General features: G+C 41.4%; 50 protein-coding genes (1 of these 50 running past the window's edge). 41 read left to right on the forward strand and 9 right to left on the reverse strand.

From position 1 onward, the window contains the following. Positions 1–254 precede the first annotated feature (254 nt). The 16 genes from FCL54_RS19570 to FCL54_RS19640 all read left to right on the forward strand — a co-directional run bounded on the left by FCL54_RS19570 (position 255) and on the right by FCL54_RS19640 (position 13,620). Positions 255–731 carry a VanZ family protein gene (locus FCL54_RS19570; protein ID WP_171016936.1) on the forward strand — a complete coding sequence of 159 codons (477 nt, stop codon included), beginning with the start codon at positions 255–257 and terminating at the stop codon, positions 729–731. Positions 732–1,009: 278 nt separating this feature from the next. Continuing rightward, the gene (locus FCL54_RS19575; protein WP_138128620.1) at positions 1,010–2,947 is read left to right on the forward strand and encodes an asparagine synthase-related protein; all 1,938 of its coding nucleotides are present in this window, start codon (positions 1,010–1,012) and stop codon (positions 2,945–2,947) included. A 14-nt stretch (positions 2,948–2,961) separates the two neighbouring features. Next, on the forward strand, positions 2,962–3,123 hold the full coding sequence (locus FCL54_RS19580; RefSeq protein ID WP_138128621.1) for a paeninodin family lasso peptide: 162 nt from the start codon (positions 2,962–2,964) through the stop codon (positions 3,121–3,123). A 90-nt stretch (positions 3,124–3,213) separates the two neighbouring features. Further along, on the forward strand, positions 3,214–4,158 hold the full coding sequence (locus tag FCL54_RS19585; protein ID WP_138128708.1) for a phosphoenolpyruvate carboxykinase (ATP): 945 nt from the start codon (positions 3,214–3,216) through the stop codon (positions 4,156–4,158). Continuing rightward, positions 4,145–4,438: a lasso peptide biosynthesis PqqD family chaperone gene (locus FCL54_RS19590; protein WP_246055356.1), complete on the forward strand. Its 294-nt coding sequence runs from the start codon at positions 4,145–4,147 to the stop codon at positions 4,436–4,438. The genes FCL54_RS19585 and FCL54_RS19590 overlap by 14 nt, the downstream gene beginning before the upstream one ends. 45 nt (positions 4,439–4,483) lie before the next feature. Next, on the forward strand, positions 4,484–4,933 hold the full coding sequence (locus FCL54_RS19595; RefSeq protein ID WP_138128623.1) for a lasso peptide biosynthesis B2 protein: 450 nt from the start codon (positions 4,484–4,486) through the stop codon (positions 4,931–4,933). Beyond that, positions 4,923–6,095, forward strand: a complete 1,173-nt coding sequence (locus FCL54_RS19600) for a nucleotidyltransferase domain-containing protein (protein WP_138128624.1) — start codon at positions 4,923–4,925, stop codon at positions 6,093–6,095. The genes FCL54_RS19595 and FCL54_RS19600 overlap by 11 nt, the downstream gene beginning before the upstream one ends. Positions 6,096–6,106: 11 nt before the next feature. Continuing rightward, the gene (locus FCL54_RS19605; protein ID WP_138128625.1) at positions 6,107–7,906 is read left to right on the forward strand and encodes an ABC transporter ATP-binding protein; all 1,800 of its coding nucleotides are present in this window, start codon (positions 6,107–6,109) and stop codon (positions 7,904–7,906) included. 140 nt (positions 7,907–8,046) lie between these two features. After that, positions 8,047–8,223, forward strand: a complete 177-nt coding sequence (locus FCL54_RS24150) for a hypothetical protein (RefSeq protein WP_171016938.1) — start codon at positions 8,047–8,049, stop codon at positions 8,221–8,223. Positions 8,224–8,262: 39 nt separating this feature from the next. After that, positions 8,263–9,048 (forward strand): hypothetical protein, encoded by a 786-nt coding sequence (locus tag FCL54_RS19610; RefSeq protein ID WP_138128626.1) that lies wholly within the window; start codon positions 8,263–8,265, stop codon positions 9,046–9,048. Next, positions 9,048–9,317, forward strand: a complete 270-nt coding sequence (locus FCL54_RS19615) for a PqqD family protein (protein ID WP_138128627.1) — start codon at positions 9,048–9,050, stop codon at positions 9,315–9,317. Before FCL54_RS19610 ends, FCL54_RS19615 begins: the two co-directional genes overlap by 1 nt. Beyond that, positions 9,307–9,762, forward strand: a complete 456-nt coding sequence (locus FCL54_RS19620; protein ID WP_138128628.1) for a signal peptidase I — start codon at positions 9,307–9,309, stop codon at positions 9,760–9,762. The genes FCL54_RS19615 and FCL54_RS19620 overlap by 11 nt, the downstream gene beginning before the upstream one ends. 18 nt (positions 9,763–9,780) lie before the next feature. After that, entirely contained in the window at positions 9,781–11,592 is a 1,812-nt protein-coding gene (locus tag FCL54_RS19625; RefSeq protein WP_138128629.1) for an ABC transporter ATP-binding protein, read from the forward strand. Between the two features lie 47 nt (positions 11,593–11,639). Next, positions 11,640–12,698: a nucleotidyltransferase family protein gene (locus tag FCL54_RS19630; protein WP_171016939.1), complete on the forward strand. Its 1,059-nt coding sequence runs from the start codon at positions 11,640–11,642 to the stop codon at positions 12,696–12,698. A gap of 248 nt (positions 12,699–12,946) precedes the next feature. Then, positions 12,947–13,255 (forward strand): hypothetical protein, encoded by a 309-nt coding sequence (locus FCL54_RS19635; RefSeq protein ID WP_138128632.1) that lies wholly within the window; start codon positions 12,947–12,949, stop codon positions 13,253–13,255. A 134-nt stretch (positions 13,256–13,389) separates the two neighbouring features. Next, positions 13,390–13,620: a hypothetical protein gene (locus FCL54_RS19640; RefSeq protein WP_138128634.1), complete on the forward strand. Its 231-nt coding sequence runs from the start codon at positions 13,390–13,392 to the stop codon at positions 13,618–13,620. Between the two features lie 245 nt (positions 13,621–13,865). Here the strand turns inward: FCL54_RS19640 and FCL54_RS19645 are convergent, their stop codons facing one another. From FCL54_RS19645 to proV, 3 genes are read right to left on the reverse strand one after another with little or no spacing between them, the layout of a single operon-like run. Continuing rightward, positions 13,866–14,819: a glycine betaine ABC transporter substrate-binding protein gene (locus tag FCL54_RS19645; protein WP_138128636.1), complete on the reverse strand. Its 954-nt coding sequence runs from the start codon at positions 14,817–14,819 to the stop codon at positions 13,866–13,868. An 11-nt stretch (positions 14,820–14,830) separates the two neighbouring features. After that, positions 14,831–15,667, reverse strand: a complete 837-nt coding sequence (choW, locus tag FCL54_RS19650) for a choline ABC transporter permease subunit (protein WP_138128638.1) — start codon at positions 15,665–15,667, stop codon at positions 14,831–14,833. After that, complete coding sequence (gene proV, locus FCL54_RS19655; protein WP_138128640.1) at positions 15,668–16,873, reverse strand: glycine betaine/L-proline ABC transporter ATP-binding protein ProV; 1,206 nt, start codon at positions 16,871–16,873, stop codon at positions 15,668–15,670. 333 nt (positions 16,874–17,206) lie between these two features. Here proV and FCL54_RS19660 point away from each other — a divergent pair, with 333 nt between their 5' ends. Then, positions 17,207–17,737, forward strand: a complete 531-nt coding sequence (locus FCL54_RS19660; RefSeq protein ID WP_138128642.1) for a GbsR/MarR family transcriptional regulator — start codon at positions 17,207–17,209, stop codon at positions 17,735–17,737. 63 nt (positions 17,738–17,800) lie between these two features. Here FCL54_RS19660 and FCL54_RS19665 read toward each other — a convergent pair whose 3' ends face one another. Then, complete coding sequence (locus tag FCL54_RS19665; protein WP_138128644.1) at positions 17,801–18,139, reverse strand: DUF192 domain-containing protein; 339 nt, start codon at positions 18,137–18,139, stop codon at positions 17,801–17,803. 191 nt (positions 18,140–18,330) lie between these two features. On the opposite strand from FCL54_RS19665, the gene FCL54_RS19670 reads away from it, so the two are divergent. The 9 genes from FCL54_RS19670 (at position 18,331) to FCL54_RS19710 (ending at position 25,512) form a co-directional block, all read left to right on the forward strand. Beyond that, complete coding sequence (locus tag FCL54_RS19670) at positions 18,331–18,516, forward strand: Flp family type IVb pilin (RefSeq protein WP_138128646.1); 186 nt, start codon at positions 18,331–18,333, stop codon at positions 18,514–18,516. Positions 18,517–18,634: 118 nt separating this feature from the next. Then, entirely contained in the window at positions 18,635–19,129 is a 495-nt protein-coding gene (locus tag FCL54_RS19675; RefSeq protein WP_138128648.1) for an A24 family peptidase, read from the forward strand. Beyond that, positions 19,126–19,521: a TadE/TadG family type IV pilus assembly protein gene (locus tag FCL54_RS19680; RefSeq protein ID WP_138128650.1), complete on the forward strand. Its 396-nt coding sequence runs from the start codon at positions 19,126–19,128 to the stop codon at positions 19,519–19,521. The genes FCL54_RS19675 and FCL54_RS19680 overlap by 4 nt, the downstream gene beginning before the upstream one ends. Beyond that, on the forward strand, positions 19,521–20,423 hold the full coding sequence (locus FCL54_RS19685) for a pilus assembly protein TadG-related protein (RefSeq protein ID WP_171016940.1): 903 nt from the start codon (positions 19,521–19,523) through the stop codon (positions 20,421–20,423). The genes FCL54_RS19680 and FCL54_RS19685 overlap by 1 nt, the downstream gene beginning before the upstream one ends. A 12-nt stretch (positions 20,424–20,435) precedes the next feature. Then, positions 20,436–21,047 carry a Flp pilus assembly protein CpaB gene (cpaB, locus tag FCL54_RS19690; protein ID WP_138128654.1) on the forward strand — a complete coding sequence of 204 codons (612 nt, stop codon included), beginning with the start codon at positions 20,436–20,438 and terminating at the stop codon, positions 21,045–21,047. Next, positions 21,044–22,231, forward strand: a complete 1,188-nt coding sequence (locus FCL54_RS19695) for a CpaE/TadZ family protein (protein ID WP_138128656.1) — start codon at positions 21,044–21,046, stop codon at positions 22,229–22,231. Before cpaB ends, FCL54_RS19695 begins: the two co-directional genes overlap by 4 nt. Before the next feature lie 13 nt (positions 22,232–22,244). Further along, positions 22,245–23,603 carry a TadA family conjugal transfer-associated ATPase gene (locus FCL54_RS19700; protein WP_138128658.1) on the forward strand — a complete coding sequence of 453 codons (1,359 nt, stop codon included), beginning with the start codon at positions 22,245–22,247 and terminating at the stop codon, positions 23,601–23,603. A 4-nt stretch (positions 23,604–23,607) separates the two neighbouring features. Further along, complete coding sequence (locus FCL54_RS19705) at positions 23,608–24,582, forward strand: type II secretion system F family protein (protein ID WP_138128660.1); 975 nt, start codon at positions 23,608–23,610, stop codon at positions 24,580–24,582. 3 nt (positions 24,583–24,585) lie between these two features. Continuing rightward, complete coding sequence (locus FCL54_RS19710) at positions 24,586–25,512, forward strand: type II secretion system F family protein (protein WP_138128662.1); 927 nt, start codon at positions 24,586–24,588, stop codon at positions 25,510–25,512. A gap of 79 nt (positions 25,513–25,591) precedes the next feature. Here the strand turns inward: FCL54_RS19710 and FCL54_RS19715 are convergent, their stop codons facing one another. Further along, positions 25,592–26,761: a hypothetical protein gene (locus tag FCL54_RS19715; RefSeq protein WP_138128664.1), complete on the reverse strand. Its 1,170-nt coding sequence runs from the start codon at positions 26,759–26,761 to the stop codon at positions 25,592–25,594. 378 nt (positions 26,762–27,139) lie between these two features. Between FCL54_RS19715 and FCL54_RS19720 the strand changes: the two genes are divergently transcribed. The 5 genes from FCL54_RS19720 (at position 27,140) to FCL54_RS19740 (ending at position 40,930) form a co-directional block, all read left to right on the forward strand. Then, the gene (locus tag FCL54_RS19720; protein ID WP_425467155.1) at positions 27,140–32,602 is read left to right on the forward strand and encodes an alpha amylase N-terminal ig-like domain-containing protein; all 5,463 of its coding nucleotides are present in this window, start codon (positions 27,140–27,142) and stop codon (positions 32,600–32,602) included. Between the two features lie 336 nt (positions 32,603–32,938). After that, positions 32,939–34,636 carry a cell wall-binding repeat-containing protein gene (locus tag FCL54_RS19725; protein WP_138128666.1) on the forward strand — a complete coding sequence of 566 codons (1,698 nt, stop codon included), beginning with the start codon at positions 32,939–32,941 and terminating at the stop codon, positions 34,634–34,636. A 155-nt stretch (positions 34,637–34,791) separates the two neighbouring features. Beyond that, the gene (locus tag FCL54_RS19730; RefSeq protein WP_138128668.1) at positions 34,792–35,370 is read left to right on the forward strand and encodes a transposase; all 579 of its coding nucleotides are present in this window, start codon (positions 34,792–34,794) and stop codon (positions 35,368–35,370) included. A gap of 193 nt (positions 35,371–35,563) precedes the next feature. Beyond that, on the forward strand, positions 35,564–40,525 hold the full coding sequence (locus tag FCL54_RS19735; RefSeq protein ID WP_138128670.1) for a 5'-nucleotidase C-terminal domain-containing protein: 4,962 nt from the start codon (positions 35,564–35,566) through the stop codon (positions 40,523–40,525). A gap of 144 nt (positions 40,526–40,669) precedes the next feature. After that, positions 40,670–40,930 carry a hypothetical protein gene (locus tag FCL54_RS19740; RefSeq protein ID WP_138128672.1) on the forward strand — a complete coding sequence of 87 codons (261 nt, stop codon included), beginning with the start codon at positions 40,670–40,672 and terminating at the stop codon, positions 40,928–40,930. A 132-nt stretch (positions 40,931–41,062) separates the two neighbouring features. Here FCL54_RS19740 and FCL54_RS19745 read toward each other — a convergent pair whose 3' ends face one another. Further along, positions 41,063–43,750, reverse strand: a complete 2,688-nt coding sequence (locus FCL54_RS19745) for a YfhO family protein (protein WP_138128674.1) — start codon at positions 43,748–43,750, stop codon at positions 41,063–41,065. 377 nt (positions 43,751–44,127) lie between these two features. On the opposite strand from FCL54_RS19745, the gene FCL54_RS19750 reads away from it, so the two are divergent. The 4 genes from FCL54_RS19750 to FCL54_RS19765 all read left to right on the forward strand — a co-directional run bounded on the left by FCL54_RS19750 (position 44,128) and on the right by FCL54_RS19765 (position 49,339). Beyond that, a complete protein-coding gene (locus FCL54_RS19750) occupies positions 44,128–46,302 on the forward strand; it encodes a N,N-dimethylformamidase beta subunit family domain-containing protein (protein ID WP_138128676.1) in 2,175 nt (724 codons plus the stop codon). A 224-nt stretch (positions 46,303–46,526) separates the two neighbouring features. Continuing rightward, on the forward strand, positions 46,527–46,991 hold the full coding sequence (locus FCL54_RS19755; protein WP_138128678.1) for a hypothetical protein: 465 nt from the start codon (positions 46,527–46,529) through the stop codon (positions 46,989–46,991). 196 nt (positions 46,992–47,187) lie between these two features. Continuing rightward, positions 47,188–47,760, forward strand: coding sequence for a DUF6241 domain-containing protein (locus FCL54_RS19760; RefSeq protein ID WP_138128680.1), 573 nt, complete (start codon positions 47,188–47,190; stop codon positions 47,758–47,760). A 154-nt stretch (positions 47,761–47,914) separates the two neighbouring features. Beyond that, positions 47,915–49,339 (forward strand): outer membrane protein assembly factor BamB family protein, encoded by a 1,425-nt coding sequence (locus FCL54_RS19765; protein WP_246055358.1) that lies wholly within the window; start codon positions 47,915–47,917, stop codon positions 49,337–49,339. Positions 49,340–49,399: 60 nt separating this feature from the next. On the opposite strand, the gene FCL54_RS19770 is transcribed toward FCL54_RS19765, so the two are convergent. The 3 genes from FCL54_RS19770 to FCL54_RS19780 form a co-directional block, all read right to left on the reverse strand. Continuing rightward, complete coding sequence (locus FCL54_RS19770; RefSeq protein WP_138128682.1) at positions 49,400–50,107, reverse strand: gamma-glutamyl-gamma-aminobutyrate hydrolase family protein; 708 nt, start codon at positions 50,105–50,107, stop codon at positions 49,400–49,402. Positions 50,108–50,277: 170 nt separating this feature from the next. Continuing rightward, a complete protein-coding gene (locus FCL54_RS19775) occupies positions 50,278–51,162 on the reverse strand; it encodes a hydroxymethylglutaryl-CoA lyase (RefSeq protein ID WP_138128684.1) in 885 nt (294 codons plus the stop codon). Next, on the reverse strand, positions 51,159–51,830 hold the full coding sequence (locus tag FCL54_RS19780) for a GntR family transcriptional regulator (RefSeq protein WP_138128686.1): 672 nt from the start codon (positions 51,828–51,830) through the stop codon (positions 51,159–51,161). The genes FCL54_RS19775 and FCL54_RS19780 overlap by 4 nt, the downstream gene beginning before the upstream one ends. Before the next feature lie 218 nt (positions 51,831–52,048). Between FCL54_RS19780 and FCL54_RS19785 the strand changes: the two genes are divergently transcribed. The 6 genes from FCL54_RS19785 to FCL54_RS19810 all read left to right on the forward strand — a co-directional run. Then, complete coding sequence (locus tag FCL54_RS19785) at positions 52,049–53,257, forward strand: CaiB/BaiF CoA transferase family protein (RefSeq protein WP_138128688.1); 1,209 nt, start codon at positions 52,049–52,051, stop codon at positions 53,255–53,257. Positions 53,258–53,270: 13 nt separating this feature from the next. Then, on the forward strand, positions 53,271–54,695 hold the full coding sequence (gene leuC / locus FCL54_RS19790) for a 3-isopropylmalate dehydratase large subunit (RefSeq protein WP_138128690.1): 1,425 nt from the start codon (positions 53,271–53,273) through the stop codon (positions 54,693–54,695). Continuing rightward, positions 54,695–55,300 carry a 3-isopropylmalate dehydratase small subunit gene (gene leuD, locus FCL54_RS19795; RefSeq protein ID WP_138128714.1) on the forward strand — a complete coding sequence of 202 codons (606 nt, stop codon included), beginning with the start codon at positions 54,695–54,697 and terminating at the stop codon, positions 55,298–55,300. The genes leuC and leuD overlap by 1 nt, the downstream gene beginning before the upstream one ends. Before the next feature lie 58 nt (positions 55,301–55,358). Then, positions 55,359–55,613, forward strand: coding sequence for a hypothetical protein (locus tag FCL54_RS19800; protein WP_138128692.1), 255 nt, complete (start codon positions 55,359–55,361; stop codon positions 55,611–55,613). A 63-nt stretch (positions 55,614–55,676) separates the two neighbouring features. Beyond that, positions 55,677–57,119: a sodium:solute symporter family protein gene (locus FCL54_RS19805; RefSeq protein ID WP_138128716.1), complete on the forward strand. Its 1,443-nt coding sequence runs from the start codon at positions 55,677–55,679 to the stop codon at positions 57,117–57,119. A 28-nt stretch (positions 57,120–57,147) separates the two neighbouring features. Continuing rightward, positions 57,148–57,671: the 5' portion of an MFS transporter gene (locus FCL54_RS19810; RefSeq protein ID WP_138128694.1), read on the forward strand. It continues 721 nt past the right edge of the window; the window shows 524 of its 1,245 coding nt (coding positions 1–524); it begins with the start codon at positions 57,148–57,150; its stop codon lies off the right edge, out of view.

The raw sequence follows: 57,671 nt of genomic DNA on the forward strand, positions 1-57,671 counted from the left end.
AAAGAAAAAAGCTGGCATACAGCCAACTATTGTTCGGTGAATTAGGGAATTTGTTTCCGCTGAAAATAGGGAATATCTAACCGGTGTTGACAGCTCCAGCTTATACTGTTGAGAAGAATAAACTTTATGGATCTGTACTACATCTTAAAGAGAAAGATTTAAATAAAGAAAATAAATTGTTTTCGAAATAACAGCCCTGGCCCGTGTTGAGATCACGCGTGTCTTTTATGAATTTAATGAAGGATGATGTTTCTATGAGAGTGGCAATAGGCCGAATATTAATAAGGATCCTGCCAATAGTTTATATGGTATTTATATGGATACAGTCAAGCCGCTTTAATCCTGAATCGGTATACAGTCTTTCAGGTCGGATTCCTATGGAGATTCTTCTTATATTAGGAATGTGCCTTGAACTTGCTCATCTTTTTGAATTCGGTTTATTGTACTGCTTATTAATTATTGCATTAATTAGTATAAAACCTTTAACTAGAGCGCAGAATTACCTGGCTTTGTTATTCTCAATCAGTTATGCAGCATTGGATGAAATTCATCAACATTTTGTACCATTTAGATCTACCTCGTTTGAGGACTTAGTGAAAGATATGATAGGAATCTTATTAATATGGTGGATTGTTAAAAGAACATATATTGATAAGAGAAGTTCTAGAGTAGGTAAATTGATGACAGAAATAACACATCGATTAGGTAATTCTCATGAGGAAAAACTTTAAATCAATAAATCGATAGTTCATTGGATAATCTCCCTTGAATAACGTGAAAAATTATAAGAAAGATGCTATTGATAATAATAAAAAAATATGATATTGTTCTTATTAAAGAACGGAATCTCTAAAAGTTCAAAGAGAGACAATCTAAATAATTACTTTACTCACCTTAGATTCTACTAAGAAATATTTAGTTTGTGTTTAAGGTGAAATAAATAAGATATCGTTTTTTTTATCATTTTGTTCTTTATAATGAATATCTCTTTTCGTAATAGGAGGAAACAATGAGTGCTATTGCAGGAATATATCATCTAAATGATGAGCATGTTTCTTCAGATGAGAAGCATATATTAATGAAATCTCTAGAAAGATTCCCTTCAGACGATATCCAGACTTGGTACCGAGATAATGTATTCTTAGGATGTCATGCCCAATGGATAACACCTGAGTCTATAGGAGAGATTTTACCGTTTCATGATAATGAAAGGAAATGTACCATTACTGCTGATGCTATTATAGACAACCGAGAGGAATTGTTCGCGGCTTTACAAGTGAATCGAGAAGATCAAAAAGTAATTCCTGATAGTCTTCTCATTCTATTAGCCTACTATAAGTGGGGGGAAGATTGTCCAAAGTATTTGATTGGTGATTTTGCATTTATGATTTGGGACGAGAGAGAACAAAAACTATTTGGGGCCAGGGATCCATCTGGGTATCGTACTCTATATTATTACAGTAATGACTCTACATTTACCTTTTGCACAACGATAGAACCACTGCTATCTTTACCTACAATAAAAAAACAATTAAATGAAAAATGGTTAGCTGAGTATATAGCTATCTCAGGAATGATTGATACTGTTGATGCACACATAACACCATATCTAAACATATATCAGATTCCCCCATTTCATTCAGTCGTTGTTTCTAAGAATAAACTAAGGCAAAAAAAATACGGGCGTTTTTATTCAGGAGAACAGATTCGTTATAAATCTAATGAAGAATATGTTGAAGCTTTTCAGGAAGTATTTCAAAGCGCCATAAACTCAAGATTACGTACTTATAAAAATATTGGTTCACAACTTAGTGGAGGTTTAGATTCTGGTGCTGTTGTTGGATTTGCTGCAAACGAGCTAAAGAAACAGAATAAATTGCTACATACTTTTAGTTATTTACCACCAAGTGATTTTGTAGATTATACGCCTAAAAGACTCATGCCTAACGAGACTCCCTTTATAAAGAAAACAGTCGATTATGTTGGAGGGATTTCAGATCACTATTACCATTTTGATGGTATTGATTCTTACTCGGAAGTAGATTCAATGTTGAAAATTAATGAAATGCCCTATAAATTTTTTGAGAATTCCTTTTGGTTAAAAGGAATCTTTGAAAAGGCTGGATCTGAAAATATTGGAGTATTACTAAACGGAGATAACGGAAATTTAACGATTTCATGGGGAAACGCACCTTATTATTATTCAGTACTCTTAAGGAAATTAAAATGGATAAAACTTACTCATGAATTAAATCTGTTTAGTAGAAATGTAGGCGGAGCAAGGTTTAGGAATATACCATATATCGCAAGCATGGCTTTTCCTTTTATGAATAAAGTACTCTCAAAACCAACAAGTAAGAAACCTACATTGATTAATCAAGAATTTGCAGAGAGTACAAGAGTTTATGAAAAGTTAAGGGATTTTGGAATAGATGAATCTGGTTGGTTTACTGGAAATGACTTTTTTTCGCAAAGAAGAATGATTTATGATGACATTTGTCCATGGAATGCTGGTAACACGCTCTACGCTAAGCTTTCCTTACAGCATTCTCTATGGAAGCGTGACCCTACTAATGATATAAGAGTTGTAAGATACTGCCTTTCAATTCCAGAAAATCAATATGTCCAAAATGGAATGGACCGAGCTCTAATACGTAGATCAACTGAAAATATATTGCCAGATCAAATTAGGTTGAATCAAAAAATTCGTGGTATACAAGCTGCAGATTGGGTACATAGAATAATTCCACATTGGGATCAATTTATGGAAGAAATTAAACAGTTAAGTTTGGATAAGGAGATATTAAAATACTTCAATTATGACACGTTAAAATTTGCATTACATAAAGGGGCACATGATCCAAATAGAGAGTTAATTTCTGACCCCCATTATCGTGTTCTAAATCAAAGTTTAGTGTTATATCGTTTTATTAAAAATTTTTACTAAAGGAGGTGATATAGATGAAAAAAGTATGGAATGCACCAAAACTAGAGGCACTAGATGTAAAAATGACAATGTGGAACATGGAAGGTAATAATCATGATGGAGCCTGGACAGAGCACATCTCTAATCCAGTAGACCATGATGGTGATGGCGAGATGACTGAAGCAATGATGAGTTAATAATTTTTACATTAAAAAGCCCTTATTTATTCAAATGAATAAGGGCTGTCTTTGTCTTAAGTAATCTTGAGGATACATGGAGTGAAAAAGATGATATTAACGGAGAAAGAATGGATCTACAAAGCTTTTGGTTTAACTGTTAAAAGTGAACTGCTTTTACCAGAATTGTTTATAGAAAATAATCTTAACTTTTTAATAGATGTAGAAATTATAATAGACGATTTAAAAGCGATGTGGAAGTGTTTAGGTGGAGGAAAGGTTGGTTTCATCCTAAAAGAAGATACGGTTCTATTTAAATTAGATGAAATAGCTATCTTTTTAATAGAAAGCGGTAAAAAAATAACCGTTTGTCCACTCTATGATTATAAAGAAGATATAGCTCAAATGATTATTTTAGGAACTTGTATGGGAGCCGTATTAATGCAGAGAAATATCCTTCCCTTACACGGAAGCGCTATTGCAATAAATGGAAAAGCATATGCTATTATTGGAGATTCAGGTGCTGGAAAGTCAACTCTAGCTTCTACATTTATACATCACAATTTTCAAATATTAACGGATGATGTTATAGCTGTTTCACTCTCACAGGATAATTTACCATTTGTCATTCCGTCGTATCCTCGGCAAAAGCTATGGAAGGAAACCCTGAATAAATTTGGAGTAGCCTCTGAAAATTATAAAACGGTATATGGAAGACAAACCAAATATTATGTTCCTATATCAGATACTTTCGTAAAAAATCCTTTACCACTTGCAGGTATTTTTGAACTTGTGAAAACGGAAGAACAGGATGTAGCTATTAAACCAGTCAATGTTCTGGAACAATTATCCAAATTGTTTAATCACACTTACAGAAATTTATTTATCTCAGGATTAAACCGTATAGATTGGCATTTCAATACCTCAACCTATATTTTGAATAACCTAAAGATGTATCAGTTATGTCGTCCAGTTTCTAAGTTTACTGCAAACGAATTAGTCTCGATCATTTTAAAGACTGTCGAAAGGGAGAATGCAAAAAGTGAAAACATTTGAAAAGATTACTCAATACGATGTTATCTCGCAAACTGAAGGGAATATTTGCAGTGATATGGCCGGAGAAAAGGTCATGCTAAGTATAAAAAACGGCAAGTACTACAACTTAGGGGAAACGGGTGGAGATATTTGGGACATGATTATAAATCCAATAGAAGTTAATGCAATTGTCGAAAATCTGGTAATTCAATATGAAGTGAATCAAGAGGAATGTGAGGGTCAAGTCCTCTCCTTTTTAGAAGAGTTGTTAGAACAAGATCTAATTAAAAAAAGTAAGTAGGTTTTTGTTGTGAGATATTATAAACTTTTAAAATTATTTGTTCTGATGAACAACAAAACAAAATTTCTATTAATAGAAGCTTTTTTTTATTTGGGGTACGCAAGGGTAATTAAAAGTTTGCCATTCAATAAGGCACTTAGCTATGTAGGATTAGAGAATAAAGAAACCACGTTTGATGCTGATTATAGTGTAGTTGATGTAAGAACAATAAAAGAGATCTCTCAAATTATTAGTATAATGAGTCATCATACACCTTGGGAAAGTAAGTGTCTTGTAAAGGCCATAGCTTGTTTAAAAATGTTAGAAAGGCGTTATATAGAAAGTACTTTATACTTGGGGACAGGAAAGGATGAGGCAGGGAAGATGATTGCACATGCCTGGTTAAGGAGCGGCCCCTATTATATTACAGGTTCTGAGGGTATGGATAGGTTTAAAGTGGTTGGAACATTTGCAAAAAGAATAAAAGTTAGCAGGAGAGAAGAACATGCTCAATAATGCCAGTCTAAATGTGTCTGCAATTCCAAAAGAGTTAAAACTAATTTTAGGGATCCTTGGAAAAAGTCAAACAGTGAAAAAGGATATGTTTATTGACATAGACTGGGATAAATTCTGTAAGCTTGCACTTCACCATCGAGTTTATCCTTTATTGTATACAAAACTAACAAAATCCGATATAGAGGATATACCTTGTCCTGTTCTTCAAACCTTAGAAATAGCATTTAAGAAAAATACTTTGCACATGCTTCATTTAACTTCCCAAATGGAACAGCTTAGCAAACTGTGTTCTGAAAATAATATCCCCTGTATAATATTAAAAGGTCCCGTGCTGGCTTTTGAGCTTTATGGAAATTTGTCACTTCGAACATGCGGGGATTTAGATGTACTTGTTCCGATTCATAAGTTAGAAAAAGTTGACCAACTCCTCACAGAACAGGGTTTTAAAATGGATGACTATATAGAAACAGTATTAGCTGACTGGAAATGGAGACATCATCATGTTACTTACTTCCACCCCGTCTTGAAAACAAAATTAGAAATACATTGGCGTTTAAACCCCGGTCCTGGAAAAGAACCTTCTTTTGAGGAGTTATGGAAAAGAAAACGTAAGTTCCAATTAAATAGCCAAACAGTATACTACCTTGGAATAGAAGATTTACTTTTATTTCTTGTATCTCATGGTGCAAGACATGGATGGTCGAGATTACGTTGGTTGATGGATATTCACTATATAACTGAACAAGAAGTAAATTCTAATAAGTTATTAACTTTATCAAAAGATCACCATAATTCACATTTGTTAGGACAAGCATTAAACCTTTCTTCACAGTTATTAGATACTAGAGTGAACAAGGATTTGGACTATATAGTTTCTAAAAGAAAATCAGAACGACTAGCACAAGAAGCTATTTACTATTTGGAGAGAATGGTGAATCTACATAATAACCCTGTGCCTAATGATGTTGCGTTATATCATAGTCGCCATTTGTTTTCATTAATGTCCTTTAATCAAAAAGTAATCTATCTATTAAGTCTATTACATCCATTTCCTGAAGATGCACAAACACTTCCCTTACCGAAAAAATTTCACTTTTTATATTTTCCTTTGCGTCCAATCTTATGGTTATGGAGAAAGACTCGGAAATTTGCATTACCTTAGGGGGCATATAAATGAACCATATTTTATATTTTACAAAACAGATTCATTTTTTCGCTGGAAAGAAATTATACTTTAATCTTATAGCAATGATGTTTATAAGTTTACTTGAGAGTGCAGGAATATTTCTTGTGATTCCTTTGATAACTTTAACGGGAATTATTAAATTTGAAGCTACTGGTCATCCCTTACTTACATGGCTGTCAAATCTTTTTATAGGAATTCCTGAAACCATAAGCTTGTTGATCATATTAAGTTTATATGTCCTAATAATCATTGGACAAAGCTTATTCCAAAAAAGACAAATTATTACTGGTGCAAGAATTCAACAGGGGTTTACAAGGTATTTAAAAGAAAAAACCTATACAAGCTTTCTGCAAGCCGACTGGGGATTCTTTATAGGGAAACGAAAATCAGACTTAATTAACATTATGATTACAGAAATTGGACGTGTAAGTGGAGGTGTGCAAATGTTTTTGCAATTTATGTCTGCACTAGTATTTACAACTATCCAGATATCAATCGCATTCTGGTTATCTCCTCAGATGACCATCTCTGTTTTAATTTTGGGGATCAGTCTAATTTTCCTTTCTAGATCTTTTATACAAAAATCCACCAAATTAGGAACGGAGACTTATGAACTTTCTCGCACCTTACTTGCTGGAATTACAGATCATTTTAATGGCATTAAAGATATTAAAAGTAATTCACTAGAAAACTTACATGTCACATGGTTTCAAAAGGTAAGTGATGAAGTTGATCAAAACGTTTTGAAAATAATTAAATTAAAAACTACCTCAAAACTCTTGTTTAAATTAGTTTCAGCTTTTTTAATTGCAATATTTGTGTTTTATTCAATAAAAATGTTTCAGGCCCAACCTGCACAACTAATGCTGATTTTAATGATCTTTGCAAGACTTTGGCCCAGGTTTAGTGGTATTCAATCTAATTTGGAGCAACTGGGTGCTGTAGTACCTTCTTTTAAAGTTCTCCTTGATATTCAAAACGAGAGCTCACTAGCTAGAGAATTTAATGAGGAAGTCTATTCCAAGGTTGTGTCAACAGAAATAAAATATGGGATTGAAAGTAGAAATGTTTCGTTTCGCTATAATCTAAATGAAAAACGATATGCACTTAAAGATATAAGCATAAATATACCAGCCAATCAAATGACAGCTATAGTAGGACCATCTGGTGCAGGAAAAAGCACTCTTGTTGACTTGTTAATGGGATTAAACAGACCAGAAGTAGGAGAGGTACTAATAGACTGTATACCACTGACTAAAGAGAATTTGATTTCGCTAAGAAAGTCTGTTAGCTATGTACCACAAGATCCGTTTCTTTTTAATTCTACATTAAGGGAGAACTTGCACTTAATTAATCCAGATGCAACCGATACAGAAATATGGGAAGCCTTAGAATTCTCATCGGCTGCAGAGTTTGTTAGGAAATTACCGCAAGGATTAGAAACACTTATAGGTGATAGAGGAGTAAGACTTTCCGGGGGAGAAAGACAACGAATTGTACTTGCAAGAGCTATATTAAGGAGACCATCCATTTTGGTATTAGACGAAGCCACAAGTGCACTAGATAGTGAAAACGAAGCCAAAATACAAAAAGCAATTGATCAACTAAAAGGAAAGATGACAATTATAGTAATTGCACATCGTTTATCAACCATTCGAAATGCAGATCAAGTGATAGTGTTGGATAAAGGAGAAGTTGTTCAATCAGGTTCCTATTATCAACTGGCGAGAGAAAAACAAAGCATGTTTAGTAACTTGTTAGAAAAACAGACAGGGGTGCCCTTTTAAAGAACATTGTCGAAAGTTTGTTCTTTAAAAAGAACGTTAAGTGTATTAAAATACTCTTAAGAAAGGTTTAGAGATAGAAAAGGGGACAGAATACTTTTTGAACATAATGTTCGTTATATTAAACCAAAGGAGGTAGAATAATGAAAAAATCAGCCTACAAAGCGCCTGAGATTTTAAATCATCAGCCAATAACCTTTGAGACGTCACAAAGCTGGAATAAAGGGCATGGTCCAGTTTCAGGAGATGATGGCAACAGTGATGGAGACAAATATCCACATGAGCCATATGTTCCTAAAAAGCCACACCCCAACAAATAATTTATTAAATAGTCAAAAGTGACACAAGGAGATTTTATAATGGAAAGGTTTCAAATTAAGATAGCGGACCATGTTATAAAAATTAATGGAAAGAGAAGTGAACTTCTAGGAGTCTTAAGGGATAAATATAGAGCTTTTTTATATGATGAAGTTGGGGATATAGACCTGTTCCTTAATATAGAAGGAGGATACGGTTCTCCTTTTACAAACAATAACGTAAAAATATATTCCGATAATTGGAAAACCATGTATCAGAGGGCCGACTATCTAATAGAAGTAGAACAAGATTACAAAACAGCCAAAATTTCAGCCCATGATGAACTGGCACTCAAACACGCTCTTATGAATCTCTACAGTTCTTTCATTTTGCATTATAACTGGGGTTTGTTAATTCATTCTTCTTGTGTCATAGAAAATGGAAAAGCGCACATTTTTGCTGGTAATTCCGGTGCAGGTAAGTCGACCGCAGCGAAGCTCTCAAAACCCAGAGATCTTTTGGCGGATGAGGCTACAATTGTAAAAGTTGATGAAGATAAGATATCTGTTTATGATTCCCCATTTCGAAGTGAGCTGGAATCTACTAAAGAGGAAGTCCCATGTCAACTTGGGTATATACATTTATTAAATCAATCGCTGACAAATGAAAGAATTAGTTTAACAAAAGCACAGGCTATTATGGAACTGACTGATAAAGTTTTTTATTGGTGCCATACCCCAGAGGAAGCTAAAAGGATCTTTCAACTCTTAACTAAATTAGTGGAGACAATTCCTGTGGACAATCTCCACTTTCAAAAAAACAATACATTTTGGGAGCTGATTTCCTAATGAATCGATATGTTCATACAAGCGATTATGAAACATCTCAATTAGATGATGAGTGGGTTGTCCTGAATACGGATAGTTTTATGATCACGAAGTTAAATGAAGTAGGCGGGTTTTGCTGGTCTTTGCTGCACGAGCCAAAATCAGTCCAGGTCATTGTGGCTAAAATCAAAGAAAATTACATACTAGATAATGAAGAAGTAGAAGTTGAAGATATAGAAAAGTTTTTAAATCAACTAATTGATTATGGATTGGTGAAGCATGCAAAATAACAGTGATTCAGTTGCTCTAATAACAAAGGTCCTTAAAAAGTATGATGAGATTGATCTGCCTGCAGAGGGTACTAGTATGTTTCCTTTGATAAAGAAAGGGGATATATGCACATTTAGAAGGTGTGATCCTTCAGAATTCCAAAGAGGTGATATCATTTTATTTTTAACCAGTGAGGGGCGTCTGGTGGCCCATCGATTGATGCATAAGAAACTTACCATTGACAAATGTTATTTTCTTTTTAAAGGTGATACAAACTTGGGGTTCGATGAGCCTATTTTTGAGGAAAATATCATTGGGAAACTCGCTTTAGTTAAACGAAACCAGATCAAATTTTCTTCAGCCAATCTAGTAGTTCATGCTTGGAGTAGACTGATTATTTGGTTTCCGATTATTTCATACTGGCTCAGACTGTATCTAAACAGAAAGAGAAAACTGCAATTTTAAACCTTTGGAGCTGTTATAATGCTTAAACAAATTTTTTTTCCTTTCATGCATGATATCAAGCAGTATGTATATATAAAGGATATCAAAAAAGTATATTCCTTATTGTTGCCATTCATGTTGAAAGAACGTAAGTCCTACCTTATTATGCTCGTTTTGCTTGGTCTGGATATAGCGTTGACTATAGCTTTTGCATGGTTTTTTGGAAGTATGACGGATGCAGCGGTTCAGAGTGATTTTGAAAAATTGAAACAATTGGTTCCGATTGGAATCATATTAGTAGTTCTAAGTATTTCCTCCAATTTTCTTGATATCCTAATGGAGACAAAAACAAGAACTGGCTTGAAAAGGGATCTCAAGAACCACTTATTTCACCATATATTAAGATTGCCCACTTCAAAGTATTCCACTAGTCGATCTGGGGATCTATTATCCCATTTTTCCAATGACATTCATAGTGTAGACGGTTTGATAGGTAGAAGTCTTATTAATTTGATTCGTCTCCCTATTATTTATATAGCTGTGTTCATTTATTTAGTTAATATTAACTGGGAGTTGTCGTTGTTCAGCATTGCGGTTGCTCCAATAGCTTTAGTAGCCGGGGCCTTATTTGGGTGGTTGCTGCGCAATAACAGCCGGTTAATTCATCACCTTATTGGAAGTATTAGTAATCTATTAACAGAGACATTGCAAGGGTTGCCAGTGATTAGGTCGTTTACGCTGGAAAAGCAGGTATACATGGATTATAAAAAGAAAAATCAAAAGCTCTATGAGCTGGAAATGCAGAATGCGAAGCTTCAAGGCTGGTTTAGTTCCGGCGGGCAGCTTGTAAGTTCAATTACATATCTGGTTAGTTTATGCTTAGGTGCATATTATGTGTCACATAATATTATTTCGGTTGGAGCATTGTTGACGTTTGTAAACCTGGTCCATCATTTGGTAAATCCGCTCACCGGCCTGGCAGGACAGTGGGCAGGGTTTCAATGGTCTGTATCTGCACTGGAAAGAGTCATTAATGTATTGGATGCTCCTACAGACTCAACAGCTCTTCCAACTCATTTTCCAATAAAGGAAAGATCTGCAGGTATTGAATTTAAAGGAGTCTCATTCTGCTATGAGAAAGATAAGTTAGTGTTAGAAAACATAGATTTGCAAATACCACCCGGAAAAATGGTTGCTATCGTTGGGCCAAGTGGTGCAGGTAAGTCAACTTTATTGAACTTGCTTCAAGGTTTTTACCTCGCTCAAAAAGGAACTATTCTGCTAAATGGAAAGGCCAAGGATGATTATACACTTAGTGAATTAAGAAGCATGATTGCCCATGTACCGCAGGAAACATTCTTATTTGCCGGTACAGTAAAGGATAATCTTTCTTTGGCCCGTCCAGGTGTAACAGAGAAGGAAATGATTAAAGCTGCCAAATCTGCTGACATTTATAATTTTATTATGACTCTTCCCGAAGGATTTGACACAGAAATAGGAGAGAGAGGCATAAAGTTGTCAGGGGGCCAAAAGCAACGTATTGCCATAGCGAGAGCCATTCTGAAAGATGCTCCCATACTGCTGCTTGACGAGGCGACTTCTGCTCTTGACAGTAAAACCGAATCAAATATAAAAAACGCATTGGACTTATTAAAGGAAGGGCGGACAACCATTATTATTGCCCATAGGTTATCAACTATAAAAAAGGCAGACTTAATTGTAGTAATGGATGAAGGCAGGATAATCCAAATGGGCCGCCATGCAGAATTGCTATTACAAGGCGGATTATATAAGCAATTAAACGATATGCAATTTTTTGAAGAAAAAAAGGCGGAAGTGTTGAATGCATAATTTAATAGAAAGGAATGCCTAAAATGCTTACTCCTCTTTTAAGTTCATTGTATGATAAAAATACTAAGCTTCCGAGCAACAGAGATTATTATCTCGAGGCTATTGAAGAAATAGAAGCCACTTCTATTTCTTCTCAGGTCTACCAAAAGTTAAAAGAAAAAGGACAACTTGAGAAAACCCCTTTGTTTTTTCAGGTCAGGTTAAAACAAAAGTACGAGGAAACTGTGTTTCAAAACCTTTTTATAAAGAATCAGACAGATAAGCTGCTGGAAGAATGTGAGAAAGGGAAAATAGAAGTGATTCCACTTAAAGGAGTGTATTTTTCCCAAGAATATTTTGGGCATCTCGGGGCAAGAGGAACTTCCGATATAGATGTATTAGTAAAAAGAGAGTCAGTTGAGAAGACTATAAAGCTGGTGGAATCTTTAGGATACAATCAGGCTGAAAGATTCATACCTGGACATTTTCACTGTTCATTTAGTAAATGTATACCTGGATCATCAAATCCTTTGACTGTCGAAATTCACTGGAATGTTGTTAAAACAGCAACTTCAAGATTTAAAATTCAGGAGCTCTGGGAGGATTCTAGAGAGGTACCGGGAAGGACATATGTGAAGAGATTATCAAATCAATATCTTTTTTATATGATTTGCTTGCATGGCTGGAGGCATAATTTGGATTCACCAAAATATTATTTAGACATTATCCAATTGATTTATAAGTTTGGCAAACAATTGGACATACCTCAATTATTTTTAGATGCAAGAAGGCATGGAACCTATAAAAGGCTGGTCCGTACCTTGTCTATTGTTTATGGAGAGTTCCCTATTTTAGAAAATATGATGAAGCTTCCTACAAAACAGAAGAAAAGAGGCAGGGTGAACCGATATTGGGATTTTATTGACTATCAATTTTTAAGTTATGATTCATTTTTACATAGCCTAAAAGAAGTACATCAATGGTTATTCCCTGCAAAAGTGGATATTTACATTGAGTTGAACTTGCCGGAAAAAAATCAATGTTACCTAAAAAGCCTGTACTTTTTATATAAAAAGAGAGTTAGCAAATTTACCAAAGTAGTTACTTTATCTTTAAGAGGGGAGTAAACAATTATTCTGAAAAAACCACTAGTATTGCGAGTGGTTATATGCTTTAAACTGGAACATAAATTATATCTTTAGAATGGAGAAGAGTTTTATTGGATATTCTCCAATTTTAAGCAATAATTAATCAGTCAAATTTTTTTGAATGATTGAATGGACAAAGTTATTTGCTCTTTTTTGGATAAAAATCATCCTCCCGGGAAAAATAGGACTCGAAACAACATGAGTTCTATTGAAGGAGGATAACACAAATGACAAAGAAAATGATTTGGTTAATGTTTTTAGCTCTTTTAACCTTTGGTGTGCTAGCCGGTTGTCAGGCAGATGACGAAGGGCCTGTTGACCGCCCGGGTTCTGAAATCCAACAAAATCCTGATGACGGAGAGAATATTAATGAAGGTGATGGCACCATCGATGAAGAAGACGATGACAATATGAATGAAAACGGCAGGTATGAAGGCGATCTGGATGAAGACGGAACGATGAAAGAAGATGCTGGTACTAAGCGTGGAGCTGATGAAATTAATCCAGACACAAATGATAATAGGAATAATGATTAGAAGCCCCCTTCTCTGGGGCTTTTCTTCTGGTTAAACAAGTTTAAGATAAAAGATTGTATATAAAACCACTTGTATCGATGTTAATTTATGGTAGTATTGAACTATAAAAAGAAATGGGAGAGTAGTTCATACTAATGAAAAAGAAAACAACAATAGACTCATCTCCAGAGTCTTCTCTATTATTTACGCAAAAGCTATTATTACATTATTATAATTTTAAAATCTGGTATTACGGAAAGTTTGTTAAAGATGCAGGAGTATCAGAGCCATCTGAAAAATATCTTATGTACATAACCAGGAAAAATAACTTACTGAATGACTTGAAGGAAGAAAATAGAGAAGCGGAAAGAGAATCTGCAGCATAAAGCAGGTTCTTTTTCTTGTAGATGAACAGGTCGGGCTGGTAAACTGTATGGAAATTGTACTGTTCTTGTCGAATAATCGATATATTGAGTAATTCGAAGATAAAATTGCATTTTCGTAGATAATATTTTTAAATTCGTAGATATATTAAATAAATCGCAGATATAATCAAAAACTCGAAGATAAATGAAAAGCATCCAAAAAAACACACCAACTCATACGAATTGGTGTGTTTCTTCAATAAATATTACTCAGCCGGCTGAAGGTCCTCAATAGAATCTGCTTCAACATAGCTTGGTACTACAAGGCCAGTTTTCGCACCTTCAAGGTTTGGTCCAAGGCGTTCCATTTTGTCGCCGTACTGATCTAAGTAATCAGCGTGGGTTAGCGGCAACCAGCCAGCTACCATTGCGTCAGCGTCGCCTTCCGCGATTGCGGCAAACATTGGGCCAGCGTCTAATTGAGTTAGTTTTACTTTGTAACCGATGCTTTCAAGTACTTTTGCTACTACGTTCGTACTTGCGATTTCAGAATCCCATGCAACATATGCAAGGTTCACTTCATTACCGTCTACTTCTTCAGCACCTTTTGTCCACTCGTCAACTTTGTCGCTGTTTTCTTCAACCCATTTTGCTGCTGCTTCAGCTGGGTCCGCGCCATCCTGGATGTTTACCATTACAGCACCCATGTCGTCCGGAGTCCAGTGGAACTGGTCAAGAACAGTGTAAGCACTTGGCTCATCGTCTTTTAGTCCCTGACGTACAAATGTTTCGATGTTTTCTGCCTCACCATATACACCTTTTGGATCTTCAAGATATTTCAAGTCATATTTCGCGAACATCCAGTGTGGAGTCCAGCCAGTTACGATGATAGGCTCTTCCTTATCGATCGCTTTTCCTAAAGCAGCTGCCATCGCTGCGGAAGAAGATTCTTGAAGTGTCCATCCTTTAAGGCTATCGTATTCTTCAAGTGCTTTATTTGTTGCGCTCATGATTCCGGCACCAGGCTCGATTCCTGTAATTGTGTAGTCAAGTTCTTCGCCTACAGCTGCTGTACCTTCACCACTTCCTGCGTCAGATCCTTCACCGCCGCCTTCACTTCCTGCATTATTGCCGCCGTTGTTACCGCCGCAAGCTGCAAGCACTAGTGAAAGAGCAAGGACTAATGTAAATACTAAGAAATTTTTCTTTTTGAAAAACATCTAATTCCCCCTTAGTTTTGTTTTGTCTTACCTATATTTTGAGAAATCCGGTCAAGCATAATCGCTAAAATAACGATCGCTAGACCAGCTTCAAAACCAATACCAACTTTAATCTGAGTTACCGCCCGGTATACGTCTGCACCAAGGCCAGGCGCACCAACTAGTGATGCGATAACAACCATGGAAAGCGAAAGCATGATGCTCTGGTTAATTCCAGCCATGATTGTCGGAGTTGCTAGCGGCAGCTCTACTTTAAAAAGTTTTTGCCATGTCGTAGATCCGAATGCATTCGAAGCTTCGATCAAGTCTCCAGGGACCTGGCGAATTCCAAGGTTTGTTAAACGAATCGTCGGTGGCATCGCGAAAATTACAGATGCAATGATACCAGGCACCATACCGATCCCAAAGAATAGTATTGCCGGAATCAGGTAAACAAATGCAGGCATCGTCTGCATGAAGTCCAGGATCGGTGTAACAAAACTTCGGAATCCTTCACTCTGGGAAGCCCAGATTCCAAGCGGCACACCGAGAATGATCGAGATAATTACTGACGTTAAAACGAGGGCAAGTGTTTCGATCATCGGATCCCAGTATCCTAAGTTATTGATCAATAGCAATCCAAGACCTGTGAATAGAGCAACTGGCCAGCGGCTGGTCCACCATGCAAGCGCAACAAAAATTAGGATCAAAACGATTGCTGGAGGAAAGGCAAGAATAGAAACGATTCCTTCTACAAACCAGTCGATTCCATCTGTTATCGCATCAAAAAGCGGCCCGAAATTATCTGTTAAGTAATCAACACCGCTGTCTACCCAGTCAGCTAACGGAATTTCAGGAAAAATCTTCATTTAGCTCACCTCACTTGTATTGTTAGTTTCGTTTCCAGCCAATGCACCGATCACTGCACCGCGAACGATGATTCCTTTAAAACGGTCGTTTTCATCTATCACCGGTAATGGAAGCGGTGAGGCAGCCATTTTTACAAACATATCAGTGAGAAGGGTATCTTCTGCAACAGCCGGAAGGTCTTTGATCAAGATATCTTCCATATTAAGCTTGTTTTCTACCGCTTTAGCAGCATCCTGTGCAGTCACTGCACCGATCAATTGTTTCTTCTTATCAACAATGTAGATGCTTGATAGGCCGTTATCCTTCATTAATTGAAGTGCAACACGAGGACCACGGTCCAATCGCAATGTCTCAGCACGCTTCATCACATGAGATGCAGTCAATACTTTCGACAGATCAACATCTTCAACAAAACGCTCTACATAGTCGTTTGCCGGATTGGTCATGATTTCTTCCGGTGTACCGATTTGAACGATGCTTCCATCCTTCATCAATGCGATGCGGTCACCGATTCTTAACGCTTCATCAAGGTCATGCGTGATGAACACGATGGTTTTTTCCATTTTTTCCTGAAGGTCAAGAAGTTCATCCTGCATATCTTTTCTGATAAGCGGATCAAGAGCACTGAATGCTTCGTCCATCAAAAGGACGTCAGGATCGTTCGCAAGCGCTCTTGCCAGTCCGACACGCTGCTGCATACCGCCACTCAACTGGCCGGGATAGCTATGTTCATACCCTTTTAGCCCGACAAGCTCTAATGATTCCATTGCTTTTTGCTCGCGTTCTTGTTTTGGAACGTTCTGCACCTCTAGCCCGTATTCTGTATTTTGTAAAACAGTTCTGTGAGGGAACAGTGCAAAGCGCTGGAACACCATGCTTAGCTTCTTGCGTCGTACTTCTCTTAGTTGTTCTGGCTTCATCTTGACGATATCTTCATCATCAATCAATACCTGACCGTCAGTTGGCTCGATCAAGCGGTTCAGCAACCTTACAAGCGTGGACTTACCGGAACCGGAGAGCCCCATAATAACAAAGATTTCGCCAGGATAGACTTCAAAGCTCGCTTTGTTAACCCCAACGGTCATTCCCGTTTTTTCAAGTATTTCAGTTTTCGATTTTCCTTGATTTAAAAGCTTAACTCCCTGCTTAGGAGATTTCCCAAAGACTTTCGTTGCATCTTTCACTGTGATTTTGGCTTTTGCCATAGTTTCACCTCAAGTTTTTAATTGTCGTTCTATGTAATAATTCCTATGCTTTAGCGTTCATATCATTCATGTAAACAAAAGGAAGTACAAAAGTAGGTCCTTGAAACGACCTTTTAATTATATGTAATAGGAACAACTTACTACAAACCCGAAAAAGAGCCATATTAAGCTATAACAGTTTATACAGAAAAAACTGTACGCATTACATAGATAATCCCTAAGTTTCATCCCGAATACTCCTAAATGCTACCCACCTTCCCAAACCTCCTTTACATTTGAATTTGGAATACCTAAACTGAAGAAGACTAAATTTTTACAGGTGGTTTTTAAAATATGGACCAAAGGGATAAGCTTGACCAAGCAAGAGAACGAGTGATCGAATCCATCGCACAAAATATGGATTTATACAGTGTTACATCCTCTGTTGGAAGATTGTACGGAACAATGTTTTTTGAAAACGGTCCGATGACACTCGATGAAATGAAAGAAAAGCTACATATGAGTAAAACGAGTATGTCTACCGGGGTAAGATCCTTGATGGAGCTGCAGATGGTCGAAAAAGTCTGGAAAAAAGGCGAGCGTAAAGACCTTTATAAAACCAATGATGACTGGTATAAAACCTTTTCCGACTTCTTCTGCATCCGCTGGCGAAAAGGAATCGAGCTGAACCAGAAGGCATTGAACGATTCCATTGCAGAATTGCGGGAGGCAATGGAAGGGAATGATCTAGACGATGAGGAGAAGCAAAGCGTAGAAGCAGACCTGGAAAAAATGCAATACGCCATGGAATACTACACCTGGCTCAACAAAGTCGTCGACCTGTTTGAATCGGGGGAGATCTTTGATATTGTGGAGAAGCCGTAGAGCTACTGAAGGTGCCAGGCACCGAAAATGGACAGTTGTCCATATCCGGTGCCTGGCACCAATTTAGTAATAAACATAATTTCCCTCATAAACACCAAATCGTTCTGCTGTTCCCTGAGGCAATTCAATTGCGGTATGTGCATTTTTTATAGGAGGAACTATTCTCCAGGGTTTTAAATGAGGAACGATCTTTAATACTTTCCCTCTCTTATCTAAAAAAAGAACATCGATCGGAAAGCGCATGAAAAACATATGGATGGAATTACAGGGGGTGATGGCGATCCCTTTTTCAACTTGTAAGGACTTTTTCAACATCAATCCTCTGAACCTTTTGAAAAAAGTATTGTATTTTTCTATTTCGATCGGCAATTTTTTCGTAGTGTTTTGATGTAGGACTTCCATGTTACTCCTCCCTTTTATCTACCTTCAAATAGTAGCAAATACCCTGATTTGGCAGTGATTATAAAAGTGTCTAGTAGAAAATAACAGTTTATCCCAAAAAGTCTACCTTTTTCCAAAAAGCCGTGCTATTATCCTTTTAGCGACAACAGTTACGGTTGTTCGACTAAAAAATTAAAGGGTGACGATTTAAATTGACAAACATTTTTAGTCGTTTAGTGAAAGAGGAACAAGGCCAGGGGATGACAGAATACGGATTGATTCTTGGATTGGTTGCGCTAGCAGCAGTTGTAGCTTTAACAACGATGGGCGGATCGATTTCTGCTAAGTTTAATGAGATTATTTCTAAATTACAAGGTACTTCAACTACTAACGGTTAATAGTAATAGAACTTATCAATCATATACTAAGACTGTAGCTATATTGCAGTATATACCAGGCCTCACTCTCTAATCGAAGTTGGAAAGTGGGGCTATCTCTATGATAAAGGAGTTTGAAATGGCAACCATCATTTTAATAAGTATTTTACTCATCTCATTTTTCACGGATATAAAAGATCGAAGAATATTAAATATTGTAACCCTACCCGCTATTGCCTTCGCGTTAATCTACCATTCTGTGACTGGTGGTTTTAGTGGGTTTCAATTTAGCTTTTTTGGCTTTTTAGTAGGATTGGGTCTGTTGTTCATTCCGTTTGCCATGGGCGGAATGGGTGCCGGTGATGTCAAACTGCTTGCTGCAGTCGGTGCTCTTCAGGGCCCAGCTTTTGTGTTCAGCGCTTTTTTATACACGGCCATGATCGGCGGGTTGATCGCAGTACTTATCTTGTTAAAGCAAGGCCAATTAATGGACTCTATCAAAAGGATCCTATTTGCTTCAAGGCTGCGTACCCTCGATATAGTAGACAAAAAAGAATTGCATCATGCATTTCCATATGGAGTCGCCATCGTCTTGGGAACGTTCATTGTTCAGTTCGGAGGCTGGATTCAGTGAGAATAACAGGACTGAGATCGCAGAAAGGACAGGCGACAGTTGAACTTGCGTTAAGTATTGTTCTCCTTATGTTTATCGTGTTTGGAATCGTCGACTTCGGCCGTATCTTTCATGCGTATCTCGTCCTTGACCATGCGGGAAGAGAAGCGGCGCGGGAAGCGAGTGTCGGAAAAACGGACATAGAGATCAAACAGTCAGCACTTACGGCAGCACCGAGCCTTGACTCCGATCTCTTTTCTATATCTGTTTCCCCTGACCTGGCAAATCGTAAACGAGGAGAATACGCAACAGTCACACTTGATTACTCGGTTGATGTTTCAACACCATTATTGGCTGAAATCATCCCCAATCCTTTTAAAATCGAATCAAAAACCGTGATGAGGGTGGAATGATGGAAAGAATTTATAGAGATGAACGTGGCTCTGTCATTGTCCTTGCAGCTTTAATGATGGTTGTCTTCCTGGGGTTCTTGGCGCTGGTGATCGATGTAGGAAATCTATATCTTGAAAAAAGCAGGCTTCAAAAGGCGGTGGATGCAGCTGTGTTGGCCGGCGTACAGGAACTCCCGGTCTGGCCAGACGATGCAGTGCATGCTGCACAATATGCAGCGGCACAAAACGGCCTAAATGGAGAAAATGCAGAAATCCTGGTCGGAGAGAAGGACAGGTCGGTTCAGGCAGTTGGCAGCCGGACTGTAGAATTGTTTTTTGCCAATTCGCTCGGCTTTCCCAACCCAACGCTAAGAGCATCCGCTACTGCAAGCATCCAGCCGTTGACAGCAGGTGAAGGAGCTGTCCCTCTTGGAGTGGATGAAAGCAGGCAATTGATATATGGGGATGTAGTAAAACTTAAAGTAGGCGACTCTACGGTAGGTAACTTCGGTGCGCTGGCGCTCACTGGCCCTGGAGCGAAAGATTATAAAACTGACCTGCAAAATGGCTATGGATTTGAGCTGGAAATTGGAACAGTGCTTGACACGCAAACGGGTAATCTTGCTGGGCCGACCCGAGACGCTGTGAGCTACAGGATCAGCGGTTGTTCTGGCACATTCGATCATCATCCATCAGTTTGTTCAAGGGTTGTTCTTATTCCCGTTTATAAACCGGTCGCTATACAATCGAACCAGGTAAAACAGGTTCAAATAGTGGGATTCGCAACCTTTTTTCTGGAATCTGTCACATCCACGAATGAAGGAGCAGAAGTGGTCGGAAGATTTATCCAAAAGGCAATAACAGGGTCGATTTCTGCAAATCAGACCGATTATGGAACATATGGTTATAAATTAACGCAGTAAAGGGTGTACGTTTTGAATAAAAAGATCATATGGATGCTAGCGATTACATTCGGGTTGTTTTCATCGCTTTTCTTATACGTCTCGATCTATCCATCAGGTGAAGAAGGGGACGAACAGGTAAAACAGGAGGAATCCGCCGAAGTCAATCAGCCAGAGGAAACAGAGAAACAAAACGATTCGAAGCTTTCGATTACAGAAGGAAGCAGAGCTGTATCAATTATGGTCGATGAAGTTCAGGGTGTCGCAGGGTATGTACAGCCTGAAGATCATGTTGATGTGGTATATGTGAACAAACAGCAGGATGGGAAAGGTACAAGCCAGATTCTTTTCCAGGATGTGAGGGTACTTGCAGCAGGACCGGCATCACAGCAACTCCCGAAAGCGGAAGAAACACCAGATGGCACAGCAGCCACAGAAAGTAAGAATGGTAGAGCCAATGGTACCAGCCCTTCTGCTTACCAGAACGTGACCCTTGAGATTAAGCCCAACGAAGGGGCTGCCATTGTACTCGCAGCAAACACAGGAACGATCCATCTGTTGCTTCGTGAAAAAGAAGACCATTCGAAAGTGCCTCATACCCATGTTAGCCAGGAACAGCTTGCAAAAGGAGTGGATTCAGAGTGAGATGGATTATGCTATCGAAAAACTATGAGTTAACGAAGACGGTACAGACGGCAGCCATCAAGCGGGGCTACTCTCTCGACCAGCTGACCTCACCCTATGATGTGAAGGAATCGCTTAACAAGACGCAGGGAACAGTTCTTTTTATCGAAAACAGTAGTGACTATGACGCCTATGAAGTTTGCCGAGAGCTTTCCTCATCTTACCCGATGCTGTCGATCATCCTTCTCTTACCGAGTGAAAATATCGATTTGAAAACCGCGATGTATGTGGGAGCGGTCGATGTACTGGGGACAGATATAGATGGAGAAGAACTTGATCTTGCGATTGAGAAAGCACAGGACATCGTGAAGTTGAAGAGCAGTCAAGTCGATCAAGAACAGGAAAAGCAGGGGAAGGTGATGACGATCTGCAGTACGAAAGGCGGGGTCGGAAAGACGACAATCACCGTAAATCTCGCAGCTTCCCTTGCAAAAGGAGATCATAAAGTGGCGATTATCGACCTTGACCTCCAGTTCGGCGATGTGATGATTCTTTTTGATAAGGAACCCAAACGAACGATCTATGATTGGGTGAAGGAGTCTTACGAAGAGTCGAACGGGGACATCAGGCCATATATATCAAGCCATGCTTCAGGTGTCGACATTCTCGCAGCACCGCTTTTGCCCGAATTTGCGGAGCTGATCACAGGGGAACATGTGATGAGTGCGATCAACCAGTTGAGGCGGCATTACGATTTTGTCCTGGTCGATACCCCTCCTTCCCTTGTGGATACAGTGCTCGTAAGCCTTGAACATTCGGATGAAGTGTTATTAGTTGCATCCCTCGACATTCCCACATTGAAAAACATCCGTACAGCGATCGATACGTTGAAGCTGCTCGGATTAAACGAAAAAATCAAAGTGATTTTAAACAGGGACACAGAGATGGAGGGTTTAAAAGTAACCATCGCGGAGTCGATCATAAGCAGGAAGATTTTCTCGCGTATTCCTTCTGATTATAAGACCGTTGTTTCGTCTTTGAACCATGGCATCCCTTTTGTTATTTCACATGCACGGCTGCCGATCGCTAAAAGTATTTACTCGCTTGCAAATAAGCTTAGTGATCCGAGTAGCTCCACACACTTTTCTGCCGAGGAGTTTGTGAAAAAGAGAAAATCGCTAAAGAGATTGTTAATTCCAAGATAAGGAGTAATGGGACTTGTCATTATTACAGCGTTTAAATGAAAAAAATACCGAAAAGAAGCCGGTTTCAGCAGCTGGAGGTTCACAGAAGACTCTCAAAAAGGAAATAAGAAAAGCTGAGCCTGAATCGGATGTAAAAGTTCGTTTAAGAAAGCATCTTGTCAACGAGTTGAAAAAGCACCAGGGATTGGCCGAAGAGGAAACAGAGATATTGATCAAGGATCTGGCAGAACCTTTCTTCGAATCGGAATCTGAGAGGTTGTCCTATGAAAAGAAAAGGGAACTTCTCTCCAGCGTTACAAATGAACTTGCAGGGTACGGTCCGATCACACCGCTTCTTGCTGATCCGGATGTATCAGAAGTAATGGTTAACGGTCCGTATCAGATTTATGTTGAGAAAAAAGGAAAGCTCGTTAAAAACGATGTCCATTTTCGCGATGACAACCATGTCCTTCAGGTGATCGAAAAGATCGTTTCTCCGTTAGGCAGGCGTATCGATGAAAGCAGCCCGATGGTAGATGCAAGATTGCCGGATGGCTCAAGGGTAAATGCGATCATTCCTCCGCTTGCATTGGGAGGGCCGACGATCACGATCAGAAAGTTTCCCCAGAACCGGCTTCGGATAGATGATCTTGTAAAGTTCGGGACACTTGATCAAAGGATGGCTGAATTTCTGGATGGCTGTGTAAAAGCAAGATTAAACGTATTCATTAGCGGAGGGACCGGCTCAGGTAAAACGACATTGTTAAACATCTTATCAGGCTTTATTCCGGATGATGAGCGGATCGTGACGATCGAGGATGCAGCCGAACTTCAACTGTCCCAGGATCATGTCGTCTCATTAGAAACACGCCCGCCGAACATTGAGGGAAAAGGCGCCGTGACGATTCGTGACCTTGTACGAAACTCGTTACGGATGCGCCCCGACCGTGTCATCATCGGGGAGGTAAGAAGTGCCGAAGCCCTCGATATGCTACAGGCGATGAACACTGGACATGACGGATCTCTTGCGACAGGTCACTCCAATGCACCGAGGGACATGCTTTCACGTTTGGAAACGATGGTTTTGATGGCAGGCATGGACCTTCCTGTTAGAGCGATCAGGGAACAAATTGCCGGGGCAGTCGATCTGATTATCCAGCAATCGCGTTTAAAAGACGGAAGCCGAAAAATCACGCATATAACTGAAGTAATCGGAATGGAAGGGGAGACGATTGTCCTGCAGGATCTTTTCCGATTTAATCAGGAGGGAACAACCCCGGATGGCAAAGTAACTGGTAGGTTTGTTTCGACTGGTATCAGGCCTTATTGTGCTGAAAAGCTTGAACAATACGGTGTGAAACTTCCATCGGAATGGTTTAAAGAGGAGTTGTAGAGAAATGCTTTTTGTCGTTAGTTTCGTGTTCCTGACCATGATCTTTTATTTCATACTTAGCCGTTTTAACGGGAAAAAACGTGCCTATCTTGCGAGAGTAGATAAATTTTTACCGAAAGAGACATCCGAACTGCCGAAGCCTGCAGTTGAAAAAGAACCACGAAAGAAACAGAGTGAATACCGTTCTTTCATGCATACTGTTTCAAAAATAGCAAAGGTGTTCAGGGGGAAAACATTTGTCGTTAAGTGGAACCAACTTTTGATGGAGGCTGGTTTACCTTTGAAGGCAGAGGAATTTTTTGTGCTGAGGTTGTTGGGAATGGCTGCTATGGCCGTTGTAGGCTACATTCTAGGACTGCATGTAATATTGGTGTTTGTCCTTGCTGTCATCGGCTTTATGGCTCCTACAATTTACTTAAAAAATAAGAAAAAGAAACGTCTTCAAAAATGTGCAGAGCAGTTGCCGAATACGCTTGGAACGATGGCGAATGCGATGAAAGCAGGATTTAGTTTCCTGCAGGCGATGCAGATGGTCGGAAAAGAAATGCCTTCCCCGCTTGGGCCAGAGTTTACAAGCACGGTCGGAGAAATGAACTTAGGAGTGCCTGTTGAAGAATCGCTCGGGAACCTATTAACACGGCTGCCGAACGAAGACTTAAAACTTGTTGTGACGTCTCTTATCGTTCAGCGTTCAACAGGCGGAAACCTTGCGGAGCTTTTAGAGTCGATTCAGGAGACGATTCGAGAGCGGGTAAAAATTCAGGAAGAATTGAAAACATTGACGGCTCAGGGGAAGATTTCAGCCCTTGTCATCTCTTTGATGCCTGTGATCCTCGGTTTTCTTTTAAACATGATTAACCCAGAGTATTTTAGTCCGTTATTAAGTCATCCGCTTGGGTGGGCAATGCTTGCTGCTGGATGCTTCTCTGGGATATTCGGGTGGATCGTGATTCAAAAAATAGTGAATGTAGAGGTATAAGAAATGGGAGTATTGTTTTTTATATGTACATCTGTTTGTTTGACGATGGTCTTATACGGACTACTGGCAGGATTGTTTAAGAAAAGGATTCAACTTGAAAAGAGAATCCAGTCACTTGCCACACATCAAGAAGGATTAACTAAAAATAATCATGATGAAAGAAAACCGCTAACGTTCAAAGAGAGGGTCCTTCAGCCTGTATGGGCAAAGTTACGAACGTTTTTTATCGCCAAACTCTCCCGACAGAAAATGGAAGAGCTTGACAACAGAATCTATGAAGCAGGAAATCCGTTTAACCTGAAAGCATTGGATTTTAAACTTCTGCAAATCGTAATTGCAATCGGATTCTTCTCCTTTTTAATGTTCTTCTACGTATTCGGAGCAGAGGAGAAGGGAAAAGTCATGTTGTTTGCCATTATGGGTGGCGTCTTCGGTTATATATACCCAGATTACTATCTTCGTGCAAAAAGGAAACAGCGACTAAAGACCATCGAGAAGGCGATGCCGGACTATTTCGATATGGTCAGCGTTTCGATCGAAGCGGGGATGGGAATCGATGCAGCCTTATCTCGGGTTTCAAAAGAGATGAAAGGACCGTTGTCTGACGAATTCAAGAATGCAATCGAGGAAATGAAACTCGGCAAATCACGCCGGGAAGCCTTCATCGACTTAAAGGATCGTGTCCCGCTGGAAATATTCCAGAGTGTTCTGAACTCGTTCATCCAGGCAGACCAGCTCGGTATTGGAATGAGTAAAGTCCTGAAAACACAAACGAAGCGGATCCGCGAAGTAAGAAGACAGGCTGCAAGGGAACAGGCCATGAAAGCTCCTGTCAAAATGATGATCCCAATGGTGTTGTTTATCTTTCCGACCCTGTTCATCGTATTGCTCGGACCGATAATCATTCAGTTTGTAACAAGGTGGATGTAAAAACCGCTAACCAATGGTGCCAGGCACCGAAAATGGACAGTTGTCCATATCGGGTGCCTGGCACCTCCAACGAAAATAATTAATCTAACAAATTTATTTCTAAAGTTTCTTTCACATTCTCTTCTCCATTTTCATTTTGCCTGATAACCTCTATTGTTGCTTCCTCGTCATTTTTCCAATGAACCCTGAAATTTTCAGGGGTGTAAGTCTCCCCGGGTACATATTCTTTATACTTTTCTAAAATACTGCCCCTATTTCCGTAATAAATTCTTACGGTAGAATTTATTACTTCGTTAAATTCATTTGAATACGTTGTTTCCCGAAACTCGATTACATTTTTAAGGTTTGGCGAATCGCTCGTTTTAAATGTGAAAAAGCCAATAGTTTCTTCTTTGTTGTTAGGGGAGGAGCCCACAGATTCTTTTTCCTCAAATTCTTCACTGGTTCCCACGAAAGTAACGGTAATGCGTTCAGGATCTTGTTCTTCTCCATATAAAGTTATTGTAGCTGCACCGTCATTTTTCCATGTGACGAGGACATTGGAAGAGTCCAGCGTTTTTCCATCATTGCGAATGGTTCTGTCTTTGTGTTCTGATCCATATTTAATTCTGACTGAAGATGGGCCAAACCAGAATGCCTGTCCTTTTTGCACAACTGTAACAGTGTTTATATGATTCGGTGACCGACTTGATACAAGGACATTTTCTTTAAAATGCATTTCATAAGAAAACATGCCAGCCATCAAGATGACCGGTCCTAATATTATTATTGCAGTCCAGATGAGACACCCCGAATTCCTCTTGCTTCCGGTACGTTTCCTCGTTAAAAATGTCCACCACCAATAGAGGAGATATAAATACCCAAAAAGTGATAGAAAAGCCCAAAACGAACCCTGTTGTAACTGCCACAAGAAGTATTCCACTTCAGTCGGACCTTGTCCGTTTCTATGAATGTTACTCAGCAATTTGATTAATGAAATAACAGCCAGCGCAGCAACGGATCTTTTAACGTTCTTTTTTCGAATAAGACTATAAATAGCAGCTGGCACAGTAATATATGGCAGGTACTGTAACACTACAATGACTATCACTAGAACTCCAAAGTAAGAAATGCCGGATATATAGGAACCCTCTGTTAGGACTCCCCAGGCCAGAAGCGTTATGGCAATAAAGACAACTGCCCATATCATACAGCCCCATTTAGCCTGCTTTCTGAAACGTTCAACCATGTTATTTAATTCTTCATCCATCTCATAGTGCTTCCTTTATTTGTTAAGTTAAATTCATTATACAGTTTTGAAAAGGGGTCTGACCCCGATTTTTTTGTGGATAACTCAAATCTATGACTTTTTACTTATTTGGTGGATGAATTCTTATCAGTTCTGAGGACTTTCTGACTGTTAATCTAGTAGATTGTTGAAAATTCAATAAAATTTTGGCAAAATGATAGAAAGAGTGAAAACGTTTGCTCATCGACTGCGGATAATATATATCCTTTTTAAAAAAGTTAAAATGCAAGCGTTTTCTTTTTCAGTGCAATTTATGCAAACGATTTCACTAAACGGTTTTCGGGAGGTGAAAGAGCTTTAATTTTGTGGAAAAAACTACTTTTCTAAGGGGGAAATAGAGTGCAGCGAAAGAGAATTAAGTTTCTGTCGTATGCTTTAATCTTTGCATTATTCGTTCAGTTTTTTGCAACGGCAGTCCCTGTTGTAAAGGCGGAAGGAACGAGCAACGATCGCATAGTCACACTAGTAGGAAGCCTGCAGGATGAATTGGGAGCAGCAGGTGAGTGGGATCCGACGGCAGAAGCTACCCAAATGGAGGCTGTTGGCAATAATTTTTACAAACTTTCAGGAACACTTCCAGCAGGAAAATACGAATATAAAATAGCGATAAACGGAACATGGGATGAAAACTATGGGTATGGCGGAAAGAACGGTGGTAACTTTACAATTGAACTTGCTGAAGAGACCGCCGTCACATTCTATTACCATGACGGCACACATGCGGTAGCTGATACTACGTGGTACAGTCCCATTCCGACAGAAAAGCAGCCACGTATCACGGGCGATATACAACCGGCAATCAATGCTGGCGATGGATGGAGCCCTGCAACATCTACAGCGCTTTTGACTGATGATAATTTTGATAACATTTACACTTACACAGCAAACGTTCCAAAAGGAAACTATGAATATAAGATTGTTCTTGGCAATGACTGGGGAGAGGAGTATCCGGGTTCAAACGCGAAGTTAAATGTACTAAGCGATGAACGAATTACGTTCTTCTTTAACAAGGAGACAAAAGAAGTGAGAACAGACTATAACCCGGCCGGTTCAGACAATGCAATAAGCAAGGACAAGCTCTACCACAACACGTGGGAAAAAGCTTATCGAATTCCATTTGGAGCGGTAAAAGCAGGAGAGGAAGTAACGCTTCGTATCGCTTCCAAACAGGACGATCTAACCCAGGCGAATGTTTATTTGAAAAACAATAACACGGGAACATCAAAGCTTTTATCTATGAAAAAAGCAGGAACTGCAAACGGACAAGACTTCTGGGAAGCAACATTTGTACCTGAAGCAAAGGGAGTCTACGGTTACAAATTTATCGTCCATGACCAGGAAGCTAAGGCAGAATACGGTGAGGATACCGCGGAAGGAAATACAGGGAAAGCGACAGACAGCAATGCGGAACTTTTCCAGTTAACGGTATTTGATCCGGGCTACCAAACGCCGGATTGGATGAAAGAATCAGTAGTCTATCAAATCTTTCCTGACAGATTCTTTAATGGGAATGCTACTAATGACACAGCAAAGGAAACGGCTCGCGGCAACGAACCGATCGAGCACCGTGATTGGACTCAGCTGCCGGACAATCCTCGTTTAGTTGATAAAGAAGGGTATAATGGTGACGAAATCTGGAGCAACGATTTCTTTGGCGGTGATGTCAAAGGCATCCAGGAAAAGCTGGATTATATCCAGTCACTCGGCGTTAATACAATCTATATGAATCCAGTCGCAAAAGCAGCATCGAACCATAAGTATGATGCGACGGACTGGAAATCGATCGACCCGATGTTTGGTTCACCGGAAGAGTTTAAGGCGTTTACGGATGAGCTCGAGAATCGCGGCATGCACCTTATCATGGATGGCGTTTTTAACCATGTTGGGGACGATTCGATCTATTTTGACCGCTATGGAAAATATGAAACAGTCGGAGCATATGAGTACTGGTCCCTGATCTATGACTTGATGAATGAAAAAGGACTAACTGAAGATGAAGCTAAAGCGGAAGCGCGCAGCCAGCTGGAAGCAGAAGGACAGGTCTTTAACGATGAGTACGGCTTCCACAACTGGTTTAATATTAAAAATGAAAAAGTGACCGGCGAGGATGGCAAAGAACATTACGACTACCAGGCATGGTGGGGCTTTGATTCCCTTCCTGAGATAGAGAGTGTGCCCGGGGATGCAGTGAACTATGACAGTGAGCTGAACAACCAGAAGTTTGCTGATTACATCATGTATGACGAAGATTCCGCGGCTAAGAAATGGATCACAAACGGTGGGTCTGGCTGGCGTCTGGATGTAGCAAATGAAGTGGATATGGAATTCTGGCGCGAGTTCCGCAAAGAATTAAAAGCAGACGAATTCGCCGGCACCGGAGCAACATTAAAGGAAGGCGAGAAACCGCTGATCCTTGGAGAAATCTGGGACGATGCATCGAAGTACTTCCTTGGCGATCAATATGATTCCGTTATGAACTATCGTTTTGAACAGGCGATCATGGGCTTTTTAAAAAGCGGTAATGCAACAAGCACCGATGCACAGCTGACTGCAGTGAAAGAAGATTACCCGAAAGAAGCTTATTATGCTCTTATGAACTTGATGGGTTCACATGATACGCCTAGAGCAGTCTATGTTTTAGGTGGTGGGACAGATAGTTATGAAAAAGCAGAATTTGACCCGAACTATAACCATGAACTTGGCGTGAAACGATTGAAGCTCGCTTCGATCATTCAAATGGGATATCCTGGTGCACCGACAATCTATTATGGAGATGAAGCAGGTGTCACTGGCTCGAAGGATCCTGATGATCGGCGAACTTATCCATGGGGAAATGAAAACCAGGACTTAATCGCACATTATCAAAAGGTAGGAAAAGTTAGAACTTCGAATGCCGGCCTTTTTGCATATGGAGATATCGAAACGCTTTATGCAGAAGGTGATGTTTATGCCTTTGCGCGAATGACTGATAATGATTTTGGAATTGTTGCGATCAACCGTGGCAATACAGCCCAAACCGTTGAGTTGGATGTTAAAGGATTGTTAAAAAATAACATCAGCCTTACAGATCAGCTCGATACTGGATATGCAGTGGCCTCTGCATCAGGAAAAGTAACCGTAGAGGTACCGGCGATGTCCGGCCGCATGCTTGTGGCAGATGATGGACAGGACCTTAGCTTTCCGCAAACGGTAACAGATCTACAGGCAACAGCAGGACAGGGTAAAGTTGAATTAGCATGGAACGGCGATGCTGCACAGTACAAAGTCTATCAATCTACATTAAAAGGCGCGCTGTATGAAGAAGTTGCAACGGTTTCTGGCAACTCGGCAACCATCGAGAACCTTGCCAACGGGAATGAATACTACTTTGCAGTCACTGCGGTCGATGCTGACGGAAACGAATCTAAAATGGTTGAAACGGATGAAGCCACTATCCCGCATTACGACCTTACGAATGCATGGGTTGGAAACGTCACGCAACTGGACGATCAGATTTTAGACCTTTCTAAGAGCTTTGATATTAACGCAGAAGCCTGGATCGAAGGAGCGACAGAAAACGGACAAGCAGAAGGGCTCATCGCGAAGCTTCAAGTGAAGCATGAAAATGATGAAAGCTGGACGGAAACAAAAGCAACTTACAGTGGTCAGACAGGAAACAACAATCGGTTCACCGCTGCCTTCCGTCCACTGGAAACAGGAACTTACACATACCAGTACGCATTCTCTACAGATAGCGGGAACACGTGGAAAACAACAGAAGCTTTAACGGTCGCGTTTACACAAAATACAGAAGATACAAACGCTCCGGCAGCAAGCGTCGAACTTGAACAGCCGATCCAGGAGTCCGGCCAGGTTAACCTTTCCTGGAACCTGGTGGACGCAACAGATCCGTTCTTAATCGGTATCGAGCGTGACGGAAAGATCATCAAGCTGCTAAGCGATACAACCGCAACAAGCTATACCGATCATGCGGTTGAAAACGGAACAGAGTACACATATCGGGTAAAGGTCTTTGACCAGGCTGGAAATACAGTGACTTCGAATACAGTGGCTGTCACTCCGGATATCGTTATGGTGGAAGTGACCTTTAAAGTACATGCGCCGGAATATACGCCGTTAAATACTAAGATCACGATGCCTGGCGATCAGAACGGATGGAGCACGAGTGCGTGGGAAATGTCCCGTAACGGGGCCGTAACACCGGACTGGGAAATCACAAAAGAGTTCCCTGAAGGCACAACGATCACGTACAAATACGTGAAAGGCGAATCATGGGATCAGGAAGGCCTTCCAGACCATACTCGTAACGATGTATCGGATGACGATATAAGCTATTATGGATACGGTGCTCCGGGAACAGACTTAAAAGTAACCGTAACAAACCAGGGCAACAACAAAATGGTAGTGAATGATGAAATCCTTCGCTGGATCGACCAGCCGGTTGTTATCACATCACCTGCCAATAACAGTACAGTTAATGCTGACACCGTTACGGTAAAAGGAAATGCGATCAAAGAAGGCGTGCTTACAATAAACGGTGAACAAGTAACGATTAACCCTGACATGACGTTTGCCCATGATGTGAACCTTGATTATGGCAAAAATGAAATCAAGGTTAGCATCGAGCCATCCGAAGAAAACAAAACAGAAATCTTTAAAGATGACGGCGGTGCGATCGGTAAAAATACGAAAGAGTATACGATTATTGTGAATCGCCCGATACAAAAAGTGAGCGTAAAAGAAGCACGTGAAACTGGAACCGATAAAACAGTTCAAGTAGAAGGCGTCATCACATCGAAGCCAGGCGTGTTTGGCGGAAAAGGATTCTACCTGCAGGATGAAACAGGAGGCCTGTATGTTGAGGCAACCGAAGACCTTGAGCTTCAAGCAGGAGACGTTGTGAAAGTTAATGGAATCATTGCTGAAGAAAACGGCGACTTCCATTTAACGGATGTAACTGTTGAAAAAGTTGGATCACAGGAACTTCCAGAACCTGTGACACTGACTGCTGATCAGGTGGACGAAAGTGTTGAAGGGCAGCTTGTTAATCTGGATGGTGTAACGATCGAAGATATCGTTAACCAGGAAAGCGGATTCTCTTTCACAGTTGAGAAAGACAGAAATACAGTGAATGTGTTCATCCACGAAGGAAGAGGCTTAACAATCGATAACTTTATCTTTGAAGCGGGCGATACGGTGGATTTGACTGGTATCGTCGCCCAGAACGGAGAAAAGTATGAGGTGAAGCCTCGCCAATCAGGCGATATCCTTTTCGCTGACTTTGGAAATGAAGTCAATGCAGTCATCGTTCAACCGAAAGTAAAGAAGAACAAAACCAAAGTCTTCAACAAAGACGTGGCAGAAGTGCCTGAAAACGGCAAGCTAATCGTAAAAGTGGAAGAAACCGACCTTACTTTAGCATTAAACCCTGAGCAGATTCGACAGCTTAAGGAAAAGAACGCAGAAATCGGTATTCAAAACGACGATGTTCTAGTTATGATTCCAGCAAATAATTTCCCGGGACATAAAGAGACAAAAATCGAGCTTAAGGAAGAGAAAAGTGTAGAAGGCGCAATAACACCCGTCTATAGCCTCTCTGTAACCCAGGGGAAAGAACAGATCGAAACATTCGAAGATAAAGTACTTGCTGCTTTTAACGTAGAAAACATGAAAAATCAAAATCTAGTTTTCAAAAACTACAATGAGCAAACAAAAGAATGGCAGCAACTCGGAAGTGTAACCCAGGACAAGATGATCATCACCAAATCAAACCAACTAACAAAATTCGCAGTGTTTAAGTAAAAGACAAAGTCTGTGCCAAATTCGGTGCCAGGTACCCGATATGGACAACTGTCCATAAACGGTGCCTGGCACTTTTATTTATTTGTTTTTTTGTCATATCGCCAGGCGATATGACTAATAGGTACCTGATCTTCTCATTATTGAACATTCCCTGTTTGATTTTCTTAGTGGGTTTATTAATTAGAAAGAAATTGAAACAGAAAGAGATGGTGCCTGGCACTGTTACAGTAATGCACCTAAAATATTCAAAATGATAGTCTTTTAGGCCCGTTTCTTTTGGTGGTTTTTTGAGTAAAATTAATCTAGTTTTTTATTAACCATTAAGGCGGGGATGTAATGTTTAAAAAAGGGTCCATGGCAGTTTCTACTTTGGTAGCTGCAGCACTTTTTGCTTCAAGTTTTGCCACTCCAGCGGGTGCAGAAGATTTTGGTATTAAAAATTCATTGTTTGAAAAAAAGAAAGAACAAGTATTATCGGTGCACCAACAGCTTTTAGAGGAAGGACAGATTGCTTCTGCAGCTAGTTCTTCTGTTCAGGCAACTGTTGCCCAGTCTCCTACAGTCACTTTTACAAATGAAATTGATGGTTATAATTACCATGAATATTTGTTTGACACAAAAGGAGGAACGTTCACGGTTGTACCAACCCATAGCGCTTTAGAAGAAGTTGATTACTTTATTTATAATGTTACGACAGAGGAAGTTTTTGAACCGTCAGAGGGAGAAAAATACGATTTACCGGCAGGAACGTATTATTTAACCGTTTTAGGCTATAGTGAACAGCCAGTAAACTACCAGTATCAACTTTCAGGGCCTTTAACATTTATACCTGATACAGATCTGCCAGAAATAAACGTAACAAAACCTATGCAGCATGATCACCGCTTGCCAAAAGGCTCTTCTTCAAAACAACTTGTAGAAGGAACGAGTGATGGTTTGGAGCTGTTCCTGCAGGTGAACAACAAGCCTGATATTCTTCCTGGTGGACCTTTTAGCAAGCAAGTAGAGCTGCATAAGGGAGATAATGATCTATTGTTTATCACTGAAAATGCAAGTAGCAACAAGACCTGGTCTTTTTATAATATGACATTGCCCGGGACTTCAAGAATCGGTGGAAAGGACAGGTACGAGGTATCTGCTAACGTTAGTAAGACTTTAGCTTCTTATGGGTATGACAGTGGAACAATCTTTATTTCCAGAGGAGATGTCTTTGCTGATGCACTGGCAGGTGGGCCGCTTGCATCCTTAGAAACGGCACCAGTGATGTTAACTAGAACAGACTCACTGACTCAAGAGGTGAAAAATCAAATACTAGCACAGCACCCGTATCGTGCAGTAATCCTTGGAGGAACTGGCTCGGTTTCAACAAGTGTAGAAGCTCAGCTTAAACAGCTTGGTGTTAGACAGATTGAAAGAATCGGAGGCAAAGACCGTTACGAAGTGTCTGCAAAAATTGCCAATGAACTAGTTCCTTATACCGAAACTGATACAGCATATATTGCAAGCGGGGAAGTATTTGCGGATGCTCTTTCTGCATCATCTGTAGCAGGTATCGAAGGAGCGCCAATCTTACTTGTGAGAAAAGATTACGTACCGGATTCTGTTAAAACATTTATTAAAAACAACCCAAACATTAAAAACTTTGTAATCGTGGGTGGAACTGCAACTGTTACTGAAAAGGTATCCACGCAGCTAAAGCAACTAAGATCGGGAGCAACGCTTGACCGTTTGGCCGGGAAGGACCGTTACGAAGTTGCAGTCAACGTGGCAAAGTACGGTATGGATACTTTGGGAATGGATCTTAGCACCCTTGTTTTTGCCAGAGGAGATGTCTTCTCTGACGCGTTATCAGGATCCCCATTAGCCGCTGATCAATGGGCTCCAATCCTGCTAACCAGAACCGATAGAGTAGAAGATAAAGTAAACACATTACTAACCGAACATCACGGTGAAACAGACCATATCTTCATTCTTGGCGGAACAGGATCTATTTCAACCAATACAGAAAGCCAATTATCAAAGCATATTCAATAAGTTTCTAGTAGTAGTGCCAGGCACCCTTCGTGGACATTTGTCCACGGACGGTGCCTGGCACCTTTTTGTATTCGCTCTCCTTCATTTATGGTAATCTAAAATTACCCTTCAAAAGTTCCCTCGTTTTACAAATCCCCATTAAAAGGAGTGTTTCAATGCCTCGTAAGCCAAGAGTATGGTATCCTGGCGCAATGTATCACATTACAAGCCGCGGAAACCGAAAAGCCCCTTTATTTCTCGATGATTATGACCGTAACTTCTACCTAAGACTCCTCCAAAACACGAAAGAAAAGATACCGTTCAACCTCCTCTCATACTGCTTAATGACAAATCATACCCATCTTCAATTACAAACTAGCGAAAGTTCAATCACTAAAATAATGCTTCAGATCAATACTTCTTATGCTAAGTACTTTAATAGAAAATATGACTTAGTAGGCCATGTATTCCAGGGAAGATACGGAGCAGAGTTAATAGAAAACCAGGAATATGAGATAGATGTAAGTAAGTACATCCATCTTAATCCATGCAGAGCTGGTATGGTTCAGGAGCCTGAACATTATCTATGGAGCAGCTATACATCATACCTGGCCCCTGGTACTCTAAACAAATATTCCCTTGTTTCCCCACAACGAATTCTCTCTTACTTTCCAGACCAACAAACATATAAAAAGTATATTGACGCTCCAACCCCTTTAAAACAAAACATCGTCCTCCTCAAAAAGACAAAATAGAATGGATGTCCATTAGTGGTGCCTGGCACCGAACTGATGGCACCGCATCTAAGTCTATTATACTAGCCCCTCTCAAGACTCTTTTCCTATTTTTACAATCTTTACTAGCTTTTTACACTCTATTGAAACGGTTTCATTTATAGTAGAAGGTGTAGGGCATGTGGCCTTAAATTTTGGGAAAAGGGGAGTTTTGATGCGATCTAAAAACGTTAGACGCTATACTAGTCTGATGCTTGTATTTGTTATGGTACTAAGCTTTTTTGCTGTGCCTGTAAAACAAGCAGCTGCAGCAGAAGGGGATGTCATTTCTGTTGCTGAGGCGATTGCTAACAACAGCGGTACCGCGACAGTTGAGGGCTATATTGTGGCACATACTACGGCTCCGAATAGTTATGATTTCGAAGCCCCGTTTGGAAATGATTATAATCTAGCAATAGCAGATTCAGCTTCTGAGAAAGATCCGGCTAAACTTTTGCCAGTACAGCTGCAAGGCCAATATCAAACTGAATTTGGTTTGAAAACGAATCCTGATTTAATTGGCACCAAAATTCAAGTGACAGGAAGTCTTGAAGAATACTTTTCCAGTCCTGGTCTTAAAAGTCCAACAAATATTACGAAAGTAGACGGTGGCACTGATCCAGAGCCTGAACCGGTTGAACTATCAACTATCGCTGATGCTCGTAATGCAGCCGACGGCACAGCCGTAAAAGTCAAAGGAATAGCTACGGCTGCATTTACAGCTGGCGGAGCAACTAACTTATACATCCAGGATAATACAGCAGGAATCATCGTGCGCGCAGCCGGTATCACGGCAAACGTAGGTGATGAAGTTACAGTCGAAGGTACGATTGGCGACTATTACGGCATGGAGCAGATTACAACTACTTCAGATAAAGTAGCAGTAACAAGTGCGAATGCCGGCGTTCCTGCTCCTCAAGAAATCACATCTTCACAGCTTGGTGAAGATGTCGAAGGAATGCTAGTAAAAGTCAATAATGTCACAGTAAACAGTGTTAACAGCCATGGAGAGTATGTATCTACAGATGGCTCTGCTGAATTTCTTGTTGATCCTGAAACAGAAGGCCTTCTTGAGGCAGGAAAAACATACGACAGCATCATTGGTGTGATCAACTATTCGTTCGGAGAGTACAGGCTTGTTCCACGTAACGCAGCAGACGTGATCGAAACTGCTTTCTCCGTTATGGCAACACCTGCAGCGGGTGAGGTGGTCCAGGGAACAGAGGTCACGCTTTTCACAGGTATTGAAAATGGAACGATTTACTACACAACAGATGGAAGCGAACCGACAGCTTCCAGCCAAGAATACACTGGACCGATCGCCATAAATGAAGACGTTACAATAAAAGCGATCGTAGTAAATGCCACAGGGGAAGCAAGTGAAGCTGCGGTATTTACATACACTGCAACAGAGCCTTTAGGACAACTAGAGATCCACGATATCCAGGGCGCAGCTCATGAATCTCCTTTTAAAGGGCAAACAGTAACGGATATCGAAGGAATCGTGACACAGGTTGACGGCTCTTCCTTCCACATGCAGAGTCTTAACCCGGATGATGATATCGCTACTTCTGAAGGTATTATGGTTTATAAACGAGGCGCCGATGTTCAGGTTGGCGATATCGTGAAAGCTACCGGGGAAGTAAAGGAATATAAAATCGGCGGATATGATGATGCAGCCGATCTATTAACTACAGAAATAGCAGCAACTACTGTAACGGTTATCTCTTCAGGTAACACGCTTCCAGATCCGGTTGTGATCGGCGTAGACCGTATTCAGCCGACAAAAAATATTGAGGACGATGGTTTAACTTCCTTTGACCCTAAAACAGATGGAATTGATTTTTACGAAAGCCTTGAAGGGATGCTTATTCAGTTAAACGATCCAAAGGTAATTGCTCCTCCTAAATACGATGAGATCGCTGTTTTTGTTGAAACTAGTGAGGATCAACTACGTACAGATGCGGGAGGACTGTTAATTTCTCCTGAAGACTACAATCCAGAGCGTGTCTTAATTGATGTTGATGGCTTTGATGTTGATGTGAAAGTTGGAGATTCTTTTGACGGCAGCATCACGGGTGTGATCAGCTATGATTACAGCAACTATAAAGTCCGTGTTACTGATTCTGCCCTGCCAGCAGTCATCGATGGCGGAACGACACAAGAAGTAACAAACATTGAAAAAGAAGAAGATAAACTAACTGTTGCATCTTATAATATCGAAAACTATTCTCTAGCAGACTCTGGCCAACTGAAAACAGACCAACTTGCCGAGTCCATTAACAAAAATTTAAAAACTCCTGACATCATCGGCCTGATCGAGGTGCAGGATAACAATGGTCCAACGGATGACGGAACGACAAGTGCTTCTGCAAACTATGAAGCTCTTATTGCAGCGATCGAAGCAGGAGGCGGACCTACCTACGCCTTTACAGAAATCGCTCCTCTAGATAAAACGGACGGCGGACAGCCTGGAGGAAACATCCGTGTTGGTTACCTTTATAACCCGGAACGCGTATCACTGACTGATAAGGAAAAAGGTGATGCGACAACTGCGGTTGGTGTGAATGAAAACGGATTGACGCTAAACCCTGGCCGAATTGATCCGACAAATACAGCATGGGATAGCTCCCGTAAACCGCTTGCAGCAGAATTCGAGTTCAACGGTGAAAAAGTGATCGTAATCGCAAACCACTTTAACTCTAAAGGTGGAGACGATGGGTTGTTTGGCGCAAATCAGCCAGTTGTATTAGGAAGTGAAGAACAGCGCATCCAGCAGGCAAAAGTGATAAACAGCTTTGTCAACGATGTGGTTTCAACAGTAGAGGATGCAAACGTAGTCGTTCTTGGGGACTTGAATGACTTTGAATTCTCAACACCGATTAACACACTTGAGGGAGATGTCCTGACTAACTTGATGGAGAAGCTTCCTTCTGAAGAGCGCTACACATATGTTTATCAAGGGAATTCCCAGGTGCTTGATCACATTCTAGTCAGCAATAACCTTGCTGCAACTGCTGAAATCGACTCTGTAAACATCAACGCAGATTTCAGCCATGAAACAGGACGTGCAAGTGACCATGATCCTGTCCTTGCACAGCTAGATCTTGGAGCAACAGAGGAAGACGGTAATTTTGACTTAACGGTGATGCATACGAATGATACGCATGCCCATTTAAATAATGTTGCACGCCGTATCACCGCTATCAAGGAAGTGCGTGAAGCTGCGGAAAACTCGATCCTTCTGGATGCAGGTGACGTTTTCTCAGGAACATTGTTCTTCAACCAATATAAAGGCCTTGCAGATGTCGAGTTCATGAACATGATCGGCTATGATGCGATGGTTCCAGGCAACCATGAGTTTGATAAGGACTCAGAAACGCTTGCTAATTTTATCAATGCAGCAGAATTCCCGATTGTAAGCTCTAATATCGATTACAGCGGGGATGGGATCTTAGGCCAGCTTTATAAAAACGAAGTAGGCGATCCCGCAGCAGACGGACACATCTATCCTGCGATCATCCTTGATGTGAACGGTGAAAAAGTCGGGGTGTTCGGATTAACAACAGAAGATACTACATTCCTTGCCAATCCAGATGACAGCCTTGTTTTTGAAGACCGCATCCAAAAAGCCAATGATACCGTTAGTATGCTTCAGGATGAAGGGGTCAACAAAATCATTGCGCTGACTCATATCGGCTATAACCAGGATCTTGCGCTGGCGAAAGCGGTAGATGGCATCGACATTATTGTAGGCGGACACAGCCATACGAAAGTAGATGAGCCTGTCGTTTTCAATGAAGATGCTGAGCCGACAATCGTCGTACAGGCCCAGGAATACAGCAACTATCTTGGCGATCTCGATGTGGAGTTTGACCAAAATGGTGTGCTTCTTTCCTGGAACGAAAACCTGATCGACCTTAACGATGAAACCATTACTCCAGATCCTGCTGCTCAAGAGAGACTCGATGAACTCGAAGCTCCTATCCAAGAATTAAAGCAGCAGATCGTTGGAAAGACAGATGTTTTCCTAAATGGGGAAAGACAGGATGTTCGCACGAAAGAAACAAATCTCGGCAACCTGATCGCAGACGGCATGCTTGCCAAAGCACAGGAAAGTGTTGATGCAACACTTGCGATCCAGAACGGCGGCGGTATCCGTGCATCGATCGATGAGGGCGACATATCCCTCGGGGAAGTCCTGACAACGATGCCTTTCGGAAACACGCTCGTGACGCTTGATCTAACTGGCGCTGAAGTAATTGAAGCACTTGAAAACGGAGTCAGCCAGGTAGAAGAAATGGCAGGCAGATTCCCACAGGTTGCAGGCATGAAATTTTCCTATAACCCGGAACAGTCGGCAGGGGAACGTGTTATTGACGTTCAGGTAAAAACAGATAACGGCTATGAGCCGATCGATTTGAATAAAATGTATACTGTTGCCACAAACGCATATGTAGCAGACGGCGGCGATGGCTATACTGTCTTTAAAAAAGCAAAAGACGAAGGAAGAATCACAGAGCTTTACGTAGTCGATTACGAAGTATTTACCGACTATCTACAGGAAAAAGGAACCGTGTCCCCGGAAGTGGAAGGACGCATTCTAGAAGTAACCGATATGGAAGCCCCTGTAACGACTGCGAAAGTAACAGGAGTTCAATTATCAGACGGCTCTTATCTTGCTGAAGCGACTGTTGAATTGACTGCCGCAGATGCCGATTCTGGAGTAGAGAGAATCGAATACAGCCTTGATAACGGCCAGACATGGAACACGTACACAGAACCTTTTACAGTTCAGGCAGATGCCACAATTCTATATCGTGCGGTTGATAAAGCAGGTAATGCAGAAGAAGCGAAGACACTTACAATCAGTATTGTCCCTGCTTCAACTGAAACGTTAAAAGAGCTAGTAAATTCAGCTGATGCTTCTCATGGCGTGAAGACATCCATCAACGCACACATCAAAAATGCAGAAAAAATGTTCGAAAAAGGCACCGAGAAGCATGAGGAGCTTGGATACAAGAAGCTAGCGACACTTGCTGAAAAAATCAGCCGTTATCCCGACAACAAACTAAGCAACAAAGAAGACCTAAAACTAGTAATCGACTATATAGTGGAAAATGAGACTATGAATTAAAGTTTTTTAGTAAAAGGTGCCAGTCACCCGATATGGACAACTGTCCATAAGCGGTGCCTGGCACCTTCTGTTTGTTTGTTTTAGTTTATTATAAGTGCTGTTTGGGGAATTTAACTATAACTCGACACTATAAGAGGTGACAAAATGGAATTATCATTTGGATTAATATTGAACATTATTATTGCTATCTATCTCTTTGTGGATGCAAAGAAAAGAGACAGGAGCCCTATCTTATGGGGCATCCTTGGATTGCTTTTCGGACTGCTTCCTTTAGGTATTTACCTGATCATAACAGGCAGGAAGCTCTGGGGATGGATTCTTGTTATCATTTCGATTCTTTACTTTATCTTTGCGGTTATAGCAGGGATATTTGGAATACTATTTTCACTTTTCCAGGGACAGTGATTAATAAAACGAGGATGACTCATAAGTGTCTGGACTCTCCGTTTAGCACAATACCTAGATGAACTTTGTTACCAGGTTATCTAGATGTGTTGGAGGTGCCTGGCACTTTGCTTTTGAGTCATCCTCGTTTTTCTATTCCACAGGTTTTGCTTTCCTTCTTTTTCTTAAAATCAAATAGGTAAGTATCAATAACGATATTATCGTGACAGCTAAACCAGGCCGGAAGCCTTCTGGAATAAAGTCCATTTCAACTGTATGCTTGCCAGGGCCAACTTTTACTCCTGTAAACGTAGTATGCACTGGGAAAGTCTCGGTATCTTCGCCGTCGATCGAAACAGACCAGCCTTCTGAGTAAGGAATAGAAAAGAATAGGACGCCTCCTTTTTTAGAGGACACAGTTCCTTTAAGATGGTTGCTGGAATTGTCGGTGACGTTTAATCCGTTTCTTTGGTGCTTGCTTGCCGTTTCTTCATAAGGCTTAAGCGGATCCAGATATGCACCGGCTTCTTTAATCAGAAACTTGCCGGGCTTGATGTTAAAGTTTATATACGATGTCTCGGAGTCGACTCCAAAGCGAAAAACGGATTTGTTTACTGTTTTTGTGTAGCTATACTGGGTTAAAACATAGCTGTTGCCGGACATGTTTTTAACCATCTTATACGCTTTATTACCATTTGAAGCGGTTATCGTCGCGCCCCTGGTCTTTGTATATGGAACATAATAGATAAACCCGGTCAGGATTCCCTTTTCATGCTTGCGTACTGGAAGCTTAATATCTATTGGCCTGTCTGATTCAACAACGAAGCCTTCATCCACCTTTTTTACAGTGGTATTCTCGCTAAAGCTTAAGTCATTGACCTCACCGATTTGTTCAAGGGAAAAAGAAGCTAAGTCTTTTTTTCCTGGATACTTCTTTCTATCGACAGCTTCTTTCGGAACGATCGCATTCTCAAACATCATCCGCTCCCGATAAGGAACCGGGGAGTCCAATAATTCCTCTTCCGTTAATACCTGATCATAGACAAAACCAACTGGCAGGGCATAATCGTTTTTATAGATTCGAGTTTCCCCTTTTTTATAAATCGGCGAGTACCCGTAAAGGTTGTACACCTGTGTCGGAGCATGAAAGGTAACAAAATACTTGTTGGCAAAAAGGGTGAACAAATGAGTGCTGTTTCCGAATCCGCGTGTTAAGTTCAGTCCCCGGCTGCCTGCCTGGGCAAGGATATCCATTTCAAACTTTTGCTGTGTCCATGGGATCAATGAGTTGTAGGCATAAAAGCCATTATAGTCATAGGTCATGGAAGCGTTATGGGTCAGGATTCCCGGATAATCGATAAGCGTTCGATATAGGTCGTTATCATCAATTTTAGCCATCGTATTTTTGACTGTCTGATTATCATACAGCATGGTGTATTCTTTACGGTCCATTAACGGGAGGATAGGCCAGACTCCTTTATGCGCGGCTTCGACTTTCTTGTTCGTTGACTTGTTTAAAACATCCGTGACGAAGCTGTAGCCGATAAGGCCGCTGTATGCAGATAGCGTCATCAACATGATGGCAAGCATGCCGATCTGTACAAAAAGATGTTTTTTAAGGAATACATAAATGATGAAAGCTATCGTAAAGAACACAGGCAATAACGGAAGCCACTCGGCATAATGGGTAAACGAATTTTCCTCCAGCCAACTGTAAACCCAAAGAGCGATTATACCTACTAACGCTATGTTCCATGGCCTCTTAAAGTTCACGTACTGGATTGCAGTCACTGCAAGCGTAATGCTGAGTGCGTTGAAGATAAAAAAGCTCCTTAGTTCCTCTGGTTCACTAAACCCTCCGAAGAAGCTCAACACGTTTGGATACTTGAAGATGAGTAAAATAACGATTCCTAATAAGCCGTACGGTAGCAACCTTCGGCCATTGATCAGTAAAACAGGAATAAGGAGAAAAGGCAGGAAGCTTAGTCCGCCTCCCCAGAAAAGCGTTTCCCAAACTGCATTCCACTCGATTACATTTTCAATAGGCAGCGAATGCCGCACCTGGGCGTTCGACTTCAAGTAGCTAATAACTGAAGGTAAAAAGACAACCATCGAGAGGCCGAGACCGATCAAGTAATACCCTATCAGTTTTGCATGAAACAAAAAGAAAGACCTAACCGATTTCTTGACAGAGTCCTGTGTGAAAAACCGGAAAAAAGCATATAATCCAAGGCCGAGAGAAATCATGAACATTAAATAAAAGTTTCCGAGCGATGCCAGGAACACAGCCACAATAAACGTGATAAATTTGTTTTCTTTTAAAACCCGTTCATACCCCAATAGAATATAAGGAAAAAAGACGGCTGCGTTGACAAAAAAGTAGTGGGTGTAAAAATAATCAAAATGATAGCCGACAAAAGGATAGGTCATCGCGCCAAGAAACGCAATCGGCCGCTTGATCCCTTTTTGTTTAAGAAAAAGATACATCCCAAGCGCCATGAGGGAAACTTTAAGCATGTCCATCGGAACGAACAATGCCGGGAACCAGTCTTTCGGAAAAACCGTCAGCATCCAGATGAAAATGTCGCCGATCATATAATAGCCAAATTCATTCCAGTAGCTGCCGCCCATCCCATACTGCCAGGACCAAAAGGGCAAAGTCCCATGATGGATAAAATCATAAAACTGATTATAAAAATGAATATACTGTGCCCTCATATCCCCTAATTTCGTTATGTAGAAAAAATCCGCTGCCGGAATGCGGTGAAAAATGAAATACGAGAATCCCGCTGAAAAAGCCAGTAATAACAGTAAATCAAAATAGTTTCTAATCCACTTCATGTCATAAGCTCCTTATATAACGTAACGGTTTCTTTGTCTTTTTGCCTGGAAAACTGCCAGAGTAATTAGCAATAATAAGCTTACCAATATTAAGTTCATTCCTGCAATGAATCCGCGTGTGAAGGTGCCAGGCACCATAAATGGACAACTGTCCATATATGGTGCCTGGCACCCTTCATTTGGCACCCTTCATTTGGCACCCTTCATTTGGCACCCTTCATTTGGCACCCTTCATTTGGCACCCTTCATTTGTAACTACTACGTTTCTACTAAGCAATAAATACTATTTCCATTCCTTTTTATGGTATTAATAGTAAATTTATGAGATATTATTAACAAATAAATAGATAATTTTTACATATCATAGGGGGAGCGACATGGGGAAACTTAAAATTGTGCCTATTATCCTACTTTTGTTTTTGTTTGGCTTTGTATCAAAGGCAGATGCCAGTGAAGTAGAGAGGCATGGGGGGAAAGATCGTTTTGAAGTGGCAGTCCATGTTTCACAGAAAGGATGGAGTGGTTCTGATACTGTGTATCTAGTAAACTACCTTGCGTTTGCGGATGCCTTATCAGCAACTCCGTTAGCTTACCAGTCTCACGCGCCTATTTTGCTGACTCATCCTGACCGTCTCACGGCTGCTACAAAGGATGAGATCAATCGCTTAAAAGCATCGAAAGCTGTGCTTGTCGGGGGGACGGGAAGTATATCCCAGAACGTGGTCCAGGATTTAAACACTATGGGAATCAAAGATATCCATCGAATTGGCGGAAAAGACCGTTATGAAGTATCTGCCAATGTAGCGAACAATGTTAATACAAAAGACAAAGCTGTAATTGCAACAGGGATGACCTTTGCTGATGCGCTTTCTGTAGCTCCTTATGCAGCAAGAAACAGTTATCCAATCCTTCTCACCCGTAAAAACGTAATTCCAGCGCCTGTTGCACAGTACCTCAACAATAAAAAATTCAGCTCTTCTATTATCATGGGTGGAGAGGGAAGTGTTGGAAGGGAAGTTGCTGCAAATCTTCCAGATCCGGAACGGATCGGTGGTGCAGACCGGTATGCAGTAGCGGCTAATTTGATCAGAGTTAAAAACCTGCCAACAGACCAGGCGTTTATAGCAACAGGCTTAACGTTTGCCGATGCCCTGACTGGTTCCGTTTTAGCAGCAAAAGAATACAGCCCGATTCTCTTAACAAGACCTGAAATCTTGCCTGGAGACACTAAAAAGATCATGGTAGATAAAGCAATCAAAAATTATGTGATCTTAGGCGGACCGGCGTCTGTTCGTGAAGAGATCCTAAATAAGTATGCAGATGCTCTGATTATGGACAATACGCACTCGATTGAAGGCTATACAGATAAACCAAGCTATGCACGCGGCGAGACTATTGAATTTAAAGTGCATACACTTGAGCCAAGCTTTTCTATCGAGGTTTTAAGATTTGGAAAAGAAGATACCGTTCTTTTTAAGGATTCTGGTATAACTGGAGCAAAGCAAAATTACCGGAAATACGATTATAAAGAGGGAGCGGACTGGCAAACAACTTATACGCTAAAGGTTCCTTCCACATGGAAAAGCGGTCTTTATGCAGCAAAAGTTTACGATGAGAGCGGCAAAGAATTCTACATTATGTTTACAGTGAAAAATGCTAGCAGCATAAAGCCGAAGATTGCTGTGCTGGCAAATATCTTTACGTGGGAAGCGTACAACTCATGGGGCGGAGGTTCTTTCTACGGATACAAAATCGATGATGGAACAGGCAGAAGGTTTGCAGAAATACTAAACCTCCATCGTCCGAATCCGAGAATTAATCCATATGTAGACAGCATCCATCTGCCATTTGCAGAAAAGTTTTTGTTATCCTGGCTTGAGAAAAACGGTTATGCCTATGATGTGATCTCTGAGTATGATCTGCATCATCAACCGGCCATTCTCCAACAATACGATACCCTTGCGTTGAACTCACATAGTGAATACTGGACTGGAAACATGTATGACGGTTTTGTATCGTTCTTGAATAAAGGTGGAAACGTGCTTAACCTTGCAGCAAACAACATATACTGGAAAGCTGTGTTAAAAGGTGACCAGATCGAGGTTAGAAAAGATAAACAAAACCATACACTAGTAAACGAACGTGGTGGACTCTGGAGAGACCTTGGAAGACCTGAATCCAGATACCTTGGAGTCGCTTATAACTACCTTGGTTATGGAACCTACACTCCTTACAAAGTCCAAAATCCAAACCACTGGGTCTTTAAAAACACAGGACTCAAAACCGGGGACTTGATCGGAGAGGTAGGAGTGAACGGCCGTGGTGCTGCCGGTGGAGAGACAGATAAAATAACGCCATATACTCCAGAAAACTTCCAACGTCTTGCAAAAGGGCTAAACCCAGACCTTGGAGGATCGGACATGATTTACTACGATACACCAAACGGCGGTGGAGTCTTCTCGGTTAGTTCCCTGACCTTCACAGGAACACTGGAAACCGACAGAGAAATCTCCCAAATCGTCAAAAACGTACTAAACCACTTTAATAAGTAAAACAAAAGAGAGGTTCGACTGAACCTCTCTTTTGTTTGGTATTGCTACAGTGCCAGGCACCGCAAATGGACACTTGTCCATTTATGGTGCCTGGCACCATCACCACTCCATCACCGCCTTTTAGTACTTTTCACTCATTTAACAACCAAATCATCACAATTTTGAAACGGTTATACTGTTAATATCGTCCAATTATATAAAGAGAAAGTATTGGGGTGAATGTCATGAAGCGAAAACTTATTTTATTAGTAGTGGCATTATCTTTTGTCTTTGTCGGCGCAATGCATACAACGGTTGCCAAAACGTCCGGGGAAGAGACCAGCCAGAAAGAACCTGAAGTTACTTTGGAGTATGTAAAGAACAACCTGGAGCTGGATCAGTCACAAAAAGAGGTTAAGGATTTATTGGGAAGCCATTATTCGAAGGTAACAGGAGCGATGGAAAACACCGAGATGTGGCGTTATGATGTCGGGCTTGTAAAGGGATATACTCCCTACAATGTGGATGGCCTGGATGCAGTAGACGTGGAAGGGATCGCGAACGGAAAAATCAAAATGCAAATCTTAGTCGAATGGAACGAATATCGGCTCGTAAAGTCATATAGTGCATATTATTTAAATGAAGAAGACGGAAAAGTATGGGTGTATAGTGTGTATCCATTTGGCCCAAAAGAATATGCCGTAAACTGACTGCTGACCGGGATTATCCCGGTTTCTTATTTGAAAGGTAACGTAGTAACTGCGAAAAGCTTTTTAATTGAGCAAGTTATAAAATTTAGGTGGAATACACCTCACTGGTTCCATTTCTCTAAAAGGAATTATTAAAACGAACTAATAATGGCGCCCAATTCACAGCAAATAATGAAGATTTAAGGGGACAGTATCTATGATTAAAACTAAAAATTTAATTATAATTTTCACCACACTTATATTAATTTTTTGTGCGATTATGTATTGGATGATTGTTGAAGCGTCTGAAACCGTAAACGGAAAAGAAGATCCAAAAACGGAGCAAGCTGCCAAAAACTCAGAAAATGGATCGAACAAGGACGCACTCGATGAAATTGATGAACAGATCGATGCTGCAACCGCCACGACAACGGAAAATGAAGAGGACGGCGTGAAAAAAGCTATTCCAACCGAAGTGCAGTTTCAAGACGACCTTCATGCCATGACACACCAAAAGGTAAAGGCAGAAGAAAAGTGGGGGCATTTGAAAATTACGGAAGAACGCATTGATGAAATGCTGGACGTGCTCGATAAAGTAAAAGGAAAAAACGACTACAAGAATTTCGACTTTTATTATGATGTTTTAACAGAATGGAACAACGGAAATTTTGATAATGCAGTCCAGGCGCATAATCGGATCTGGAGCATGAATGGCGGAACGATCGGAAAAGCAACGAGGCTACTGACTGAAGAGGAAGAACAGGCATATATCAAGGAATACTTTAAATAAGCGGGTGTTTATACTCGCTTTTTTTTATGACCCTCAAATTTCAGCATAAAAAAGTCCACATATCCCCCGATGAGAACGAATTTTTTTATTTGATACTATTTATCTGTATACTTATGGGTATAAAACCTCAAAGAATAAAGGAGTGGAACATACTATGCCTGCTTATAAAAAGTGGCTGGCTTCGATGCTTGCTGTTATCCTCGCTTTTATCATGGGACAACCAGTGAACGCAGCAGACGAGAAGAAAATCGGTCCCGAAGAATGGACACAGTACCGGTTGAACTCGCAAAATAACCCGGTCTATAACGATGGAGAAGAAGTTGAGCTTGATACAACCTTCAAAACCGATAATCAAATTCGTTCCACCCCGGTGGTAACAGGGAACAATATTTATATAGGCAACCATGAATCTGGGATGATCTATTCTTATGACTTACATACGAAGGAACTTAACTGGAAGAACCAGGCTCCGAACTGGATTCACTCCGAATTGATCTCTTCAGGCGGTAAGCTGTTTGTCGGCTATGGTAACCGTTTTTACCAGAAACCTGGTTTGAGAGGAACGGAAGAGAGCGGCATTCTCTGCCTTGACGCTGAGAGCGGAGAGATTCTCTGGAATTTTAAAACGGATGGTGAAGTAATGCCAACCCCTGCTATATACAAAGATACTGTTTATGCTGTCACAGGGGATGAGCACCTTTATGCAATCAACCCTGAAACAGGAAAGGAAGAATGGAACCTTGAGCTCGGTTCGATCGTCAGTATGTCTTCCCCAAATATTCATAACGGTATCCTTTATGTCGGAGGATCTGATCCCTATCACTTTTATGCGGTTGACCTGGAAAAGCAAGAAATCAAGTGGGAGAAGGATTTTGAAGATGTGAAAATGGGACTGGATGATGTTCCAGCGGTTATTTACAACGATGAACTTGTTATAACTACCGCACTTGAAGGCGATATGGAAAAAAATCCTGAGCATATGATTTATGCGATGGACATAAAAACTGGCGAATTTGTCTGGAAAAAGAGTCTCGGTAAAGGCGAGATGGTTAAAAACAACAAATCTGGTGCACCGATGATTTATGAAGACCAGGTATTTGTCGGAAGCCCGATAACGAAAAAATATTATGCCTTGAACGCAGGGAACGGCGAAATAAACTGGAAGCATGAGACAGCTGTAAACAAAGCTCCTCCTGTGGCAGACAACGGAATCGTGTACTTTGTAAACACAAAAGGAATGGTTTCTGCATTTGATGTGAAATCCGGCGATCTGCTGGGCGAAAAAGAACTTGGCGGAAAGCTTGCTCCATCCGGTCCGATCATCATCAACAACAATCTTATCGTAGGAAGCCAGGACAGCAACGTGTACGTTGTTCCAACTTCACAGATCAAAAGTTCTTCTTCTGATGAACAAAAATCAGGAGAAAAGACTGAAGGCAAAGCTGATGAAGAAGCAGCAGCTAATGATACCGAAGCAGCCGACCAGGATGTCCCTGCAGGTAACTGGATATGGTATTTACTCATCATACTTCTCATCGGTTTTGGCATTTTCTTCTTCGCACGAAATCGTAAATCATAATTAATATGAAAAAGCTGATTCCTATGGAGTCAGCTTTTTTCTCTTATACGGGATCAAATGTTAATCCTTTTGTCTGCATGCTTCCACAAAGGCCCCGAAAATTTTCCTCGATATAGAATCGTTTTTTACTAAGTTTTCAGGATGCCACTGGACCCCAAGAACAAATCGGTGTTTCATACTTTCGATCGCCTCGACAACACCATCACTGGCCGTGGCCGAGACACTAAAGCCGGGGGCAGGATCTTTTACAGCCTGGTGGTGGAAGCTGTTTACTTTAAAGGAAAGCTTTCCTGCTATTTTTTCCAGCAAACTTTTCTCTTTTACCTTTATAAAATGAGATAAGTGGTCCCTTGGCGCTTTTTGTGCATGTTGTAAAAGTGGGGATTCGACCTGGCTATAAATGTCTTGATACATATTTCCGCCTGCTGCAACATTTAACATCTGAATACCTCGGCAGATAGCGAAAATGGGTTTGTTGGCCTCTAATGCTTTGTGGATCAAGAGTGTTTCTAGTTTATCCCGCTCAGGCCTGACTTCCCCGAGACCAGGAATTGGTTCTTCCCCAAAAAAGGTTGGATCAATATCAACTCCACCAGTTAAAAACAACCCGTCGATCTGTTGGATAATTTGAGTTAACAGTTCTTCCTGCTCCGTATAAGGGACGATAAACGGGATAGCACCAGCTCCTACGATCGAGTCCATGTTGTCCGTATGCAAACTGACCCTATTTTCAATAATAGGAGCGGTTACTCCGATGATTGGCTGCATGAAAAGCCTCCTTGTCGATAGTTCTTATAAACGAGTTTCAAATTATATAAGAATACTATTTTTTAAAAGCAGTAATATTACAACTGTTTAAAACAGGAGGTGATCTCAAAACTCTTAAGCTAGAAAAATGAAAAGCCGCCCACTATCTGAGCGGCTTCCTTTCTATACATTTATGCAATCCCAGCCTTCATCAACATACCATCCAGCGGCCGTCCCATGTAGTCTTCCATCCACTTTGCGGTATTAACCAGCTTTTCAAGATCAGCATTTGTTTCAATGCCCATTCCTCTAAACATATTGACCATATCTTCGGTACAAACATTTCCCACTGCTTTTGGAGCGAACGGGCATCCTCCCAATCCGGCGATGGAGGAGTCAAAGCGCCGGACACCTGCATTATAGCCTGCAAGCGTGTTGGCGAGTCCAAGCCCGCGTGTATTGTGGAAATGGAGTCCTAAGTTAAGATTTTCTCCAAAGGCATTCCTGAATGACTTGATGACAGATTCCACCTGTGATGGGTTAGCCATTCCCGTTGTGTCAGCAAGGGTGATCTCGCTGCATCCTGCATTTAAAAAAGCTTCTGCAGTTTTCAGCACTTTCTCAACGGGCACTTTTCCTTCGTAAGGGCAGCCGAATGCTGTTCCAAGAACGCCGGCTACTCCTTTGCCCGCTTCAGATCCTTCTCTGATTACCTTGCTTAATTCCTCCACACCCTGGTCTACTGTCCGTTTTGCGTTTTTTAAATTAAACGTGTCGCTTGTCGTTACGACTACATTGAGGAAGTCGACGTCTGTGTTCAACGCCCTGGTAAGCCCTGAACGGCTCAGCACAAGTCCCGCATAACGAACATCATCACGCTTTGGCAGCCTGCTCATCACTTCTTCTGCATCTGCCATTTGGGGAACTACTTTTGGATTCACAAACGAAACAACTTCAAATGTTCTGATTCCGGCATCGATTAACTTTTCGATTAGTTCGACCTTTGTTTCCGTTGAAACCAGTTTGGATTCATTTTGAAGGCCATCTCTCGGCCCGACTTCGCAAATCTCGATCACTGGGTATCCTCCTTTATGAGCTCTTTATTTTTTATGTCATCCAGATGCTTTAACACTTGATCACGCCCCTGGTAAATATGCTCTGTCATAGCGATTCGAGCGCGCTCACTGTCCCGGTTTTCAATTGCATCCAATAAAATATGGTGATAATCAAGAGAACGTCTTAGCTTGTCCTCTTTATACCAGTAAAAGGATCTGAAAATAAGCGGGACGACAACCACTTTGGAAATATGAAAATGGATATGTTGATTCCCGGATGTTTTTACGATCTCCTCATGAAACTGCTGGTTCGCTTCCACAATCTCTTTTATGATCGTTAAATCGTCTTCGGAATAGCGGTTGATCGCTTTCTCGTACTGGAGATTGTGCTCCGACATTCTTAATAGGTCGGCTTCCGTTCTGTTAACCGCTGCCTGTGAAGCCGCATAGCCCTCAAGCAAAGTCCTCAAATCGTAAATCTGGCGTATATCTTCTTTCGTAAAATGACGTACGCTGACCCCTTTTTTCAAAGGAACGATTAACCCCTCGGATTTCAACTGCTTGATCGCTTCCCGGATCGGCGTTCTGCTCAGCTTTAATTCACTTGCTAGATGCTCCTCTGTAAGCCGCATCCCCGGGTGATATTTACCATGTACAATCGCGTCTTTAATAAAATTGTATGCATTCATCCCAACACCTCATCTTGATTGTATACAATCATTCGGATATTATCAATATTTTCTAAAAATTTAGCCTTAAATACTACTAAAAGCACTATTTTTGGTACAAATGAAACGCTTTCAAAAAAGTTATTGATTTATTGTATACAGTTCTGCTAGTATTGTATGCAAGATTCAGAAACTTTAGATTTATCTTTCATTTTTGTTTTTTTACAGGAGGTAGGAACATGTCTGGACAGAACGAACGTATGCCATTGGAAAATCTGCGTGTTATTGAGCTGGGGACTTTATTAGCCGGCCCTTTTTCTGGAAGGCTGCTTGCAGATTTTGGGGCAGAGGTCATAAAAGTCGAGCCCCCTGGCAAGGCAGATCCGATGAGGAAATGGGGCAAGGAAAAGGACGGTACAGGTCTATGGTGGCCGATCCAGTCGAGGAATAAGAAATCGATCACGCTCAACTTACGTGAACAGGAAGGGCAGGATGTACTGAAAGAATTGGTCCGTGAAGCGGATATTTTAATAGAGAATTTCCGGCCGGGAACGATGGAGAAGTGGAATCTTTCCTATGAAGCTTTATCTGAAATCAACCCTAAATTGATCATGGTGAGGACTTCAGGCTTTGGACAAACAGGTCCGTACAAGGAGAGAGCCGGATTTGGCAGTGTGGGAGAGGCGATGGGAGGATTACGCTATGTGACAGGCTATGAGGACCGTGCGCCAACCCGGGTCGGAATCTCGATAGGCGATACGCTTGCCGCAATGTTTGCAACGATCGGCTGCCTTGTAGCAGTCAACGAAAGACACATCTCGGGAAAAGGCCAGGTAGTCGATACGGCACTATATGAATCTGTCTTTTCCGTGATGGAGAGCCTTATTCCGGATTACATGCTTGCCGGTTATGTCCGTGAACGAATGGGCAATATCCTTCCGGGTGTCGCGCCGTCAAACATCTATTACACAAAAGATGGCACGTATATCGTTATAGGAGCCAATGCAGACGGCGTTTTCAAAAGGCTTTGCGAGGCGATGGAACAGCCGGAACTTGCAGAGGACCCGAAATACAAAACACACGAGGCAAGAGGAAGAAACATGAAGGAACTGGATTTACTCATAGAGGAATGGACGAAATCCCTGCCGGCAAAGGATGCGTTAAAGGCGCTTGAGGAAAAGGGAGTCCCTTCCGGTTTGATCTACTCTGCAAAAGATATTGTAGAAGATCCCCACTATAAAGCGCGTGAAATGATTGTAAACGTAGACCATCCGGAGATCGGGGATTTCCCAATGCCGGGGGTCGTGCCAAAACTGAGCCGTACACCGGGGAAAATTAAATATCCTGGCGCAGAACAGATGGGAAAACATAACGAAGAAATTTACGGTGATTTGCTGGGCTTTACGAATGAAAAGCTCACATCTTTAAGAGAAAACGGAATTATCTAAGGAGGTGATCGGCTTGGGTAAAACAATGTATGAAAAAATATGGGACAGGCATCTTGTCCATGAAGAAAAAGGACAGCCTGGTATCCTGTATATCGATCTGCACCTGGTACATGAAGTCACTTCCCCCCAGGCGTTTGAAGGCCTGAGGGTCAGCGGGCGAAAAGTGAGGAGGCCCGATCTAACGTTTGCAACGATGGACCATAGTATCCCTACTCTCAACCGTTCTTTTCCTTTTAAGGATGAAGTGGCACAAAAGCAGGTGGAAGCACTCGACAAGAACTGCCGGGACTTCGAGATCGAGCTTTATGACTTGAACAGCAGGAACCAGGGGATTGTTCATGTTATTGCACCTGAGCTAGGACTGACGCAACCGGGACAAACGATTGTATGCGGGGACAGCCATACATCGACACACGGGGCATTCGGCGCGCTTGCTTTCGGTATCGGAACGAGTGAGGTTGAACATGTACTGGCAACCCAGACGTTAAAACAGTACAAGTCGAAAACGCTGGCGATCAACATAGAAGGTGAACTGCCGCAGGGAACAACTGCAAAAGACCTCATCCTATCGATGATCGGCAAGTTTGGCCATGATTTTGCAACCGGCTATGTTATGGAATACCGGGGAGACGCAATCAAGAAACTTTCGATGGAAGAACGGATGACTGTTTGCAACATGTCGATCGAGATGGGTGCACGTGCCGGGTTGATCGAACCCGATGAAACAACCTTCCATTACATAAAAGGCAGGCAGTTTGCACCGAAGGAAGAAGAATGGGAAGCGGCGATCCAGGATTGGAAACAGCTCTACTCGGATGCGGATGCATCTTTTGATGAGGTGGTAACGTTTAATGCGGAAGAAGTTACCCCGAAGGTCACCTGGGGAACGAATCCCGGTCAGGTGGCAGGAATTACAGAAAAGGTTCCTTCACCTGAGGAGTTGCCGGAAGACCAGCAGTTAGCAGCAAGAAAGGCGCTGGATTATATAGGGCTGAAGCCAGGTACAAGAATAGATGAAACACCAGTAGATGTAGTATTCATCGGTTCCTGCACAAATAGCCGGATAGAAGACCTGCGAAAAGCGGCGGAAATCGTAAACGGTTACAAAGTGGCTGAGAATGTGAGGGCGCTCGTTGTGCCCGGCTCGTATCAAGTGAAAAAGCAGGCTGAACAGGAAGGGCTAAGTGATATTTTTACCGAGGCCGGATTCGAGTGGCGAGAAGCGGGCTGCAGCATGTGCCTTGGGATGAACGAAGACATCGTACAGCCTGGTGAAAGGTGTGCATCAACCTCCAACCGAAACTTTGAAGGACGGCAGGGCAGAAAAGCCCGGACACACTTAGTTAGCCCTGAAATGGCTGCAGCGGCTGCTATAGAAGGTAAGTTTACTGATGTTAGAAACTGGAATGTCAAAAAGATAGAGGGGATCCGCCAATGATAAAGCCTTTTGATTCTCATACAGGAAAAGTCGTCCCTCTGGATGCGGCTAATGTTGACACCGATGCGATTATCCCGAAGCAGTTTTTGAAACGAATCCAAAAAACAGGCTTTGGCCAATTCCTCTTTTATGACTGGCGTTTTGAAGATGGAAAAGAGAACGAAGACTTCATTCTGAATAAGCCGGAGTACAAGGATGCATCGATCCTGCTCGCACGGAAGAATTTCGGGTGTGGCTCTTCCCGAGAGCATGCCCCTTGGGCGCTTGAAGATTACGGCTTCAGGGTGATTATTGCGCCTTCGTTTGCGGATATCTTTTATAATAACAGTTTTAAAAACGGGATATTGCCGATCTCTTTAGAAAACGAACAAATCAATTATTTATTCCAGCAGGCAGAAGATCCCGAGTATCAGCTGTCAATCGACTTGAAAAACCAGACTGTTAAGGGTTCCGATGGGTTTTCGGCATCGTTTGAAATCGATGATTACCGAAAGTGGATGCTGATGAAAGGCCTGGACGAAATTGGGTCCACGCTAATCAACGAAAATGAAATCGGTCAGTATGAGAAACAACATAAAATTTATTACACATCTTCTCGCTCTTAAGCAACTTAATTTTTTTGCCATTATTTTTTAGAATATTCAATCATAAGGAGGAAAAAGCATGCAAAACAATCGGGTGAAGGAACCGATTCAGAAAAAGTGGATTTGGATAGGTATGGTGTTGTTGATGCTTGCGATCGTGCCATGGTACTTCCCGAAAGGAACAGATGTGGCGATTGTACTGGGTTTTCCGTATTGGGCGCTTATCTCATTGTTCTTTTCACTGGTCTTATGTGGTTACTGCAGCTGGCTATGCTTGAATGAATGGAATATTGTTGAAGACCTTGAAGAAGCGAAAGAAGTAAAGGGGGAGTAGAAATTGGATTTAGCATTTTCAGGAACAGACGGGATTTTGATTCTGGCTTTTTATGCATTCGTCATGCTATTGATCGGTTACCTTTCTGGAAGGGGAAAGGATATTCATAACAGTTTATCGGGTTATTATCTTGCCGGTCGAAATTTAGGGATCATTGCGTTATTCTTTACGTTATATGCGACGCAGTATAGCGGAAACACCATCGTAGGATATACTCCTGCTGCTTATCGGACAGGCTTTTCCTGGCTTCAGTCGATCTCTTTTATGACCATTATTATAGGCGTTTACTTAATGTTTGCCCCAAGGTTGTATGTGATTGCAAAGCGTCAGAACTTTGTAACACCTACTGATTGGATCCATTACCGTTTTAAGTCGAACGCGGTGACGATCCTTAGTATTTTCTTGATGCTATGGGGACTCGGAAACTATTTGTTAGAACAGCTTGTTGCGATTGGTCAGGCGGTTTCTGGATTGACTGGCGGTACCATTCCATATCAGTTTGCCGTTATTGCCTTTGTACTCGTTATGCTGGTGTATGAGTGGATGGGCGGTATGAAGGCAGTTGCCTTTACTGACGTGATGCAGGGGATCGTCTTGATGATCGGAATCGTGGTCTTTCTCATCGGTGCGTTATATTTAGTAGGAGGGAACATGGGGGATGTGACTTCTTATATCGCCAGTACTGAACCGGCGAAGGTCGGCGTTCCACCGTTGGAAGGCTCGATCAACTGGTTTAGCATACTCATCTTAGTCGGATTTGGTGCGGCGATATATCCTCACGCTGTCCAGCGGATCTATTCATCCAAGAGTGAACGTACGTTAAAAAGGTCGTTTGCAAGAATGGCATGGATGCCTCCTGTAACAACCGGGCTTGTTTTTGTAATCGGAATCATTGGGATCATGATGTTCCCTGGACTTGATAAAGCGGGATCTGAGAAGCTCGTCGGAATGATGGCCAATGAGATCGCGGCGATTCACCCTATTTATTATTGGGCGATGGTGTTATTCTTCGGCGGAATCGTAGCTGCGATTGTTTCTACTGCTGACTCAGTGCTGTTGAGCTTTTCATCGATGCTGTCGAAAGATGTATATGGAAGGTTTATCAATGCAAATGCAACAGAACATAAGAAAGTAATGGTCGGAAAATTTGGCGGAATCGTCGTTGTTGCATTCTTGCTCTGGCTCGCATGGAATCCTCCGGCGACGCTGTATGAAATTTTCGTTTTGAAATTTGAGCTGCTCGTACAGGTAGCGCCGGCTTTCATCTTAGGGCTTTACTGGAACAAGCTCTCTGCTAAGCCAGTCTTCTGGGGAATGCTGATCGGGGCACTATTGGCCGGATTCATGACATTAACGGGCCATAAAACAGTTTTTGGTATCCATGGTGGTGTTATAGGACTGGGAATAAACTTCCTTATTGCCGTTGTAGGCTCTGTTGTAGTATCAGTATCCGCAGAACAAAAAACAGAAGTAGAGGAAATGACATCGTTAAAAGTGGAAGCATAGCAGTCTACTCTAAAAGAGATGATGTAAAATGAAGGTTGAAATGGTAAAGAACAAACAGATAGGCCTGGCAGGACCGTGGAAAATGCTGGTGTGGTTGTTGATCGCCCAGTTGATGGTCGCTTTTGTGGGACGTAGCCTCGGACCACTCGGGGTATTGATCGGAGAGGATCTGTCCCTTACAAAAGCCCAGATCGGGTTGCTGCCGGCCGCTCTTTTTCTTGGACAGGCGATCGCCTCCGTTCCCGCAGGGTTCATGGTGGACCGCTATGGCTCCAGGCCGCTTTTGTTAATGCTGTCCCTGTGCCTCGGCATAAGCTTCATGCTGATGACTTTGAGCTACCAATATTGGCTTGTCCTCCTTTTAATCGTTGTCGGTGGGATAGGTTATGGATCCATGCATCCGACCTCTAACAGAGGGATTATTTACTGGTTCTCTCAGAGGCAGCGCGGTACAGCGATGGGAATCAAACAAATGGGCATCACATTAGGTTCTGCTCTTGCCGGCTTCCTGCTTTTGCCGCTTGCAGCAACTCATGGCTGGCGTCCTGTTCT

Source organism: Exobacillus caeni (assembly GCF_005747095.1).
In the GTDB taxonomy this organism is placed as follows: domain Bacteria; phylum Bacillota; class Bacilli; order Bacillales; family Guptibacillaceae; genus Exobacillus; species Exobacillus caeni.

Bases quoted from the DNA above. Each gene is read 5' to 3' on its own strand.
- FCL54_RS19570 (WP_171016936.1), top strand. From the start codon at position 255: ATGAGAGTGGCAATAGGCCGAATATTAATAAGGATCCTGCCAATAGTT.
- FCL54_RS19575 (WP_138128620.1), top strand. From the start codon at position 1,010: ATGAGTGCTATTGCAGGAATATATCATCTAAATGATGAGCATGTTTCT.
- FCL54_RS19580 (WP_138128621.1), top strand. From the start codon at position 2,962: ATGAAAAAAGTATGGAATGCACCAAAACTAGAGGCACTAGATGTAAAA.
- FCL54_RS19585 (WP_138128708.1), top strand. From the start codon at position 3,214: ATGATATTAACGGAGAAAGAATGGATCTACAAAGCTTTTGGTTTAACT.
- FCL54_RS19595 (WP_138128623.1), top strand. From the start codon at position 4,484: ATGAACAACAAAACAAAATTTCTATTAATAGAAGCTTTTTTTTATTTG.
- FCL54_RS19600 (WP_138128624.1), top strand. From the start codon at position 4,923: ATGCTCAATAATGCCAGTCTAAATGTGTCTGCAATTCCAAAAGAGTTA.
- FCL54_RS19605 (WP_138128625.1), top strand. From the start codon at position 6,107: ATGAACCATATTTTATATTTTACAAAACAGATTCATTTTTTCGCTGGA.
- FCL54_RS24150 (WP_171016938.1), top strand. From the start codon at position 8,047: ATGAAAAAATCAGCCTACAAAGCGCCTGAGATTTTAAATCATCAGCCA.
- FCL54_RS19610 (WP_138128626.1), top strand. From the start codon at position 8,263: ATGGAAAGGTTTCAAATTAAGATAGCGGACCATGTTATAAAAATTAAT.
- FCL54_RS19615 (WP_138128627.1), top strand. From the start codon at position 9,048: ATGAATCGATATGTTCATACAAGCGATTATGAAACATCTCAATTAGAT.
- FCL54_RS19620 (WP_138128628.1), top strand. From the start codon at position 9,307: ATGCAAAATAACAGTGATTCAGTTGCTCTAATAACAAAGGTCCTTAAA.
- FCL54_RS19625 (WP_138128629.1), top strand. From the start codon at position 9,781: ATGCTTAAACAAATTTTTTTTCCTTTCATGCATGATATCAAGCAGTAT.
- FCL54_RS19635 (WP_138128632.1), top strand. From the start codon at position 12,947: ATGACAAAGAAAATGATTTGGTTAATGTTTTTAGCTCTTTTAACCTTT.
- FCL54_RS19640 (WP_138128634.1), top strand. From the start codon at position 13,390: ATGAAAAAGAAAACAACAATAGACTCATCTCCAGAGTCTTCTCTATTA.
- FCL54_RS19645 (WP_138128636.1), bottom strand. From the start codon at position 14,819: ATGTTTTTCAAAAAGAAAAATTTCTTAGTATTTACATTAGTCCTTGCT.
- choW (WP_138128638.1), bottom strand. From the start codon at position 15,667: ATGAAGATTTTTCCTGAAATTCCGTTAGCTGACTGGGTAGACAGCGGT.
- proV (WP_138128640.1), bottom strand. From the start codon at position 16,873: ATGGCAAAAGCCAAAATCACAGTGAAAGATGCAACGAAAGTCTTTGGG.
- FCL54_RS19660 (WP_138128642.1), top strand. From the start codon at position 17,207: ATGGACCAAAGGGATAAGCTTGACCAAGCAAGAGAACGAGTGATCGAA.
- FCL54_RS19665 (WP_138128644.1), bottom strand. From the start codon at position 18,139: ATGGAAGTCCTACATCAAAACACTACGAAAAAATTGCCGATCGAAATA.
- FCL54_RS19675 (WP_138128648.1), top strand. From the start codon at position 18,635: ATGGCAACCATCATTTTAATAAGTATTTTACTCATCTCATTTTTCACG.
- FCL54_RS19685 (WP_171016940.1), top strand. From the start codon at position 19,521: ATGGAAAGAATTTATAGAGATGAACGTGGCTCTGTCATTGTCCTTGCA.
- FCL54_RS19705 (WP_138128660.1), top strand. From the start codon at position 23,608: ATGCTTTTTGTCGTTAGTTTCGTGTTCCTGACCATGATCTTTTATTTC.
- FCL54_RS19710 (WP_138128662.1), top strand. From the start codon at position 24,586: ATGGGAGTATTGTTTTTTATATGTACATCTGTTTGTTTGACGATGGTC.
- FCL54_RS19715 (WP_138128664.1), bottom strand. From the start codon at position 26,761: ATGGATGAAGAATTAAATAACATGGTTGAACGTTTCAGAAAGCAGGCT.
- FCL54_RS19725 (WP_138128666.1), top strand. From the start codon at position 32,939: ATGTTTAAAAAAGGGTCCATGGCAGTTTCTACTTTGGTAGCTGCAGCA.
- FCL54_RS19730 (WP_138128668.1), top strand. From the start codon at position 34,792: ATGCCTCGTAAGCCAAGAGTATGGTATCCTGGCGCAATGTATCACATT.
- FCL54_RS19735 (WP_138128670.1), top strand. From the start codon at position 35,564: ATGCGATCTAAAAACGTTAGACGCTATACTAGTCTGATGCTTGTATTT.
- FCL54_RS19740 (WP_138128672.1), top strand. From the start codon at position 40,670: ATGGAATTATCATTTGGATTAATATTGAACATTATTATTGCTATCTAT.
- FCL54_RS19745 (WP_138128674.1), bottom strand. From the start codon at position 43,750: ATGAAGTGGATTAGAAACTATTTTGATTTACTGTTATTACTGGCTTTT.
- FCL54_RS19750 (WP_138128676.1), top strand. From the start codon at position 44,128: ATGGGGAAACTTAAAATTGTGCCTATTATCCTACTTTTGTTTTTGTTT.
- FCL54_RS19755 (WP_138128678.1), top strand. From the start codon at position 46,527: ATGAAGCGAAAACTTATTTTATTAGTAGTGGCATTATCTTTTGTCTTT.
- FCL54_RS19760 (WP_138128680.1), top strand. From the start codon at position 47,188: ATGATTAAAACTAAAAATTTAATTATAATTTTCACCACACTTATATTA.
- FCL54_RS19765 (WP_246055358.1), top strand. From the start codon at position 47,915: ATGCCTGCTTATAAAAAGTGGCTGGCTTCGATGCTTGCTGTTATCCTC.
- FCL54_RS19770 (WP_138128682.1), bottom strand. From the start codon at position 50,107: ATGCAGCCAATCATCGGAGTAACCGCTCCTATTATTGAAAATAGGGTC.
- FCL54_RS19780 (WP_138128686.1), bottom strand. From the start codon at position 51,830: ATGAATGCATACAATTTTATTAAAGACGCGATTGTACATGGTAAATAT.
- FCL54_RS19785 (WP_138128688.1), top strand. From the start codon at position 52,049: ATGTCTGGACAGAACGAACGTATGCCATTGGAAAATCTGCGTGTTATT.
- FCL54_RS19800 (WP_138128692.1), top strand. From the start codon at position 55,359: ATGCAAAACAATCGGGTGAAGGAACCGATTCAGAAAAAGTGGATTTGG.
- FCL54_RS19805 (WP_138128716.1), top strand. From the start codon at position 55,677: ATGCTATTGATCGGTTACCTTTCTGGAAGGGGAAAGGATATTCATAAC.